A 57,671-nucleotide genomic window follows, 5' to 3' on the forward strand; every position below is an offset into this window, starting at 1 on the left:
CTTGATCCGTCCCACGGCCCTGGTGATCTTCCGCGTCACGAACGTCTCGCCACGCCGGGGCGACTCGTGGTTGAAGAGGATCCCGCAGCACGCGAACATGCCATAACTCTCGCGATAGTTGACCGTGCACCAGTGCGCCATCACCTTGGCGCAGGCGTAGGGCGAGCGGGGGTAGAAGGGCGTGGTCTCCTTCTGGGGCGTCTCGACCACCTTGCCATACTGCTCCGAGGACGACGCCTGGTAGTACCGGACCTTCTGCCCGCTCTCCTGCTGGAAGTCGCGCACCGCGTCGAGCAGGCGCAGGGCGCCCATCGCCACGGTGTCGGCGGTGTAGATGGGCATGTCGAAACTCACGCGGACGTGGCTCTGCGCCCCGAGGTTGTAGACCTCGTGCGGGCGGATCCGCCGCATCATCTCCGCGAGCGAGTTGCTGTCGCACAGGTCGCCGTAGTGCAGTTTGAGGCGCGCACCCGACTGGTGCGGGTCCTGGTAGATGTGCTCGATGCGTCCGGTGTTGAAGGACGACGAGCGCCGGATGAGCCCGTGGACCTCGTACCCCTTGGCGAGCAGGAGTTCCGCGAGATAGGAGCCGTCCTGTCCGGTGACGCCCGAGATGAGTGCCCGCTTCGTGCTGGTCATGGAGTGCGATTCCTTGCGTGCGTGATGGTGCCCTCTCGGCCAATCCTACTCACCAGCCGCGTCGGGGCGGGATCGATCTGGTTTCGGCCCGGGATTCATGCGCGGGATCTGCGCCGGCGTCGCCCTGCCGAAGTATTCCTGTAACAGATGGTCGATCGGCTGACGCTCGACCGGCTCGCTCGAACGGATCATCAGGCCCGTGCCCACGATGTTAAACGCAAGAATCACCAGCAGCCCGAGCACGCCGGGAAGAACCGGCCGAATGCCCGGCATCGCCGATGGCTCATTCGCACCGCGAGATAGCGTCGAATGAGGCAGCACGCCCAGCACGAGCATCATCAACACGAGCGGCTCGACGTATCGCTGCCACAGGTGGAACGACACGCCGATCGCGAGCGTGAAGCCCAGGACGCTCGCCAGGATCGCGAGGCCTCGCGTCGATCCAAGACGCTGGACGAGTCCAGTAAGCACCAGCATCCCAAGAAGTCCGGCCGCGACCATCGCCACGCTCGTGTGTCCAAAGAGCGTTGGGCCTTTCGCGCAGAGATTCCAGATCCCCGAGATCCGACCCAGTGAGAGGCTCACGGTGGTCGCCGGGGCAAGACCAAGCAGGAGCGTGATCGCGAGCGCCGCGAGAACCACTCCTCTCCTTTGCCGCCACGCCTCGCGGACGTCGGGCCACAATGCAGGGAGCACGAACACGCCAAACATTCCGATCACCGCGAGCACCAGGATCGGAGCCGCGGGATTCATCCCGAGCACTGTCGAGCCGATCGGTGCGTACTGCGCCTGGAACAGCGGCGGCGTCACGCCCTTCCACAACCACACGAACCAGCCGAGCAACGCCATCGCCGGCACGCATGCGAGAGCAAGTTTCATGACCGCTCGGAGGCGATCGGAGATGCGGCCATCAACCGAGAGCCATGCCGCGGCCACGAGCGGAAACGCGACCCACACGTGCGCCTGTCGGCACGCGACGATGAGCATCACTGCCGCGCCGGCACACCACCTCCAGCGCCACGTGTCCCTCGCGTCGAGCGACAGCCACAACGCGAGCGCCACGCCCAGCCACCCCGCGTTGTCAGGGAGCATCCACACCGACGCCGAGTAGACATATCGCGACGACAGCACTACTGCCGCGCCGAGCACGCCCCAGAGCCACGATCTCGACACGCCACAGAACCACGTGCCGAGGACCCACGCCAGCGCGACGCCAAAGAGCATCCCGATGCTCTGGAGCCACTCGCGACTTGCCAACCCCCCGCGCGCGACCGCGGCCAGGATCACGTGATACCCCGGCGTCGTCGCCGAGAGGTAGTTCCCGAACACCAGATTGGGCCAGTCGTACGCGAAGATCCGGACGGCCGGCTCGTGGAAGTCGAGTTGGTCCAATCCGGCTCGGCCTCGAACGCCGCCGAACCAGATCATGGGCAGAGCCGTCGCCGCCACGATCAGGGCGACCACCCATCCCGCCAGGCACCTGGAACGAGTTGTCTGCTCGTGCTGGTCCAATCGTCCTCCCAACGTCCCACCCCCATCGGCGGTTTCTGCGTGCCGCCGCGAAACTCCGATTCACAAGGATTCCGTGGGCGATTCGCTGGCGTCGAGGGCGTCGCGTTCCGATAAACGAGGTGTCTATGGCCGACACGCCGCCGTCAACTCCAGACGTTCCCCAGCGAGGGCTGGTGCGGAGCCTGATCAAACTCGCCAGGCCGAAGCAGTGGTCCAAGAGCGCATTTGTCTTTATCGGACCTGTCTACAGCCTCGCGGACGGGAAGGGCGAGTGGCGATTCGTGCTGTGGGCGGCGTTGGTGACGGCCGGGGTGCTCGCGCTGGTCTCGAGCGCCTGCTACATCATCAATGACATGGTGGACGCTCCCAAGGACCGTCTCCACCCGCGGAAGAAGCGGCGTCCGATCGCGAGCGGAGCAGTCACACCCGGGCAAGCGAAGGTCTTTGCGGCGGTTCTGGTGGTCATCGCGCTCGCGGGGGTGTTTCTGCTGGATGCGGGGCCCAGCCGGTGGTGGGTGCTCGGGCTGGCAGTCGCGTATGTCGTGAACGTCAACGCGTACTCGTATTTTCTGAAGCGCAAGGCGATTGCCGATGTGCTCTCGCTCTCGCTGGGGTTTGTGATCCGCGTGCTGGCGGGGTGTGCCGCGGCGGGGGTGACGCCGAGCACGTGGCTGCTCAATAGCACGCTCTTTCTGGCGATGTTTCTGGCCTTTGGGAAGCGTCTGGGCGAACGCCGCACGGTGGAGGACGCCGGGGCGATCCGTGACGTGCAACAAACCTATACGGATGACCTGCTCCGGATGTCGGTGGTGGTGACGGGCGTGGCGACGCTGATCACGTATGCCGGGTACATCCAATCGCGTGATGCGAAGATCCACGAGGCCGTGGTCGCGGCGATCGGTGACGCTCCGTCGTTCATCCGGAACTTGAATCTGCTCTGGTTCACCATGCTCCCGGCGACCTACGGGTTGTTGCGATGCATCGTGCTCCTGGAGCGTGGCCGCTACGACGACCCGACCGAACTGGCGACCAAGGACATGCCGACGCAGGTGGGGGGGATCGCCTTCGCGGCGATCACACTCTTTGTCCTCTTCCACAAGCACATTTCGTGACAGAACCGTTGAACACGCCCCGGCAGGATCGTGTAAAGTATTTCACAACCCGAGGAAAGGACAGGGGATTGGAGTCCCGGCGTGGCCCGTTCGTCCCCCAAGGCCTGTCTCTGGTCTGTTCGATCGACCGACCTTGAAAGGAGTGCTGGTGATGACACGAGGGACGATGAATCGGGCGTTTGGGGTGACGATGCTGCTGGCCGTGTGCGGGCTGGCGTTCTCGGTGGCGGGCGGTTGGGACGACGAGCCGGCCGGCGCCGGGTTGGATCCCACGCGAGCCGCCCCGGGTGACGGCGCACCGGTACCGGCCTCCAAAGACGACTCGAGCGACGACTCGGACAAGAAGTTCAAGCCCTTTGCCGAGGTGAGCAAGGGCTTCGAAAAGGTGATCTCCACGACCGATGGCAAGAGTTTCTACACCCTGTGGAAGAAAGAGAAAGACGGCTCGCTGCTCGCGGAACTCCCGCGGGGCTTCGAGGGGCAGAAGCACTTCGTCGCGCTGACCGTCGCGTCGGGCGAGGAGTACGCCGGCCTCCAGCAGGGCGACATGCTCGTCTACTGGCGCAGGTTCGACGACCGCATGGTCCTGCTCGAGCCGAACCTCGAGACCAAGTCCACGGGTGATGCCGAATCCAAGAGTTCCGTGCAGCGGCTCTTCACGGATCGCGTCATTCTTGACATCCCGATCGTGACGATGGGCCCCGGCGGCGGCCCGGTGATCGATATGAAGGATCTTCTGGCGAGCCGCGCGCCGCAGTTCTTCGGCGGCTCGGCGAGCGGCGCCCAGCCCCGCCTCGCGAGGCTTAAGAGCGCCAAGGCCTTCCCCGAGAACATCGAGATCGGGTACGAGTTGCCGACGTCGGGCGGTCGCCTGAAGGAGTTCCATTACTCGATCAGCCTGATGCGGGGGACGGCCGGGTACAAGCCCCGCAACGCCGACACGCGCATCGGCTACTTCACGACGACCTACCGCGACCTGGGCAAGTTCACGGACAAGGAGAAGTGGGTCCGCTACATCAACCGCTGGTCGCTGGAGAAGCGTGACCCGAACCTCCGCGTCAGCCCGCCGAAGCAACCGATCGTGTTTTATCTCGAGGAGACGGTGCCCGTGCGTTATCGCCGCTGGGTGCGTGACGGTGTGCTCGAGTGGAACAAGGCCTTCGAGAAGGTCGGCATCCTCGACGCCATCCGCGTCGAGCAGCAGGACGCCGAGACCAACCAGCACATGGACAAGGATCCCGAGGACGTCCGCTACAACTTCGTCCGCTGGCTGTCGAACGACCAGGGGACGGCGATCGGGCCGAGCCGCGTGAACCCCAACACGGGCGAGATCCTCGACGCCGACATCATCCTGACCGACGGCTGGATCCGCCACTTCTGGGTCCAGTTCAACGAGTTCATGCCCGAACTCGCGATGGAGGGGTTCTCTCCCGAGACGATGGCGTGGCTGGACAAACACCCGCAGTGGGACCCCCGCGTTCGTCTGGCGGACCCCGCCGGGCGTGACTCCATCATCGCCCAGCGCGCGCGACGCGGCGTGCTGGCCTATGGGGGGCACCCGATCGCCACGACCGATTCTCCCGAGGGCGCGACCAACGTCTTCGATGGGCTGCTGGGGCGTCAGTCCCAGTACAACAGCCTGTGCATGGCGGCGAACGGCAAGGCGCTTGACATGTCCACCTTCCGCATGATGATGGAACTCTGGGGCGATGAACTCTCCACGATCGAGCCTGACGAGGACACCAAGTCCGACGAGAAGAAGGATGACAAGGGCGACAAGAAGGACAAACCCCCGATGCTCGACGGGATCCCCGAGTGGTTCATCGGGCCGATGCTCCGCGACCTTGTGATGCACGAGGTCGGGCACACGATGGGCCTGCGCCACAACTTCAAGGCCTCGGCGATCTACGACCTTGCCGAGATCAACAGCGACAAGGTGAAGGGCAAGAAAGCCTTCGCGGGCTCGGTCATGGACTACATGGGCGCGAACCTCTCGGTCAAGGACGGGAAACTCCTGGGCGACATCACCATGATCGACCTCGGGCCGTATGACTACTGGGCGATCGAGTATGGCTACACCGCGGGCGACACGAAGAAAGTTCTGGAGCGCGTCGCCGAGCCCGAACTGATCTATGGAACCGACGAGGACACCTCGGGCCCGGATCCGTACGCCCGGCGCTACGACTTCGCGAAGAACCCGCTGGACTACGCCAAGATGCAGACGGATCTCGCGAAGTATCACCGCTCGCGCCTCCTCGACTCGTTCGTGAAGGACGGCGAGAGCTGGGCCAAGGCGCGCAAGGGCTACGAACTCACGTTGAGCCTCCAGACCCGCTCGCTCTCGATGATGGCGAACTGGCTGGGTGGCGTTCACGTCAACCGAGACAACAAGGGCGACCCGAACGCCCGCCCGCCGCTCGAGGTCGTCTCGGTTGATCGCCAGCGCGACGCGCTGCGATGGGTCATCGACAACGCCTTCTTCGACGAGGCGTTCGGCCTGACCCCCGAGTTGCTCGTGAAGATGACGACGGACAAGTGGCTCGACTGGGGTGGGGCCGCCGAGGCGCGCCAGGAATCCACCTGGCCCGTGCACGATCGCGTCGGCGGGATCCAGAGCTCGGTGCTCACGATGATCATGAACCCCACAACGCTCCGGAGGATCTACGACAACGAACTCCGTCTGCCCAGCGACCAGGACGCCCTGACCCTCGCCGAGACGATGGACTCGACCTACAACGCCATCTGGACCGAGATCGAGCGGTCGCCCAGCGAGCGGTACACCGCACGCCGCCCGATGATTTCGAGCCTTCGCCGGAATCTCCAGCAGGAGCACGTCGAGCGGCTCATCGATCTCACCATGGATAACGGCGTCCGCAACGAGGCCTTCAAGCCCGTCTGCGACCTCGCCATGACCCAACTCCGCAAGATCAACTCCAAGATCGACAACCTCGTCGACAAGAACGGCAAGAACAGCAGCATCGACGCCTATTCCGAGGCCCACCTCTCCGAACTCCGCACGAGGATCACCAAGGCCCTCGATGCGCAGTACATCTATAACGCAGGAGGCATGGGCGACCTCGGCTCACTCTTCCACATGCTCGGGCAGCCCACGACCCGGCCCGAGCATGGCGCGGCCGAGCCTGACTACATGAACCAGTCGCGCTGACACGAACAGCAGGAGCCATTGAGTATCACCGACCCGCCTCCACACACGTGGGGGCGGGTCGTTTTGCATCGGTAGGTGTTGCGTGAGCGGCCGTGCCCGCCCTTCGCCGGAATTAGAGTGTGGCGCCCCTCGCCATGCGTCGCAACACGTCCTCGAATCTCAGGCAGAACCCATCACGATCGCACAGAGATGAGGCCGCGAGTCGATCGCGCAGTGTTGCTCGGAGTGTGCCCAACGCGATACGATCTCGCGCCAGACGCGAGGCGATGGTGATGAACTCGTCGTCGTTTGAGGCGACCATCTCATCGAGATCAAGGGCATGGAGGAGCGAGACGCCGACGCGTGAGGCGTGCCGATCGCCCGCGAGCGTGACGACGGGCACACCCATGTGGATCGCCTCACAGGTCGTGGTGGTGCCGTGATAGGGGAAGGTGTCGAGGGCGATGTCGACCTTGGCATACTGGGCGAGGTGGTCGCGAACGCCGAGCGTGGGGGAGATGATGTCGAGCCGTGACGGGTCGAATCCATAGCGCGTGAGGCGTTCGGAGACCTCATCGCGCAGGGCGGCATCGATGAGGCTCGACGACTTGAGCACGAGCCGCGAGTTCGGCACGGCGTTGAGCACACGAGCCCACAACCCCACGACCCGTGCGTTGACCTTCGCGATCGCGTTGAAGGAGCCGAAGCGGATCGGCTCGTCGGGCGAGGCGGCGCACGGCGGCGGGGCGACATCGGGCGCGTTCTCGATCGGGCTATAGCACAGAAACGGGCCCTCCATGCGCATCAACCGCTCGCTCGCTTGGGCGTCGAACTCCGGGCGATCGGGATCAGTGTGCGCATCGACGAGGCGCCAGTCGATCGCCGGGACGCCGGTCGTGCCGGGATAGCCGAGATACGTCGCCTGCACGGGGGCGACGCGTGAGGCGAGCGCAAGGAGGATGCCCGAGTTGGTGTGCCCGTTGAGTTCGATGGCCAGATCCAGACGATCGGCTCGAATGATCTGGGTGAGCGTTCTGTCGTCCATATTGACGCACGAACGCCAGGTGTTGGCATGCGATCGCAATCGAGCCGTGGTCGCGTCTTCCGGGCCTGTGGCGTAACAGAATATTTCGAACGCCGCACGGTCGTGCCCGACAAGGAACGGCTCGATGAAGAACGCCACGGAGTGCGTCCGGAGGTCGCTCGACACGAACCCGACACGGAGGGGTCGCGATGGGTCGCGTGCGGGTGCGGCGGGGAGCGGCTGCCCGGGTCGAATCTGGCGGCACAGCGCGCCGAACCGATCGTGCACGCCCCGAAGGTCAGACGGAGTGATCGACTCGTCGTACTGCGAGATGTGCGCCCACTGGCCGAGGAGTGTGGCGCTCTCGGGGTGGGCCTCGGCCGCATCGCGGATGACTCGAAGGCCCTCGTCGATCCGACCCATCTCGACCATCGTCGAGACGTGGGTCGAGGCCAGGCCCTCGTGCGTCGGGTTGTGGTCGAGCCCGGCCCGCGAGACTTTCGCCGACGCGACGAACTCGCTGGAGAGACTGAGCAGCATCGCCAGCACGTTGTGTATCTCGGCGTTGGTCGGGTGCTTCGCGATCGCCTTCTCGAGTACTTTTCGGGCGCGGTCGGGCTTGCCCGATTGCATGAGGAACTGCCCGAGATTCGCGGGGTACCTTGGGTCCCTGGGGTCGGCCTCCATGGCGCGCTCGGCGAAGTACGCCGCCCGGGGCATGTCGCCCTTCGCGTGCATCACGACCGCCATCATGTTGTTCGCGTTGGGATCGCTGGGCGACGCCTGAAGGGCGCGCTGGAGCGTGCGCTCGGCGTCATCGAGTTTCCCGGCAGTGAAGAGAGACTCGGCCTGGAGGACGAAGGCCGTCGCTCGACCTCCTGGAACTCGCGAGGCGCTCATGGCGTGGCTCCATGGCGTGCCGCGGCGGACTGCGTCCAGGCCTCGCGGAGCGCCCGATCGAAACGTGCCGCGAAACCCTCGGCATCGCACACGATGGAGGACGCGAGGCGATCGCGGAGTGTTCGTCGAAGGGAGGTACAGCGTGCTGAATCCCGCGCGAGGCCCGTCGCCTTACAGACGTACTCCTCGGTCGTGCTCGCGATCAGGTCGTGCTCGCCGATGGCGCTCAGGATCGACGTTCCGACGCGCGAGGCGTGCCGATCGCCCGTGAGCGTGACCACGGGCACGCCCATGGTGAGCGCCTCGCATGTCGTCGTCGTGCCGTGATAGGGAAAGGTGTCGAGGGCCACGTCGACGCGATCGTACATCGCGAGGTGCTCGTGGGCCGACGCCGTCTGGGCGTGGAGTTCCACGCGGTCCCTCGAGACCCCGCGATTCTCGAGTTCGTCCAGGAGTCGCAATCGCACGCTCTCGATGCCGAGCGATTCCGCTTTGACGAGGAGTCGCGAGTCGCGGTTCTCGCCAAGGACGCGCGCCCAGAGATCGAGCGTGATCGGCGAGACCTTGTTGAGCGCGTTGAACGAGCCAAAGGTGTTTGGGCGGTCTGCCGCGTCCCGATCTGTGCGTGCTGGTGGCAGGCCTTCCGGGATCTGGTAGCACAGAAAGCACCCACCCACACGCGTGAGGCGTTCGGTTGCGAATACGTCACTCCCGTCGGGGTCGGTGATCGCGTCGACCAGGCGGAAGTCCACGCTGGGCATCCCGGTCGTGTTCGGATAGCCGAGGTACGTGCCGCGGAGAGGGGCCGGGACGTGGGCGAGGACAGAGACTCGGGATTCGTGCGTGTGTCCCGCGAGATCGATCGCGATGTCCACGCGGGCCTTTCGGATCAGTTCCGCGGCCTGGGCGTCGTTGACGCGCGCGATATCGATCCACTCGTCGGCCAGGGCGCGCAGGCGCTCGGTCGTGGCGTCGGGGCGGGAGGTCGATGAGACCGCGATCAGTCGCAACATTGACACGTTGCGCGCGCGCAGCAACGGCTCGATGAATCGAGCCACGGAATGCCCGCGAAAATCGGGGGAGATGAGCGCCACCCGGAGCACGTCCGGCGGCACGGCGGTGATCGGAACGCCACGCGATCGGACGCCCCGCTCGATCTGGTCGCCAAGGGCGCGGTGGGCCGAGAGTATGTCCTCACGCGAAGCACTCGACGAGTAGTTGAGGAGCGACGCGCGCTGGGTGAGCAGATCCACTCGTGGGCCGCCGGCCGCGACCGCCTCGTCGATTGCCCGGATCGCGTCGGGCACGCGCCAGCCCCGGGCGTAGGCGGACGCCAGGTTTGAGGTGAATCCCGTGTTCGTTGGCGAGAGAGATTTGGCGTGCTCCAGGGCCGCGATCGCCCGGTCCACCTCGCCGAGTTGCAGGAGCGAGGCGCCAAGCCCGTTGTGCGCGCTCGCGAGAGTGAGATCCGCGTTCACGGCACGCCGAAACACATCGGCGGCGTCGGCGTGGCGATTGAGCATCGCCAGGCACGTCGCGTGGACATCGAGGGCCGAGGCATTCGGACGACCCGACGCGATCGTCGCGCGCTCCGCAAAGTGCAGCGCCTGCTCGGGGCGACCCTGGATGAGGATCGCCGCGGCGAGGATGTGATTGGCCTGGGCGTTCGAGGGTTCCCTCGCGATGACCCGGCGGAGGGTGGCCTCGGCCTGGTCAGCACGACCGGCATGGAGCGCGTCGATCGCACGCTGCACGTGCACGCCGCTCACGCCCGAACGCCTCGATTGAGGGACTTCCCGCGTGACTCGTGCGCCACGAGTTCGAGCGCGAGCGCGCGGGCCTCGCGGTCCACGCGGAGCACGTCATCGAGCGTGCGTGCTTCGTGCCGCCCGAGTTCATCGATCGTTCGCCGGACGATGGTCCCGATCCTCCCGAACGCGAGCATCGAGCCGGGCGCGAGGAATGCCTGGACCGCGACCTCGTTGGCGGCGTTGAGCACGCACCCGTTCGCGGACGTCGGGCCCTGACGCATGACCTCGAAGGCCAGATCGATCGCCGGGAATCGCGTGCGGTCCACCGGCTCAAAGACGAGGTGACGGGCCTCATGCCAGCGAAGTCGTGTTGTCGGAGCCTCGGCACGCCCGGGGAACGTGAGCGCCCACTGGATCGGTGTGCGCATGTCGGGCAAGCCGAGTTGCGCGAGCGTCGAGCCGTCGTCGAACTCGACGAGCGCGTGCACGATGGACTGCGGATGGACGACGGCGTCCAGGCGATCCGCGGGCATGCCAAAGAGCCAGTGGGCCTCGATGAGTTCGAGTGCCTTGTTCACAAGCGACGCGGAGTCGATCGTGACCTTCGCGCCCATCTGCCACGTCGGATGGGCAAGGGCCTGGGCCGGCGTCGCGGCGTCGATCTCGTTCTTCGTCCAGGTTCGGAACGGTCCACCCGACGCCGTCAGGATCATGCGGGTGACGCCGCGGGGCGACTCGATCGGGGGCGCGATTGGCGAACCTCTCGACCAGCACGCGCCGACGAGGCACTGCCACAATCCCGAGTGCTCGCTGTCGACGGGGAGCAGCCGCGCCCCCGAGGCCCGGGCCGCGGGCACGACGACGCACCCACCGGCGACGAGCGTCTCCTTGTTGGCGAGAGCAATGTCGCGTCCGAGTTCGGCCGCGGCGAGCGTCGCCCGAAGCCCTGCCACGCCGACGATCGCGCTCACGACGAGGTCGCACTCGACCTCGCGCACGAGCCGCTCGGCGGCGTCGTCACCATGGAACGCATGGAGGAGCGCCCCGGTGAACGCGGCGCGTGGACCCTGCTCTCCTAGGGCGAGATCGCGCACGTCGGCGTGCGTGATCGCGAGACGCGCCGAGGGGTGCGCCCGCGACTGCTCATCGAGGCGCGCGACATTGGCGCCGGCGGCCAGCCCGACGACGTCATAGCGGTGCTCGTGCTCGTCGCGCTCGTGGAGCGCGTTGAGGTGCGCGATCACGTCGAGCGTCTGTCGCCCGATGGAGCCCGTGGACCCCAGGATGATGACGCGTCGCGAGGGCATCGCTGATTATTCGGGCTTCGGGCGCTTGTTGAGTTCGCTCGCCGCCAGTTTTCGTCGTGAGGAGTAGAGCGTCCGGGGCTTCGCCGTCGGCTTCACCTCGGGCGTCGGGGCACTCTTGGGCGATTCGGCACGCGGGGCCTGCTGTGCAGGCCGATCGCGATTCGCGCCCTCGCCACCTGATGACGAGCCCTCGCCGTTGCCGCCTCGTCCGCCGCGACGCCGCCGGCGACGACGCCCACGGCGTTCGCCACCTTCGCCATCACCCTTGGATTCGTCGGCCTGACGCTCTGAGGACGAGTCGCCATCGGCGCGATCCTCGCGTTCGGTCTGAGGCTCGGATTCGCCGCGCGATTCATCAGCGGCGGGCGCCTCCGCCCCATTCTCCGCACCATGACCCTGCCCTCGGCCGCGACCACGCCGACGCCGGCGACGACGGCGCCCGCCCTCACGTGGCTCGCCATCGGCGTTTGCCGAAGTAGCCTCGCCCGAATCCTGGGCGGCCACGGATTCGACCTGGCCGCCTTCGTTCTCATCGCCGTGATCGCCCGCGAACTGCAACACGCCGTTCGATGGAGCCTGTGATCGGTTCGGTGAAGAAACCGAAGGCCTTGTGTTCGAGGGTTCGCGCGCTGGTGTCGCGGAACTCCGACCCTCCTGACGCGGTGCGTCCCGGTCATCGCCACGTCCGCGGCCACGCCCACGCCGGCGCCGCCGACGCTTCCGACCGCCCGATTCTTCAGCGGGCTCGTCGGCACCATCGCCGGCATCGTCGATCTCGATCGGGTGGATCGCCTCTTCGGTCTCCGGCTCGTCGGCCGGCTCGGCGGCGAGGGCCTTCTCCTCCTCCAGATCCTGCGCCCAGTTCTCGCCCGCGGCGGCGTACTCAAACTCCTTGAGATCGCGGGGCCGCCTTGGCTTGGGGAGGGACGAGACGTCGATGTCCGCGCCCCCGGCGTCATAGGCATAGAACCCGACGCGATCGATCATGACCGTCTCGCTGACACGCACGTCGACGTGCTTGCCCGTGCCACGCTCGATGCGTCCGAGCAGGCGGCGCTTCGTCGAGAGCAGTTCGCCCGCGACACGCGGCGCCACAACCATCTCGACCTTCGCCACGCGCTCGACGTCAAGGATCGCGGCGAGTTCACGCAAGGCATCCGCGGCGATCGAGTCGGGCCGCTGCACCACGCCACGCCCGCGGCACGTCGGGCAGTCCACAAAGTGCACGCTCTCGTGGCTGGCACGCATCCGCTGGCGCGTCATCTGCAGGATCCCGAACTCCGAGATCGCGAGCACCGTCGTCTTGGCGCGGTCGCGCTTGAGACGCTCGCGGAAGCGGTGCTCGATGTCCTTGCGGTGCTGGGCGCTCCGCATGTCGATGAGGTCGTTGATGACGATCCCGCCCAGGTCGCGCAGGCGCAACTGCCGGCAGATCTCCTCGACGGCCTCGATGTTCGTCTGGTAGGCGTTGCTCTCGCTATCACGGCTCTCGCGGCTCTTCCCGCTGTTGACGTCGATCGCCACCAGCGCCTCGGTTTGGTCGATGACCAGGCGCCCACCGCTGGGCAGGGGCACCTCGCGCGCGTGGATCAGGCCGATCTGCTGCTCGATGCCGAAGGCGTGGAAGAGGGGTGTCGTGCTCGTGTGGTGCAGGAGTTTCGCCTGCCCTCGCGGGGCGACGATCTTCATGAACCTCGCCGCCCGCTGGAGCGCCAGTTCGTTGTCGACCACGACCTCCTTGATGTCGGTGCTGAGCAGGTCGCGCAGCGCACGGACGAGCAGGTCGCTCTCGGAATAGAGCAGCCGCGGCTTGTTCCCCGTGCCCAGGCGCTTCTCCATGTCCTTCCACAGGCGCTGGAGGTAGGCCAGGTCGCGCTTGAGTTCGGTCTTGTTCCGCTCCATCCCGGCCGTCCGCACGATGAAGCCGAAGCCCTCGGGGAGTTCGAGTTGGTCGAGGATCTCGCGCATCTTGCGGCGCTGGTCCTCGTCCTCGACCTTGCGCGAGACGCCCGTGCGATCCATATAGGGCATCATCACCAGGAAGCGCCCGGGGATCGAGAGATAACTCGTGAGCGTCGGACCCTTGGTCCCCACGCCCTCCTTAAGCACCTGCACGATGACCTCATCGCCTCGCCGCAGGCACGCCTGGATCGGCGGGCGCTCGCGACGCGGGGTCTTCAGGCCCACGCGTTCGGTGGTGTCGTCGTCCTCGCCGGGGAAGTAGCGCGGGTGCAGGTCGCTGACGTGCAGGAATCCGTTGTCCTCGACGCCGAAGTCCACGAACGCCGCCTGGATCGCCGGCTCCACGTTCGTGACGCGCCCCACATAGATATTTCCAACGCGGCTGGCGTTGGCGAAACGCTCAACGTGCGTCTCTTCGAGTTTGCCATCCTGGAGAATGGCGACCCGGCACTCCTCGCCGGGGACATAGTTGATGATCATCTGAGAATCGGACATGCGTGCTCCTCTCCCGTCCTTGGGGGGCGTCCGGCTCGTCATGGAGCCATCCTGGACGCCGGCAAGTGCACCGGGCGTTGCGACGCGTCTCTGGTCCGATCGCCGACTGGATCAACCCTTCGCGTCCCTGCCGCTGGTGTCGAGCGCTCGCGCCCGCACAGTCCATCGGCTGAGGGAGGGCTTTGAAGCCCACTCATCGCCCGTCGGCGTTTCATACGCGCCGCACGGCGATGCCGTTCGCTTTACCCAGACTGCCGGGCGGGTCTTCCGCTCGGGCTTGGGCAGTGTTCACGGGGTCCGCTCGGCCCTTGATTCAGGCGGCGGACGGTCCCGCAGAGTCGTTCCGATCGGGCGGCAGGAGCGAACAACGCCCCTTCAGCCAGTCCCGCATCGCTGTTTCTTCTCCCCAACGCCTACTCGACGGAACGACCGTCGAAGGCCTGGGGAACAATCTTTCGAGCCTTGTCGCGGAGGAAAACCGCGACCTGGGCATCGGAATCGAGCGACATGACCTGTTTGGCCACGCGTTCGCATTGAGCAACCGTCACACCTCGGACGAATCGCTTGAGCGTCGGAATCGACGAGCTCGTCACGGAAAGAGTACGCAAGCCAAGCCCGATCAACAACATGGCGAACTCCGGGTCGCTCGCCGACTCGCCGCAGCACGAGACCGGGATCTTGTGGTGTTTGCCGACGCGGGCCGTGTCCCGGATCAGGCGGATGACCGCCGGGTGGGTCGGGCTATAGAGGTTCGCGACCCGCTCGTTGGTCCGGTCCACCGCCAGGGTGTACTGGACGAGGTCGTTGGTCCCGATCGAGAAGAAGTCCACCTCACGCGCGAAATGGTCCGCCATGAGGGCGGCCGAGGGAACCTCGACCATCATCCCGACCTTCATACTTCGGTCAAACTCGACCCCGGCTTCATCCAAATCCTCCATCACGTCCCCGAGGATCACCTTGGCGTGGCGGAGTTCGGCCAGGCTGGTGATGAGTGGGAACATGATCTTGAGGGGCCCGTGGGCCGACGCCCGCAGGATCGCCCGCAACTGCGTCTTGAACATGGGGATGTTGTGGAGGCAGTAGCGGATGCTGCGGCAACCCAGGAACGGGTTCCGCTCGGGAACCTCTTCTCGAGCCTGGGTGTATTTGTCCGCGCCCAGATCCATGGTGCGGATGACCAGGTCCCGACCCTTGAGCAGGTCCACGCAGCGTTTGTACGCCCGGTAGTGATCGTGCTCCGAAGGCTCGCTTGTGCTGGTGAGATAGAGAAACTCGGTCCGGTAGAGTCCGACGCCCTCGCCACCCGAGGCCAGGACGTTGCGGACCTCGTCGGGAAACTCGATATTCCCGACGACGTGGACCGCGACGCCATCGGCCGTGACCGAGGGCTCGAAGCAGTCGTCGCTGAGTTCGACCTGGTACTCGCGCCTCGCGTCGATCCGCTTGCGATACTCCGCGAGCGTCTTCTCGTCGGGGTCGAGGACGACCACGCCGTCGTCGCCATCGAGGATCGCCAGGGCGTCATGATGGGCGAGTTTGGTGATGCGCTGGCACCCGACGACCGCGGGGATTTCCAGGGCTTTCGCCACGATCGCCGTGTGGCTGGTCTTGCCGCCGAGATCGGTCGCGAAGCCCAGGATTTTGTCTCGGTCGAACGCCGCGGTTTCCGAGGGCGTCAGATCGCGGGCGACGATGATGACCCCGCCGTCCTCGTCCTTCAGGCGGCTGACGCGCCCCGCCGGCTCGTTGTCGTTGGCGATCTTGCGGAGCAGCCGGCGCCCGATGTCCTCGATGTCGTTGACCTTGGTGGCAAAGACCGGATTGGGATTGCTCCGGAACTTGGCCGCGTGCTGCTGGAAAACCTGGCTGACCGCCCAGTCCGCCGACACCCGCTCGTCCTGGATCATCGTCCGAATCGGCGCGAGCAGCGACTTGTCCTTCAGCATCCCGATGTGGAACGAGAAGATCTTGGCCGCCTCCTTGCCCATCTCGCGCTCGGCACGGTCGGCGACCTCCTCTAACTCCCCGATCGAGGCCTTGACGGCCTGGTCGAAGTGCTCCACCTCGCCTCTGGTGCTCTGGGACTGAACCTCACGGCGTGCGACTCGACGGAGATCATCTTCAAGGATCCGTAAACGTCCTATAACAATACCTGGCGAGACGGCAATCCCCTGAATGGGCTGCACGGGTCGAGATTCGATCTTGGTTGGCTTCGGGGGCTTGGGCACAGTTCTGGTGCTTCCGACAAGGGTGTCTCTGATGATAGTGGGGGCCATGAAAAAGTCCCGTCAGCGCGGGATTCAATGCCGGGGACCGATTCTGCGTGCAAGGAACGCCTCTCTGGTGTACAGTTAGGGGTGTCTGTCGGCCGGATCACCCCGGCCGCCCTCGTCTTTGGCCAAAGGCCTCCCGGCGTAGAGAGATCGCCGCGAAGGATGCCCGAACTGGACTCAAGACGCAACGGACCGGAATCGTGGCCTTGTTTGCCCCATCGGCTTTCCAATGCCGAACGCTCGGGCGTGTGCATGACATGTTGTCGGGGTGTTTCGACGGGTCTGGCCACAACTGAGGCCTGACCAGTGCCACCAGTGTGTTTGCCAGGCGGATCAACCGCCAGCGGGAGGCGGTCCACAAGCCATTCCGCATGTGTAGGTAAGGAGTCAAGAGTCCATATGGGTCCCGGACGATCCCGGAGACGCCGACGCAGAGGCTCAGGCCAGGGCGACGGGAACTCCAACCAGTTTCACTCCCAGGGCCATCGCGGCCCGGGGTCCAACGACTTCCGCCGCAACGGCACGTCGGGACACCCATCGAACGGACAGCAGCGTCTCGGCGGGATGAACCGCGGGGCGCCCTCGCCGGCGATCTTCCCCGTCGACGAGATGAACGCGATGCTGCGCGACTCGCAGGGGCGGAACCTCCCGGTCATCAGGCCGTTCGAAGATCTGACCTCGATCGACCCCCAGCCACGCCTGACCCTGGAATACACCGGGTGCCCGGCGTCGTGCCGATTGATCGATCTCTTCTGTCCGATCGGCCGCGGGCAGCGCGGGCTGATCGTCTCGCCACCGAAGGCTGGCAAAACGACGCTGCTCAAGGACATCGCCGGGGCCCTGCTCCGCAATCACCTGGATCTCGAGATCATCGTGCTCCTGGTGGACGAGCGTCCCGAGGAAGTGACGGACTTCCGCCGGAGTTTCGCGAGCGTGGACGCGGGCGCCCAACTCGCCGCCGAGATGCTGGGCGAGCGTCCCGAGGACGTCGCGCCGAGGCTGGCCCGGTCGCGGATCCGAGTGATTGCGAGCAGCAACGACCACCCGGTCGAGCGGCACATCGAGGTCTCGACGCGGACGATCGAGTTCTCCAAGCGTCTCGTGGAGGTGGGCAAGCACGTCGTGGTGCTCATGGACTCGCTGACACGCGTAGGCCGGGCCTTCAACCAGAGCCGAAAGCACGCCAGCAGCGGCCGGACGCTCTCGGGAGGCCTGGACAGCAAGGCCCTGGAAGTGCCACGGCAGATCTTCGGCAGCGCGCGCAACACCGAGGAGGCCGGCTCGCTGACCATCATCGCCTCGTGCCTGGTGGACACCGGGAGCCAGGCCGACCAGGTGATCTTCGAGGAGTTCAAGGGCAGCGGCAACATGGAGTTGATCCTCGACCGGAAGATCGCCGAGCGGCGAGTCTTCCCGGCGATCAACCTGGCCGAATCGGGGACGCGGAAAGAGAACATGCTCCTGACGGAGGAGGAACTCAAGACGATGTCGGCCCTTCGGCGTCGATTGCTCTCGATGCCGCCGCCGCAGCAGGTCGAGCAGTTGATCGCGGCGTTGCAGCGGTTCCCGACCAATGCCGCATTGGTCGGCGGTGCTGGCGGCGGAGGCAATTGAGACTCGGTCTCATCGGCCCTAGACTCTCCTAGTGGGATTTGCGGATATGTTTGTCTGTTAGTCTCTTTCGTGGAACGCCGGCCATGTCCACCACCCTCGAGAGCCATTCATTGAACGCCGACCCGTGCGAGTTCCGTGACCAGTGCCCTCGCGAGTGCTGCCCGACCGACGCGAAGGGCCAGCCCGTCACCGGGCGGCGATTGAGCGACCTTCGCCCCGGCGATCTGGCCTCAGTCTGTGAGACGTGCCTCGACGCCGATGACGCCAGCCTTCTCCGCGCGATGGGGCTTCGCCCGAACGTGACGTTGCGTGTCTGTCGCCTCGGCGACCCGTGCATCATCGAGGTGCACACGGCGGCGGGCGGCGGGTGCGCGTGCCGAATCGGGATGGCGCGCGAACTGGCGTCGCGCGTGATGGTCGTCGTCGGGACGACATCCAGCGACAAGGGAACCTCTGACCACAAGCCCTGCACATGAGCCAGGCGGCGACGGTGTCGATCGGTGGAGCACGATCGCCGGAGTCGCACTCGCCGCGGCGCGTGGCGCTCGTGGGTAATCCCAACACGGGCAAGACCTCGGTCTTTAACCGTCTCACAGGTCTGCGCCACAAGACGAGCAACTTCCCCGGAACGACGCAGGAATGCCGCGTGGGATTCATGCTCGACACCAGGGGCGGCACGATCGAGGTGCTTGACCTGCCCGGCGTGTACTCGCTGGAGTTGGCGCAAGGAGAATCGGAGGTCTGCCGGGGGGCGCTCGCCGGGATGCTCGCGCCCGCGGGGGCGCCGGCCCGGGCGCCCGACGCGGTGATCGTCGTCATCGACGCGACGAACCTCGCGCGGAACCTGCTCCTCGCGGGTGAAGCGCTACGCCGGCGCCTGCCCACGCTGATTGTCGTGAACATGATCGACATCGCACGCAAGCGCGGCGTGCACATCGACGCGGGTGCTTTGGGCGAGGGACTTGGGTGCGAGGTGCTGCTTGTGAGCGCACGCACCGGGCAGGGAATCGACGACATCGCTGGCGCGCTCGAGCGAGCGGTGGTTCCCAACCGCACGCCGCCGGGGGATCAGGGCGAGATCGAGCGATGGGCGGAGGGCCTGGCGGCGAACGCGACAGCCCGCACCACCGAGACCGAGCAGGATCGCGCGGATCGACGCGCGAGGACCGACCGGATGGACCACGCCTTCACGCATCCGGTGCTGGGGGCATTGGCGTTTCTGGCGGTGATGGCCGGGCTGTTCTGGGGGATCTTCTCGCTCGCGACGTACCCGATGGCGTGGATCGAGTGGATCTTCGCCGAGTTGGGCGGGCTGGTGCAGCGCGTGCTCCCCGCGGGGATCCTCTCTGATTTTCTCTCGCAGGGTGTCGTCGTCGGGATCGGCGCGACGGTGGTCTTTCTGCCGCAGATCTGTCTGCTCTTCTTTGTGATCTCGCTTCTGGAGGACACGGGGTATCTGGCGCGGGCGGCGTTTGTGATGGATCGATTGCTCAGGCCGTTTGGGTTGCCCGGGCATAGTTTCGTGCCGCTGCTCTCGAGCCATGCGTGCGCTCTGCCGGGGATCATGGCGTGCCGGGCGATCCCGGATCGACGTGAACGGCTCGCGACGATTCTCGTGGCACCATTCATGACGTGCTCGGCGAGGATCCCGGTCTACGCGCTGATGACGGGGATCCTGTTTCCCGGTTCACCAGGTCGACAGGCGGCGGCGTTCATCGGGTGTTATGCGCTGGGGATCGTGGCGGGCGTGCTGAGCGCGCTCGTGGCTCGGCGGACGATTCTGAAGGGGGCGAGCCGTCCGATGGCGCTCGAGTTGCCGGCGTATCGCTGGCCGAATCTCCGCTCGGCACTCATCACCAGTTACGACCGCGGGCGCTCGTTCATCGCGAACGCGGGGACGAACATCCTGCTCATCTGCATCGTGCTGTGGTGGCTCGGGGCGTTCCCGCATGTGAAGCCACCGGCGCGGGTCGAGGAACTCCGCGAGGTGGCGGCCCAGGTCGAGGCGGGATCGGTTGAGCCGAAGGTCGCCTTGGAGCGCGCTGGAGTCGAGAATAAGGTCGAGGTCGTAGGCACAGACGGGACACCTGGGCCACGAGATCGTGAAGACGCACGCGAGATTGATGGGCCTGCTGCGGCATCGATGATCGTCGAGAGAGCCGACGAACTCGAGGCGATGGACGCGAAGTCCCGGTCGTTCATCGGGCGGCTGGGGCGACTGGCCGAGCCCGTTTTCAGGCCGATCGGCTACGACTGGCAACTCTCCATCGGCGTCCTCTCCAGTTTCGCCGCCCGCGAGGTCTTCGTCTCCACGATGGCGGTCGTCGTCACCGGGCACGACACGACGGACGACGAGAAGATCCTCTCGGCGGTCTCGCACGCGTCGCGGACCAACGGCACGCCGATCTTCACGAAGCCCGTGGCGTGGTCGATTCTTGTGTTCTATGTGCTCGCGATGCAGTGCCTGCCGACGCTGGCGCTCACGGCTCGCGAGGCCGGGGGTGTGCGGTGGGCGGTCCTCCAGTTCGCGTGGATGAGCCTGCTCGCCTATCTTGGCGCGTGGATCGCGTACACGATCGCGTCGTGATCACGACTCGGTGACGGAGTGAATGGTGTTCCCAATCGGCGATTGGCAGTTCTGGGTGGTCTCGGCGGTCGCGCTCATCGCGGCGTGGCTGGTGCTGCGCAAGGTGATCCCCACGCCGGAGAAGAAGCGGCGGGCGCGCGAGCGAAAGGCCTCGCTGACAGTCGAGGGAAGGACGCCGGAGAAATAGGCTCTCGTGCGATTGTTGTTCAGAGTTTCTTGAGTGCCGCGACGAGTGCGTCGATGTGGGCCTCGGTATGGGCGGCGGAGATCTGGACGCGGAGTCGCGCGTGCCCCTCGGTGACGACGGGGTAGCCGAAGCCGATGACGTAGATGCCAAGATCGAGGAGGCGTTTACTCATCGCGATCGCCTTCGCGGTGTCGTGGACGATAATGGGACAGATCGCGGTGGGGGACTCGAGCACGTCGAAGCCCGCGGCCTTGATCGATTTCCGCGCGTACGCGACGTTCGAGTGGAGCCGCGCGACGCGCTGCGGCTCGTTCATCAGGATCTCGATGGCACGGTTCGCGCCTGCCGCCACGCCCACAGGAAGCGCGTTGGAGAAGAGCGTGGGTCTGCCGCGCTGGATGAGAAGATCGATTGCATCTTTAGTTCCCGCGACGAAACCACCCGCGGCCCCGCCGAGCGCCTTGCCCAGCGTGCCCGTGAAGAGATCGATGGTGCCTTTGCCACTCGCGGCGGTGAGCATGTTGAAGTGCTCGTGCGTGCCGCGCCCGGTCGTGCCCATCACGCCGTGCCCGTGGGAGTCGTCGACGACGAGCATCGCTCCGAACTCGTCGCAGAGGCGGCGCATCGTGGGAAGGTCGGCGATGCTCCCTTCCATGCTGAAGACGCCATCGGTGACGACCCAGTTCTGCCCGGTGACGTCGGGGTTGGCCTTGGCTTTGGTGAGCGCCTCGTGGAGCGAGCCGGGGCCTTCGAGGGTGTTGTTCTTGTAGATGGCCTTGTGCAGGCCCTTCTTGATGGTGGTGGCGAGGCGGACCGAGTCGATGATGCTCGCGTGGTTGAGTTCATCGCTGATGATGATGTCGCCCGGCTCGCAGAGCGTGGGGAAGACGGCCTCGTTGGCGGTCCAGCACGAGACGAAGGTGTAACTCGCCTCGGTGCCCATGTACGCCGCGATGGTCTTTTCGAGCGTATGGTGGGGCGAGAATGTGCCGCAGATAAAGCGGACGCTGGCCGTGCCCGCGCCGAAATCGCGCGTGGCCTTGAGGGTGGCCTCGACAACCTCGGGGTGGTTGGCCAGCCCGAGGTAGTTGTTGGAGCAGAAGCAGAGGACATCCTTGGTGGTGCCATCGGGGCGGCGGAGGCGGACGCTGGCATCCATCGGGCCATCGATGGTCTGGAGGACTTTGTATTGCCCGGAGTCCTTGAGGCCGGTGAGGATGGAGCGGGCGCGGGCGTCGAAGGTGGTGGGCATGTTGTCGTTCCTGGTCGTGATCGCAGAAAAAGAAAACGGCACGGGACGTGTGGCGTCGCGTGCCGTCATGGTATTTGAGTTGTCGAGTTGAGGCCGCGAATGTCGGCAGCGGTTTAGCGCCGACGCCGGCGGGCGATGAGGAGTCCGCCGCCCGCGACAAGGGCGATAGCGCCGGGGGCCGGGACGGGCGTGAAGTCCACGATGAGTTTGGGGATTCGATCGGGGATGGAGGTCTCGCGGCTACCCAACCTCTTGCCTGTTCGGCCCGCGGTCTCGCTGGTCGCTTTGATGAGCAGGCCGAAGTTCATCTCCGGGTCGTTGATCCAGGCCTGGGCATCGGCGATGAGGCCGGCGCCGGTCCACTCATAGAACCCGAGATCCTGGATGTTGACGCTGGCGCTGGCGGTGCTGACGAAGTCGCCGCCGGGGGTGGTCCACAGTTCGGTGTCGTAGAAGCGGTGGATCCACGTCGCGTCGCCGGTGGTGGAGGCCGCGCCCCCGCCGCTGAGCCCGCTGTTGCTGGTTCCTTCGCCCCAGGAGGACGTGACGCGGTGGACGCCGAACACTGCGGCGACGCCACTCGACTGCTCGCAGTTCATGCGGAGCGTGACGCTGTTGATGGTGGAGCCTGCGGGAATGGAGGACAGGTCGAAGCGGACCAGGGCTCGGCGTTTCTCGCCGGAGTTGGTGACGCCAGCGAAGACGCCGCCGCCAAGGGCGCTGCTGAGCGACCCTGCGGAATCCTCAAAGAGTGTGTTGTCCAGCACTGAAGTGAACGAGACGACATCGGCCGAGGCCATACCCGCGAGCGAGGCGACGGCGACGGCACTGAGCCAGGGACGGATCGACATGAAAAACCACCTCTCTACGACTAGCCCACGAGCATCCACGACGAATGCTTGAACAAACACCAAACGCCAGCGAGGCGTGTCCTGCTATGAGTGATGTACACCAGAATTGGCAAAGTGCCAGTCGGTGCGGACAAAAAAACGCATTCGGGCACAAATTGTGGACGTGATCGGGCTGTGCGCGAACGAACGTCCGAGAACCAAAGGATATTGAGGGGTGTTAGAGGCGGTTGGCGGCGATGCTGGCGAGTTCGCTGCGTTCGCTCTTAGCGAGGGTGACGTGCCCGAAGAGGCGGACGCCACGCATTTTCTCGACGGCGTAGGCCAGGCCGTTACTGGAGGAGTCGAGGTAGGGGTTGTCGATCTGTCCGATGTCGCCGGTGAGGACGAGTTTGGTCCCCTCGCCGACGCGGCTGGCGATGGTCTTGACCTCGTGGGGCGTCAGGTTCTGGGCCTCATCGACGATCATGAACTGGTGGGGGATGGATCTCCCGCGGATGTAGGTGAGGGGCTCGAGGACGAGTTTGCCGTCGGCCATGAGTTTCTGGATGCGCTGCTCGGTGGAGTGGCTGTCGGGGTGCTGGACCTGGGCGCCTCGGGTAGAGAGGAGATAGCCGAGATTGTCGAAGATGGGCTGCATCCAGGCGGTGAGTTTCTCGTCCTTGTCGCCGGGGAGATAGCCGATGTCGCGCCCCATGGGCATGATGGGCCTCGCGACGAGGAGTTTCTCGTAGCGTTCCTCGCTGAAGACCTTGGCCATGCCTGCGGCGATGGCGAGGAGTGTCTTGCCCGTGCCCGCGGAGCCGAGGAGAGTGATCATGCGGACCTCGTCGTCGAGGAGGAGGTCCATGGCCATGGTCTGCTGGACGTTTCGCGCCATGATCCCGAAGACGGGCTTTCGCGGGCCGGTGACGGGGATGACGTGGTCGGTGTCGGCGAGGCGTCGGCCGAGGCCAGTGTGGTTCTCGTCGTCCTTGTCCTTGAAGACGATGAACTGGTTGGCGTGGAGTTCGCGCTCGTAGACCTGCCCGCGCTCGTCCTCGGTTTGGAGGAGCTCGCCCAGGCGATCGATGGCAAGGAGGCGATCGCGGTACAACTCGTCGATGATGTCGCCCTCGGACTCGACGCTCACGAACCCGGTGTAGAGGCGATCGGCGTCGACCTTCTGGTTGGTGAAGTCCTCGGTGTGGATGCCCAGGGAGTCGGCCTTGATGCGGGCGGAGAGGTCCTTGGTGACAAAGACGACGTGGGGGCGTGACTTGGCGAGGTGCCAGGCGACGGCGATGATGCGGTTGTCGGGAGAATCCTCATCGATCGCGTCCGGGCGGATGTGCTCGCTGACGTCGATGCGGACGGTTCCGGTGTGCCCGTTGACGCCGGTTGAGGCGGCGGCGGTTGCGGAGGGCGAGGTGGAACCCCACTCGACACCCTCGGAGAGTTTGCCGAGGCCGCGCAAGCGATCGAGGTGGCGGATGCACTCACGGGCGTTTCGGCCCAGGTCGTTCTCGAGGCGCTTGAGTTTGTCGAGCTCCTCGATGACAGTGAAGGGGATGACGACGTTGTGCTCTTTGAAGACAAAGAGCGCGTTGGGGTTGTGGAGCAGGACGTTGGTGTCGAGGACGAAGTCCTTGGTCTCGGTGGCGGGCTCCTGGGCCCGGACGCGCGCGAGCACGTCGGAGGATCGGGTGGCTGGCATCGGTTTCTTCGCGGGTTTCGCCGTGTCGCGGGTCTCCGTGGGGACAGAGCGTGCGTCGGGGGAGGGGGGGACGCTGCGGGCCGCGTGACTCATGGTTTTTTTCTTGGCCTTGTCTTTGGCCACCTTTGATCACTCTCGCCTGGCCGGTCCGTCGGCCGATCACGCCGCGCGCTGACATCCCTGTGCGCGGGAGTCCATCAGGATATCGGGAAATCACGCGGGATGCATCCCTGTTTTCTGGAAGTTCGTGGGATTTCGACGTCGGATGTCGCGATCTTCATGGATTCTTGGCGGGGGCGTCGGGCGCGACAGTCGGCGAATGGACCTGGACCTCGGTTCCGTCGGTGGCATTCGGCGTTACCAGGCCGGGTATGGCTGAGGTGGATGCGGCCGGTTTCGGGTTATAGATGGCGGCAACGCCAAGGACCAAAGCGAGGATAATCGCGAGCGTGGTCTTGCCGACGGTCGCAAGGAGTCGCCCGATCGCGGCACCCTGGCCGGATTTCGCCGATTCGTTCCAGGCGCGCTTGGCCCATACGCGTTCGGCCAACACGGCTCCCGCGCCAGCGCCGATCGCGCCGCCGAGGATCGTCCCAATCGGAAAAAAGAAGAACGAGCCGACGATGGCCCCGGCGAGCGCCCCGACGAGCGAGCCGATCTGGCCCTTGCGGCTGCCGCCGGCTTTGGCAGCGCCGAGGGCGGAGGCCCCGAACTCGACGGCCTCGGCGGCGATCGCGATGATGAGCGCGACGACGATCGTCCAGAGGCTGAACATGTCGGGTTTCCACCACCAGCAGAGGAGCGCCACGAGAATATTGAGCCAGGTGCCGGGGAGCGTGAGCGCGGTGAGGGCGATGCCCACAATCCCTGCGAGGATCACCAGACCCGGCGGGACGACGTCGAGCACATCGGAGAATGTCAGGGCGAGCGTGGTCATGAATAGCGTCATGGACGCGCCCCTTTCTCTTCCCACGCGTGATGGCCGTGCGATGCGCGACGGGGCCGCTCAGGCTTCTTTGGATTCTTCGATTGCCGATTCCGGTGTCGCGGAGTCCTCGGGAGTGGCTTCGGCGGCATCTGCCTGCGGGAATCGCGTCTTCTCCATCTCCAAAACCCACGATTCGAGCGGGTCGTAGCGGTAGAGGTCGAGACGAACGATTTTGCCCGAGAGCCGATCGTGCCCTTCTCGGACGCGGAGGTCGATGAGGAACTTGTCCCACTTGCGCTTGTCGAACTCGTCGATGTCGGCGGGGGCAAGTGTGGCGCCCTCGGGGAGATGGAGTTCCTGGGTCGTCGGGTTCCAGCGATAGGACTTCCCGGCCACGCGCATGATGAGGGCGGAGAGGTACAGCCCGACGCCCATGCCGACGGCGAAGATGAGCCATTGGATGGGGATGTCCCACTTGGCGAGGGGGCTGTCTGGAGTCTTGATGGCGCTGAGGTCGCGGTAGCGCTCGGCGGGCGAGGAGATCTCGACGCCGCGGAAGGAATCGGTGCGCGGGACGGTGGTGTTCTCGGCGTCGAGTTTACCGATGGTGTCGAGGGAATCGAGCCATTGGTAGAGTGCCTCGTCGCGTGAAGAGCGCGAGGGGTTCTGTTTGAGCGTCGCGAGTCGCGTCTTGGGGTCGTCGACGGAGATGTCGCGCGTGATGGAGCCTTTCTCCTGTTCGAAGGCCTTGTAGTACTGGAGTTCGAGGGCCTGGGCGGCGCGATTGCCACGCCCGGGATAGACGACGAGGGCGTCGTACAGCCCCCACAGCCCGAAGGCGAGGGCGACGATGGCCATGATGGAGATCTTGGTGATCCAGGATCGGCCCAGGCGCGTGCGTTGGAGGTTGATGTCGCTCATGATGGATCGTGTGCTCCGCGATTTGGGCGTGCGTGCACGCCGACGGGAGATTATCGGCACGTTGGGCGTGCGGGTTGGGCTCGATCCGGTGGGTTTGAGGGCGTTTCCGTCGCGAAGAGACTCAGTCTTCGACACGTTGAAGGGCGGCCTGCCACCACCTGGCGGCCCAGGCGAGGCCGGAGTGCAGATCGGCAAGGAAGCCGAAGCCGCCGCGATCGACGCGCCGGACGGGGATGCGTGGGAACTCGCGCTGCCCGGTGATGGCGCGAGTGAGCCACTCGGAGTGCTCGCGGCGGGCGATGCTGCCGGGGTCGTCGGCGAGGGAATCGGTGAGGCGGGACCAGAGCATGCGTGCCGAAGGGTACGTGCACGCGACCGGTGAGTCGTCGCACTGGCCCCGGTGGGATTTGAACCCACACGCCCCTTTCGGGACTGCGGATTTTAAGTCCGCTGCGTCTGCCGTTCCGCCACGGGGCCTCGCGGTTCCACTGTACGGATCATTGCGATTCCGTGTGTTCAAGGAGTTGCGCCGGCAGGGCGTGATGTGGTCGTCATCACGAATCGGAAGGGTGCCCATCTCGCGCATCAGACGGCGGGACGGGGTCGTAGCCGCCCTTGACAAAGGGGTGACAACGGGCGAGTCGGCGGAGGATGAGTCGCGTGCCGCGGATGGGGCCATGCGTGCGCAGCGCGTCGATCGCGTATTCCGAGCACGTCGGGACGTATCGGCACTGCCCGGCGAGGAGCGGCGAGAGCATCGCCTGATACACGCGGACGAGGAGCACCAGGAGGCCCGAGAGCGTTCGCGAGATCAGGCCGAGTGCAGGGCGCGCGTCGGTCATGGCGAGGGTCCATCGCGTGAATCCGCTCTGGTCGCGTCTCTCATCGATTCCTTGCTGAGTCGCTTGGCCCACTGACGCGCGAGATGCCGGATCGCGTCGTGGAGCGCGTCCTTCGCCTCGTCGAGCGTGAGCGTGGAGGTCTTGGCCGAGAGGATGATGTCGAGGTGGATTGGTGCCGCGTCGTCGTCGGCGTGGGTCGAGTCGATCGTGGCAAGGTTGTGCTGCAGCGTTCGGAACGCTTCGCGGAGGATGCGCTTGGCGCGGTTCCGCTTCACGCTGCTGCCGACGCGCTTCGAGACGGCCAGACCCAGGCGATGGAAGGGCTGGTCGTTGGGGATCGCGCTCGCCGTGATCGGGCCGACGGCACGGCGCATGCGGGCGTCGTGCACGGCCTGGAACTGGCGCGCGTGCGTCAGGCGCTGCCGCCGGGAGAGGCGAAGGCGATCGTTGGACGGGGCGGGCGTGCCGGGTTGGCGGACGGCGGGCATTGAGGGAAGGGTAAACGCGACGTGATGGTGATGCCGTTCGTGGTGGCACCGCTCTCCAGAGCGGTGACCGGGCACACGGTGCTCAAGGGTGTCGGAAAGAACTCGAAGGCGAAGAACACCGCTCTGGAGAGCGGTGCCACCCAAGGCGAGTCACCAATGTTCGTGTTAGTCGATCGCCGGCTCGGTCCGTGGTCTGGCCGGGGGCATCATGCCGATGAGGATGCCCACGCCGCCGAGCGCGATGAGCCAGAGCCTCGCCCTGGGGTTCGTCGCCCAGCGACCGAGCATCGACGTCGGGTTGGTCTGGGCGTTGGCGGTCGGCAACACGGCCGGCGGCGGCTCGAGGGCGGGGAAGACGCTCGCGTCGGGGACGCGCGTGTACGCCGGGCCCGTGATCAGCCCGAACTCCGCGGGCATCTGGTTGAGTTGCGTCGCGAGCAGGTCACGCATCAGCCCCGGCTCCTTGTCGGTGACGGCGGCGAGGAACCCCTCATACCGGTCGAGCCGCGCCAGGCGGTGCTGCTCGAGCGCGAGCGCCCGATCACGGACCAGCCGCGCCTGGGCCACGTCTCGCTGAGCAGGAATCAGGACGACGGCCCCTATGAGCGCGAGCGACGCCGCGAGAAAGAGCCACCCGGGATCGAGGGGGAGGAACCGCACACGCCCGGTGGCTTGGGCGAGGGGCAAGGGGTTGGATGAGTCGGCGCGCATAGATAAATGGATATCGGTAGATGTGGTCCTGGAGCGGCAAAAGTCTTCGACTTTGAAGAATGGCAGATGGGATCGAGTTCCATTGATACAAAAAGATGGTTCTGGCATCATTGAACTTCAAGTTTGCCCCATGAACACAACTCGAATAGCCCGTCAGGGACGTATATTCCGTGCAAGCCGTAATACGAGTGCTCAAGACACATTCCGCTTTCGATATCTTGTGTCACGATACACAAGTCTTCGCCTGTGATATCCCAGACCTCCCAGGGATTGTCGAGTATGTCTACTACTGGAACAATCGAGGCGCCAATTGTTCGATCGTCTTTGCTCAAGAGGACGACCTGAATGTCGTCCACTCTGGCCGAGATGGCCCGTAGGGCGAGAGTGAGTTCGCCTCTCTGGTCTCGATTCCAATATGTGACCTCAGAGTCAATCGATTCACGAACCCTAGTGAAGAATCTCCCTCGTATCGATTGCGTCGTGTCCACGTCGAGGTACGCCGACTCGTCGTGGGGACGGCGCAGGGCGTGTGTCAACAGGCGTGCATGTTCGCTGCGGGTGACCGGCATCGAGTGACTCGTGTATTGCGATTGAAACGATAGGGATTTGCCCAGCATGCACGAGCAACCGTTGTGTGAATCTCGCATCCGACCCGATTGAACGCGTTCACCAACAACAGAGGCCGGGTGCCCCGAGACGATGGTGGGGGCGTGGCACTTATCTCGCATCGAAGTGCTACTGAAGTCCGGTTCCTCCGGACTTCAGTGGCACGGTCAAGGCGTGAGTTATTGGTCACACCTCCTCCCCTCCCCTCGACTTCCGGTTCTTTCAGAAACCATTGAAAACCGGCATACCCTTGGGATGGCCCCATGCCCGAGGCACTTCCCAACCCGGCGCCCAATCTGCCGCCTGCCCATCACGGGCACGAGGGCGATGGTGGCGGCGTGGGCGAGGTCCGCACGCCCGAGTCGCCGGTTGTTCGCGAGGGCCCGCATGTCCGTGAGGCACAGGACCGGTTCGTGGCGGTGTGGGGGCAGATGGGCGGGGCGTGGGGGATCAGCCGGACCATGGCCGAGGTCCACGCGCTGCTCTACATCACCGGCGAGGCGATGTGCACCGACGACGTGATGGAGCGACTGCAGATCTCGCGGGGCAACGCGTCGATGTCGCTGCGGGCGCTCCTGGACTGGGGGATCATCGCGCGGGCGGCGGGACCGGCCGTCAAGATCGAGGGCGAGCGCGTGGATCGGCGCGAGTATTTCAGGGCCGAGCAGGACGTGTGGGCGATGTTCCGGGCGATCGTGCGTGAGCGGATCAAGCGCGAGGCCGAGCCGCTGCTGGCGTCGCTCTATGAGATTCGGGACCTGACGCCGGGCGAGGCCAGCGCGGGGAAGGCGTCGACCGCGAGGTCGCTCGCAGAAAAGTTGTCGGGCGGGAAGTCGGGTATGGGTGGGGTGTTGAAGGTCGGCGTGGACGCGCCCGATCGCGGCGTCGCCGAGCACCAGCGACGGCTGGACGACCTCGTCGAGTTCTTCGAGATGCTCGAGACATTGGCGCAGCAGTTTGTGAGCCCGGCGGGGCAGGGGCTGCGCCTCGCGGCGCGGGCGCTCACGAGCGTGGTGCCGACGCGTGGAGCGAAGAAGTCGCGCGGCGAGGCGAGGGCGAAGCGATCATCGAGCGGACCCAAGCGCGGCGGGAATGGGGAGGGCGGGCGATGAGCGCGATCCACCGCAATCGCGGGCTGAAACCCATCGACACGCCGATCGAGGTGCCGGGGCGTGTGCCGACGTGCAAGCCGGACGCGGCAACAAGGATTCCCTCGTCATTCGAGATCCGCTGGTCGATCGCGCCGAGCGCGGCCACGCACCTCTGGCGAGAGGGCGAGGCGTCAACGCCCGGGCTCGCGGCGCCCACGCGAGTGTCGCTCGTGTGCAGCGTGTCCGTTGATCCAAGAAGCGAACACTCGGGCGGCCTTCGCCGGGGCACGGTCCATCACGCGCTTAAGGTCGAAGGGCAAGCGGCGCGGGATCTTGGATCGGCTGACGTCGTGATCACGCCGGAACCTCGCGGGCTTGTGCATGCCGATGAATCCCGGCGCGAGGATGGAACTGCAGGGTTCGCGTGCACGCTCCGGCTTGGGGATCCGAGTTCTGGTGTCGTTCCGGACGTTCTGTTCGCGCGGACGCCGATGCTCGTGGCATGCGGGCTTGCGGGCGGGCGGTTCGATCGCCCGGCGTTGGGCGAGGTGTGCTTCGGCGAGGCCGGGATCCAACAATGGGTGTCGTAAAGGGAGTGTTGCGCGGGGGGACTGCCCCGCGGCGGCGCGAGAGGTGAACAGGCCGGTTGCGGCCGACGACGGAGGATGCCCACCGATGGACGTGAAGGGAACGCGGTCTGCACCGGCTCGATCGATCACTCGTTTGCGGACGCTGGCGCATGGCGTTGTATGGGCCGGAGTGATCGGCGTGCTGGCCGCTGGACAGGTCGCATGCGAGAAGCCCGCGGAGTCGGCCCGCGTGGCCCCGTCGCAAGAGCCGGCGAAAGCGAGTGCGGCGAGCTTGACATCGAAGGCGACGCCGCCCGACGGCGTCACGCCCAATCAGCGCAAGGTGGACACGGCCAAAGGCGAGACTCCGGTGACGGACTCTTTAGCCGTGGCGAGCGCGGCCGAGGTGGACGCGCGGTTCGTCGGCCTCCACCCGCCGCTCAAGATCACGGGACACGACAACGGCGCGTGGCCCCTGATCCGCGCATGGGCGAGCGTCAGCCAGGAGACGTGGGACCTCGTGTCGTTCCCGGCGAAGGGCGTGCTCCCACCGGAGGTGGTCGAGGCGCTGTCGAAGAACGAGGCCCTCGTGGACGCGGTGGCCACGGCGGCTCGCATGCCGTACTGCGACTTCGGGTGGGATCGCTCGGCCGGCTTCCAGGCGACGCTCCCGCACCTGGATTTTCTCCAGGGGAGCATGCGGATGATGATGAACGAGGCTCGCCGCCAGATCGGGGACGAACCCAAGGCCGAGGCGAACGATCGTGCCGTCGTGGTGATCTCCGCGATGTACGGGCTGGCGAACGCGGCGAAGTCGGACGGCATCATCATCAGCGCGCTCGTCGGTGCGGCGATCGACGACAGCGCGTGCCAGACGGCGAGGCGACTGCTCGGGCGCGGCGCGCTCTCGATTCCCGGCGGGCGACGCATTCTCGCGGCGCTCGACGACCGTGACGGTGAGGATCCGTATGGCTTCCGCCTCGCGATCCGCGGCGAGCGTGACGCGATCGGGCGATGGCTCGATGCCCGGATCGCCAGGGGCGCGACCAGCGCCGACATGCGCAAGGAGTTCGCGGTTCTTCCCAACGTCGCGATGAACGCCGACGAGGCGCTCCTGACGATGTCGCCGGCGGAACTCAAGGCCGACTGGGCCAAGGCTTCTCCCATCTTCGACACGATGATCGGACTCCTGGGCGATTCCGAGGCGAGCGAGAAGTACAAGCCCACGGCCACAAAGATCGCCGCGGGCGAGCACGGGCGGCTGGGGATGTACCTCGCGCCGAGCGCCGACGCGATCTTCCCGAAGTATGCCGCGATCGATCGTTCGGTGCAGACGGCGAGGATCGAACTCGTGCGCTTCAGCGTCACGACCGACGAACTCCAGGGGCTGATGCCCGGCGCCCCGACGGGTCCAACCGGCCCGATCGGGCCTCAGGCACCCGCCGAGCCGGCGGGTCCGAAGCAGGCGCCGCCGACGCCCTAGAGTGATGCGGAACGCGACAGCATGTGCGTGTTGGCCCCGTAGCTCAGTTGGATCAGAGCACCGTGCTTCGAACGCGGGGGTCGCAGGTTCGAGCCCTGCCGGGGTCGTTTGGATGTGGGACGACGCAGATTCAGCGGATGACGCGAAAGCCGACTAGCGATCGAGTTCCGCCGCGACGACGTTGATGGAGCCGATGATCGCGACGATGTCGCTCAGCAGGTGCCCCTCGGTGATCTTGCTGACGATCGAGTAGTTGATGAAGCAGGGCGGACGGGTCTTGGCGCGCCAGGCGCGTGCGCTCCCGTCGCTCACGAGGAAGTACCCCAGTTCGCCATTGGCCGACTCCTGACACGAATAGCACTCGGCGATCGGGGGCGTCCACCCGCGGTTGGTCATGATGAGTTCGAAGTGCTGGATCAGCCCCTCGATCGAGCCATAGACCTCGCGCTTGGGGGGCTTGGTCATCTTGCCATCGGCGAAGGCGTCCACAGGCCCCGCGGGGATCTTGTCGATCAACTGCTCGATGATCGCGAGGCTCTGCTTCATCTCCTCGACGCGGACGAGGTACCGCGTGTAGGCGTCGCCCACGTCGGCGATGGGGACCTTGAACTTGACGGCCTCGGCGCCCTGCCCGTCCCAGTTGTCGGCGTAGCAGAGATACGGCTCGTCCTTGCGGATGTCGCGCTTCACGCCGCTCGCCCTGGCCATGGGTCCGGTGAGCGACCAGTCCATCGCGTCCTGCTTGGTGATGACGCCGATGCCCTGCGTGCGGTCCATGAAGATGCGGTTGCGGTTGAGGAGGGTCTCGAGGTCCTTGATGGCGCCGGGAACCTCGACGCGGATGAGGGCCTTGACCAGGCGCTTGAAGGTCTCCTCGTCGGGCAGGTCCTGCATCAGGCCGCCGACGCGGGTCCAGTCGGGGTGGAAGCGCTGCCCGGAGACATAGTCGCAGAGGTCATAGATCTTCTCGCGGACGTTGAAGGCGTAGATGAAGCCGGTGAAAGCGTTGAGGTCGAGGCCCGCCGCCCCGACGCAGAGGAGGTGGTTCTGGATGCGGGCGACCTCCGCCATGATCGTGCGGAGGACCTTGCAGCGTGGCGTGATCTCGATGTCGAACAACTTCTCGACCGCCCCGTGCCACGCGATGTCGTTGGCGATCGGGGAGAGGTAGTCCATGCGGCTGACGATGGTGACGTACTGGTTGTAGTCGAGGTGCTCGGCGAGTTTCTCGAACCCGCTGTGGAGGTAGCCGATGTGGGGCGTGACGCGGGCGATGCGCTCGCCATCGAGTTCCATGACGAGGCGCAGCGTCGTGTGCGTCGCGGGGTGCTGGGGCCCGAAGTTCAGGACCCAGCGGTCGCCGGTGTCCACGTGCTCCTTGAGATAGGGCGTGGTGTCGGTGTCGACTCCGAGGGCGTCTTCGGGCTTGATGGTGAAGGGCATGAGTTCCTCACAACGGACGGTCAATCGGCCGGGCATCCGTGGACTCCCGGCAAAGTCCGCCATGATAGCGCGATCCCGGTGTCACCCCAAACACACACCCGACGGGAAATCCTCACACGATCTGAACGCACCTCGAAGTGTGAAGTGATCAGGAACTTCTAGAGTGTGGGTGAACATTCTGGAGTTGAACCGTGAAGTCCGACCCGCTCTCGCTTAGCCGTCGCTCGTTCCTGCTCCAGGCCGCCGCCACTCCTCTGGCGTTCTCGGCATTGAGCCTGCTGCTCACCCGCACGGGCTTCGCGTCCGGGCCCACGCCGGCTCCCTTCGGGCCGATCAAGCGCGACCCGCATCGCCTTCTCGACCTCCCCGAGGGGTTCACCTACACGGTGCTCATCCGCAACGGCGACACGATGACCGATGGACTCTTCTCGCCGGGACAGCCCGATGGCATGGCCGCCTTCGGGAGCGGACCCGGAAAGACCACGCTCATCCGCAACCACGAGATCATCGAGAACGAGGGCATGAGCGCCTTCGGCAAGAAGGCCGAGAGGCTCGATCGCGTCGATTTCTCGCGCGTATACGACCGCGGCAAGGAGATCCCTCCCTTCGGCGGCACGACGACACTCATCTACAACCACGAGACCGACTCCCTCGAGGCGTCCTTTATGAGCCTCGCGGGCACGTGCTACAACTGCGCGGGCGGGCCCACACCCTGGAACTCATGGCTCTCGTGCGAGGAGGACGTCACGCGCGCAGGCGGGTCGTTCCAGCGCGACCACGGCTACGTCTTTGAGGTGCCCGTCACGTCCTCGCCAGGTCTCGTTTATCCAAAGCCTATCACCGCGATGGGACGCTTCCGCCACGAGGCGACCGCGGTCGATCCAAACTCCGGTGTCGTCTATCTCACCGAGGACCGCCCCGATGGCATCCTCTATCGCTATATCCCCACCGTCCCGGGCAAACTCCACGAGGGCGGACGCTTCCAGGTGCTGCGAGTGAAAGGCCGCCCCTCCTGTGACACGCGCAACTGGGAGTCGCGATCGATCAAACTCAACGAACGCATGGATGTCGAGTGGTTCGATATCGACGGCATCGACTCGCCCGCCGACGATCTTCGCTATCGCGGCTATGACCGCGGTGCCGCCCGCTTCGCCCGCAACGAGGGAATGTGGTACGGCAACGACGGGGTCTACTTCGCCTCGACCAACGGCGGCCCCGCGCTCGCCGGGCAGATCTGGCGGTATGTCCCCAGCCCCCACGAGGGAACGCCCCAGGAGAAGGACGCCCCCGCGACGCTCACGCTCTTTGTCGAGTCGCCCGAGGCCTCGATCATGAACATGTGCGACAATATCTGCGTCGCGCCCTGGGGCGACCTCTTCGTCTGCGAGGATGGCACCGACGTCAATCGCGTGTTGCAGGTCACGCGCGAGGGCGAGGTCCACGTCTTTGCACGCAACGCGCTCAGCAAGTCCGAGTTCTGCGGCGGGTGCTTCTCGCCCGACGGGAGCGTCTTCTTCGTCAACAGTCAGGCCGACGGCGCCACCTACGCCATCAAGGGTCCATGGCAACGCTCGAACGCGAGCGTGTCGCGGTAGGAGTCCGTACGGACTATCAGTTTGACCCGGCGCGACGCCGTAACAAAGCGTTTGCGTTTGTGTGAACGTATCTTGACAGTTAGGCAGTGTTTCGGGACACTGGCGGCACACTGATGTGAGTTGACTATGTCCTACGACAGGATCGCTGGTCTGGGGTCTCGATCCACAGGGATATTGGCGGTGCTGCTTGCGTCGATATCGCTCACGCCGGCGTCACACGCGCAGTGTGTGGCGGTCCTCCCGCCCCTCACAACTCAGGGCGACGCCCCGCCGTTCGTCTCCAGTCCACGCTCGTTCGTGTGGGACTCACTGCGTCAACGCGGCGTCGTCATCGCGAACTCCGGCGAGACCTGGTCGTGGAACGGCACCCGATTCGAGCGCCTTGCGGCCGCCTTCTCGTCCTTCACCAACGCGGCCCACATCAACTGTGCGTACGACGAACTCCGCGATCGCATCGTCGCCTTCGGTGGCCGAAAGAACTCGACCGACGACGCCTCCACGTATGAGTTTGATGGCGTGACATGGTCGCAGGTCGCCACGACCGGGCCTGCGCCGCGTGGCGGGCACGCGATGATCTATGACCCATCTCGTCATTCGGTCCTGCTCATGGGCGGATTTCCGTATGCCGAGACCTGCAACAACTACTTCGCCGACACGTGGGCTTGGGATGGGTCGCAGTGGGTCCAACTCGCCGACGCGAACAACAGCCCGGGCGCTCGCGGCGACGCGACCATCGCCTTCGACTGGATTCGAGGCGTCACGGTGCTCTTTGGCGGCTATCGACGCTGCACCGGCAACCTCGAGGACACCTGGGAGTTCAACGGCACAACCTGGACCAATCGCTCGCCGACGCCCCAACCCCAGACACGGCCACCCGCGTCGCCTCTCGCCGCGATGTATTACAACTTTGCCCGGTCCCGCGTCGAGATGGTCTCGCGCCAGTTCAGCACCACACAACTCTGGTGGTGGAGCGGTTCGGGCTGGAACCTCGTTCCGTTCACCGGTTCGCAGCCCCAGATCTCCAGCCTGGGCTACGCGGGCATCGCGTTCGACCCGGGCCGTGTCCAGACGAACATCCTTTTGAACGGCACAGACTTCCATCGATTCGGTGATGGTCGACCAGTTGTCACGCTCAACTGCCCCAGCGACTATGTGGCCCGCGTCGGCGGTCAACTCCCACAACCCTGGTTCCGTGTCACCCAGACGAGCGTTGTCTCGCCCGTGTCGTACCAGTGGTTCCACGATGGCGTGCCCGTCACGATACGATTCGGAGGCGCTACCTCGCCCTCCATGTTCCCGCCTTCGGCGCTGCTCGCGTCGGATTTCGGCGACTACACCTGTGTCGCGACAAACTCGTGCGGCTCGACGACCAGCCCGACCATCACGCTTCGCGTCGCCTGTCCCGCAGACTTTGTCGACGCCTCAACCGGTTCGCCCTTCACCGTCGATGACGCGGTGACGATCGATGACCTCCTCTTCTATCTCGACCGGTTCAACGCCGGGAACACCGTCGCCGACCTCGACGACGGCAGCGGCGACGGCGTCCCGGATGGGGCCGTCACCATCGACGATCTGTTGTACTACCTTGCCCACTTCTCGGCCGGGTGCTGATTGGCCTCCTCTGTGCGGGGACAGAGGTGTGGCACCCGTCTGCTCCTCTCGTGAAAGACCGGCGGTACAGCCATTCGCGTCGAGCATGGGCGTGGCTCCCGCTATCATCCGGCGACTCGCCCGGTCGGCGCCATGGTGTTGCGCCCGCCCGTATTGGTCTGTCACTTCGAGCCGTGCCCATCAGGAATCGCCATGCCCCACATCATCGCCGAGCCTTGCATCGCGACGAAGGACACCTCGTGTGTCGAGGTCTGCCCGGTGGATTGCATCCACCCGACGAAGAACGAGCCCGACTTCGCGTCCGCGACGCAGTTATACATCGACCCCGACACCTGCATCGACTGTGGCCTGTGCGTGGACGAGTGCCCCGTCAAGGCGATCTTTCCGCAAGAGGACCTTCCCAGCGAGTGGAACAAGTATGTCCAGGTGAACCTGGACTACTACAAGAGCAAGGGCTGAGCGAGTTTCCGTGGGTTCGGGATGCGGGCGTGTTGTCCTGAAGGCCCGTCAGGGTGTGCTCGTGGGAATGCCCTTGCTCGTTTCGGACTTCACCATCATCGCGTCGGTCACGTCGAGCGTGAGTTCGACGTCCCACGACATGTCGTCGGTGGTCCCCGGCGCTTTGTCCGGTCCCGCGGAGGCGAGGGTGTACTCCCAATCCTTGGGCTTGTTGGACTTGACCGTGTAGATGAACTCGGTGCCCCACGGGTCCTTGAGCGTCTTGGAATCGACGGACAGCTCCGAAAGCGCCGCAGGCAGGGACTTCTTGTCCTCGACGTGCAGCATGATCTGGGAGCGCAGTTCTAGAAGTTGAGAAACGGCGGCCTCGGGCCCGGGGAGAGAAGGCGTGTTGGGCGTGAGCAGCATGACGCCCCAGATCGCCACGAGTGCGAGGGCGATGACACCCAGGACATACGCCTTCCAGTCGAGCCATTCAGGTTTGTTTGACGGAGCGGAGCGAGTGGCCTGCGAGGCTCCCATGTCGACACGATTACCCATAGGGGAGCATGGTAGCGACATTGGGCAGGTCGAGCGAATACCTCCCGAACGTGCCCCGACATGCGGTTGGGAGGAGGGGATTAGGCCGCGTTGGACTTGCGACGCTCGGCCCAACGGTCCGGTCGCACGGCCGAAGGCGCGTCCGACGGCTCTCGCCAGTCTTCGGCCCTGCCGAACGTGATCTCGCTGGGCATGGTCTTGCGATAGCCCAAGAGGCGGATGACCTCGAGGACGTCCGTCCAGGTCGGGAAACTCTTGGCGTTAGCCTTCTTGAACTCGTCGATCGCCACCAGGAACAGGAACTGCTCTTTGGTCATCTCGCCTTCTTCGGCGGACCTTGTGAAGTCGCTCAGGCGTCGCCCCGGGCCTCGGCGGCGATCGAAGTCGGTATTCGTGCCCGTGCCCAGGAGTCGGCGATCCAGCCCGGTCCGGCGATCAATGACCGTACCAGATCCCGTGCTCGGCTCTGGACTCTGTGCGGGGGCCTGCGCGGGTTGGGCGTCGGGCTTGGACTTTGAGCGATTCTGACGCGGCATGGGTCGACTCCAGGCCGTCGTTTGACGATGCCCCGTTTCGTCGTCCCGCCGCCTCTCATCCGATTGAGGGGTGCAAGGACGATACCGAGGCAAAGACGGCACTAGAAGTCATCGTCGTCTTCGTCGTCGCCGTCCACGTCTTCGCTGTCATCTTCTTCTTCCTCGTCGTCCTCGAGGAAATCGTCGTCTTCTTCCTCAAACTCGTCATCGTCGTCAAACTCGTCACCATCGAACGAGTCGTCATCCTCGTCGTCGTCTTCGTCCTCGTCGTACATCACGGGGTCAAGCCACAACCGGTCGCTCGTGTCGAGTTCGCCGTCCTCGAGCACCGCGGTCGCACCACCCCCGAACGAGGTTCCACCCAAGATCATCGTGTCGTTGACGTTCCCTGCCATGACTCCGCTCCCACTATCGATGCCCAACGAGAAGCCCCCAATACCCCCCTGTGATGAACCCCTATGTTGTCCCCAAGATAGGCCGGCGCTCGTCCACGTGCGCGGCGGCACGTCGCGAGTCCGGTGCGCTCGACTCGACCCAGTCGTGGCGCCCAAGGCGACCAACTCCCAAGTCGGGTTGAACAGGCCGTAGAGTACAAAGTCGGGCGTGGGTGTCAACTGTCTGGTGGACCAAAAAGTCACGCCGATCTGATCGGTCTCGGCGTGCCCGGGTTGGGTCCGCTACCGTACAGCCCGTTGGCACCGGGGTTGCCCCAGGGTTGGGCGAGGCTTCCCACGATGGATTTTTGCCTCCGCCGATGGTTTGCGACCGCCGCCCGTTGACACGATGAGCGATTCCAGTTCCACCATTCGACCTCTGGCCGGGCTAGCCGCCATCGCCTTTCCCGGCGCGGGGCACGTGCTCCTGGGCGACGTCAAGCGGGGCCTGTGGATCGCCGCGGGCATCCTGGGCATGTTCTTTGGCGGAATCTTCATCGGCGGGATCGACGTTGTTGATTCCAAAGAGGACCTCCCGTGGTTCTTCGGGCAGGCGCTGGTCGGCCCCATCGCCTTCGGCGTCGATTCCATCCACCAGAACCATTTCAAAGTCCGCGAGGTCACGCCCCGGGGCACGATCATCCGCTCGGCCAACCCCAACGAGGGGCGCGACCCCAAGACGGGGGCCCCGGCCCTTGGCGGCACGCCCCCCAACATCAAGTCCATGGGCAAGATGAACGAGATGGGCACGCTCTTCGCCACCATCGCCGGAATGATCAACCTCATCGCGATCATCGATGCGGCGTGGCCGGATCGTCGGCGGCTGGAGCAGATCGAGCGTGAGCGCGCCGGGGGAAAGGCGTGAACACGCTCCTCGCCGCCACTCTCGCGTATCGCCCGTTCATCGATCCGATCTCGCTGAACGAGTACTGGATGTGGTTTCTCATCCCCCTCGCGCTGGGGATCGCGGTCTCCTACAAGGCGATCCGCGTCGAGACGACGCGCGAGATTCCCCGGGCCGCGATCGTCCTGGCGACGCAGATCGTTGTGGGGGTCGCGCTCCTGGGACTGGGGTGCTATCTGCTGATCGTGCACGTCCTGCCGCGCATTGTCCCGATGTGATCGAGATGCGCGTCGGAGTGAGGGCGCGAGAGGTGGGGCAGCTCACTCCGTCTCGCCGGCGAGTTCGATGCCACGCTTCACCAGCGCGAAGAGGCGTTCCTCGTCGAGGGGTTGCTCGAGGCTGTTCCACGTGGCCGTGACCACGAAGAGTCGATCGTCCTTTCGCGTGAGCAGGAAGTTCATGCTCAGGACGCCCGGCTCGCTCCCGCCCTTGTACGCGATCTCCTTCCATGTTCCCTTGTCGAGCATCAGACCCGGATTCTTCCGGAGGACCCGTCGCATCGGCTCGTTGCGGTCGTCCAACTCCAGGCGATGAAGGTCGGCCAGCGTCCTGGCGAGTTCACGGGCCGAGGCGAACCACTCCAGCGAGTCCACAAAGCGCGGCGTCGTCCACCCCATGATCTGCGACTTGATTGGGTCGGCGCTCGTCACCGCACCCGTGGTCTCCGAGGCGTCCATCGGGCCGGCGAGCATCGCCGCCTGCTCGGCCTCGCTCGCGCCGATGTACCTGGGCGCCAGGAAGGCCTCGGGATCGTCGTCGGGCGACTCGGGCAGGGGCGCGAGTTTCAGTTTGAACATCTCCATCGTCGAGAGGAACGGAAGCGTTCGTGTCGGATCGTCGGAGAACCGGCTGAAATACGCCGCACAGCGGCCGCGCCCGACACGATGGATCAGGTGGTCGGTCGCGGTGTTGTCGCTGATGGAGATCATCTTCATCGCGAAGTGCTCGAGCGGGTGCTCGCTTCCCGCGGCTTCGTTCTGCATCGTCCCCGAGGGCAGGCTCTTGAACGCGTCGTCGATCGCCATGGTCTCGTCCCACGTGCGTTTTCCTGCGATCACGTCCTCGGCGATCGCGCCCAGCACCCACAGTTTGAAGGCCGAGCCGACGGCGAGCCGCTTGTCGTCATAGATCTGATGGATCGGCTTGAGGCGGAACGTGGGCAGAGGCTTGGCGGACTTCTCGGCGTCCGTCTCGGCGTCCTTGGGTTCGTTCTCGTTCCTGGCGCCCGTGTTCCTGGGCCACTCGGGGACCTGCTCGATGAGTTCGTAGGCGCCGAAAGAGAGCAGTCCCGGGCGTTTGCCCATCGTGCCGCGATAGGCGTCCCAGTCGCCGACGTTGCCGAAGTCGTATCCCGCGCGGTCGAAGCGGAGGCCGACGATCCGCTTGTCATCTTCGTGGATGGCGATGAAGACCGAGAGGACGCGCGTGGATTCCTTTCCGCCTCGCACGAGTCCCGTGAGCGCGAAGTCGCCCTCGCCATCCTGCTGGACCTGGATGAGGTCGATCTTCGAGCCGCCGAAGGCGCTCTCGCGGATGTCGGCGAGGGCCTTGTTCAACTTGGCCGGCGGGACCTGCTTGAGGAAGACCTCGTGGAAGTGCTCCTCGGCGTTGGCGATGGGGAGGGCGTGGCTGCCATTGAGCAGACCCATGACCCACTCGAGTTGCCTGCCCACGGGCGTGTCGGGAGTCGCGACGGCCGGGGCATGAGCGAAGTCCATCTCGCCATCCTCGTCCTGGGCGAGGGCGCCGCTCGGCCACACCATGCAACCGAGGATCGCCACCAGCAATGCGGCGAGTGATGCCGGACAGAACGTGCGGGTGTATTGGTGGATCATGTGGCGGTCTCCTGGACTCATGCATTCCCCTGGCAATGGTTGGGGGCTTGTGGGGCGAGGGTTGCCCAACGGCGGGTGCTGTTTCAAACGGGCACTATCGCCCTTGAGCCACCTGTCCCCCTCGTACACTCTCCTCCATGCCACGCCAGGTGGTCATCACGGGGATCGGGCTGGTCACGCCCGCGGGGGTTGGGGCCGAGGCGTTGTTCGAGGCCGTCGCCGCCGGGCGGTCGTGCCTCGCGCCGGCATCCCGCTTCGACGCCTCGAACTTCCAGACGGCGACCGTGGGCGAGATCAAGTTGGTGGTGGGGGGCGGAGGGGGTGACTTCTCCGCTAAGGACTACGTCCCCAAGCACTATCGCAAGGCCGTCAAGGTCATGGCGCGCGACACCGAGATCGCTGTGGCCGCCGCACGCGAGGGCGTGCGTGATGCGTCGTTTCAGACCCGCGGCACCATCGAGGACGACTCGGGTGAGCCGACGTATCCCGGGACTCGCGTGGGTTGCCACATTGGCGCGGGGCTGATCGCCGCCGAGGCCGCCGAGATCGCTGGGGCGTTCAACACCGCGCGCGATGAGGCCAACCTCGAAACGGTGAGCCTCACCAAGTGGGGCTCTGGTCCCGGCGGCGGCGGCGGGATGGGCAATCTCCAGCCGCTGTGGATGCTCAAGTATCTCCCCAACATGCTCGCGTGCCATGTCACGATCATCCATGGCTGCGAGGGCCCGTCGAACACGATCACCTGTGCCGAGGCGTCGGGCTTGTTGAGCCTGGGCGAATCGATGCGTGTCATCCGGCGCGGGCAGGCCGACGCGTGCCTCAGCGGCGGGGCGGAGAGCAAGGTGAATGTCCTGGGCCTCATGCGCATGCAACTCGCGGGACGCGTGAACCCGGAGACGGGCGTCGTCGGCGAGGGCGGCGGGATCCTCGTCCTCGAGGATGAAGAGAGCGCGAAGAAACGTGGCGTGCGGATCCACGCACGATTCCGCGGCTTTGGGGCCAGCCACGCCGATCCGCCGAATCTGCCCATCAAGCCGGGCGACACGATCTCCGGCGATGGCCTCGAGCGCGCGGTGAAGGCCGCGATGCGTGACGCCGGCGTCGGTCCAAACGACATCGACGCGATCTTCCCGATGAGTTTGGGCGTCCCGGCCTTCGATGACGCCGAGCGTGCCGGGCTGCGGCGTGCGCTCGGGGACCGGTTGGAGGTAGTGCCCCTGGTCGCCTTCGCGTCGCACGTCGGGAATGCGGTCGCGGGGCATGGCGCGATCCAGGCCGGGCTGGCGGCGTGGTGCCTTGGAACCGGGCGCCTCCCGGGCGCATCAAATGCGGTGCCAGTGAGAAACGTTCTTGTCGTGTCGATGGGCGTCGGCGGCTCGTGCGCCGCGGCGGTGCTCTCAAAGGTCTGAGCATCACAGTCGGGCCGCGCCGCCCGCATAGCATTATTCGAGCACCACGCCGTGTGGTGTCCGCCTGAGTGTCTTCCGGGGTGGGACGCGCACTTCTACGCTTTCTGGAGATCCGACCATGTCCAACGAATATCAACGCGGCGAGTACTCGGGTGAGTCACGCGGCGGGCGCCACCATCGTGGAGGCGGCGGTGGTGGGGGAGGCGGTCGCGAGCGTCGCGGCATCCCGCTCTCGGAACTCGATTCGACCCTGACGGATTTCTCGCGTCGCGTCATCGGCGCGGCGATCGAGGTCCACAAGACGCTCGGGCCCGGGTTTGATCGCTCGGTGTATCACGCCGCCCTGGAGGCCGCCCTCAAGGAAGACGGTCTGAACTTCCACGCGAACCACGACTTCAACGTCGAGTACAAGGGCAAGCCCGTGGGCAAGGCCCGCACCGACTTCTACGTCGAGGAGCGATTCATCGTCGAGGTGCTGGCGCGCCTGGGTGATGTCAGCGCCCAGGACCGCTCGTCGGCCCGCGCCAAACTCAAGGCCGGAAACCTCGACCTCGGGCTCATCATCAACTTCGCCGAGCGGCGCCTGAAGGACGGCCTTGTTCGCGTGCTCAACGTGGACAAGATCAACGCGGATCGCGGCATCTCGTCGGGCGACGACCACGACGGCGATCACGAGTACGACGATCAGGCCTAAGTCGAATCCGAGACGTGACCATGGGCGAGCGACGCGTCGTCATCACGGGGATGGGATGCGTCACGCCGCTGGGCGTGGGCGTCGACGCGATGTGGTCGCGCCTGATCAAGGGCGAGCGCGCCTTTGGCCCGGTCACGCGGTACGACGCGAGGACCTTCGAGACCAACTTCGCCGCCGAGGTGAAGGGATTCGATCTCGAGGCGTACGTCCGCGCCACGCCGGCGGAAAAGACCGCGGCATTCGGCACACGTTTCGCCCTCGTCGCCGCCCAACAGGCGTGGTCGCAGGCGGGCCTTGATCGCAAGGCTGCCGATCCCGCTCGGTTTGGGATGTACCTCGGCTCGGGCGAGGGGCCGCAAGATTTCGACGGCTTCTCGCGCGCCAACCTCGCCGCGTGGCGGCCCGAGACACGATCGATCGATGCGAAAGTCTGGGCCATGACCTCGGCGGAACGATTCAGCGCCACGAGTGAGATCGAGCAGGAGCCCGAGATCACGCTGAACCACCTCGCGCGGCGATTCGGCTGCCGCGGCCCCGCGTTCAACTGCATGACGGCCTGCGCCGCCTCCACCCAGGCGATCGGCGAGGCGTTTGAGATCATCCGCTATGGCGACGCCGATGTGATGTTCGCGGGCGGCGCCCACTCCATGATCCACCCGCTGGGGATGACCGGGTTCATCCGCCTCACCGCGATGTCCACCGATCGCGACGACCCGAGCACCGCCTCTCGACCCTTCGACAAGGAGCGTGGCGGCTTCGTCATGGGCGAGGGCGCGGGGATCCTCGTCCTCGAGGAACTCGGTCATGCGCTCGCGCGCGGCGCAACCCCGCTCGCCGAACTCGCCGGCTATGGCTCCTCCGCCGACGCCTTCCGCATCACCGACATCCAGCCCGACGGCCTGGGTGCCCAGACGGCGATGCGCGAGGCCTGCACGATGGCCGGGATCGACCCGCGAGAGCCCGATGAGAAAGGCCGCCCGCGCGTCCACTACATCTCAGCGCACGGCACGGGCACACAGGAGAACGACCGCATCGAGACTAAGGCCGTCAAAGGGGTCTTTGGTCCCCTCGCGCCGCGCGTGCCGTTCTCTTCGGTCAAGAGCATGCTCGGGCACCTGATCCAGGCGGCAGGCGCCGTCGAACTCATGACCTGCGTCCAGGCGATCCGCACGGGCGTCATCCCGCCGACGATGAACCTCACTTCGCCCGACCCCGAGTGCGATCTCGACTATGTCCCCAACGCGGCACGCGACCTTCGGGCCGAGGGCGGCGTCGATGTCTGCCTCTCCAACTCCTTCGGCTTCGGCGGGCAGAACGACACGGCATGCGTCCGCCGATTCGTGAAGTGATCAAACTCGCATGACCGTGGTGGTCACGCCGGCGGCGCTTCGGACGGGTCGGCCCGCATGTAGAGCGCCTCGAACTTCGTGAGGCGCGAGCCGGGCTTCAGGGCGTGAGCGCCGCCGAAGGTGCACAAGTCACCCAGTGTCGCGCCCGACGTGGGTGTGCAACCCCACGCCTGCCATAGCGAGGGCACGCGCTCGATGAGCGCCTCCGACAGCAGGACGCTCGCCACGCGCACGGCCTCGGCACAGGTGTACAGGATCGTCGCGAGGTGGGCCTTCGCCGCAGGGTTCTGCTCGAGGGTCTTCGCGAGTTTGAAGGGGGCTGTGGTGTTGATGTACGAGTCCACGCTTCGCACAAGCGAGATCCCGGCCAGGAGGGCCGACGAGACATCGTGCACGTCGTGCGCCCGCTCGGCCTCACCCAAAGCCTTCCGCGCGAGCGCCGCGAAGTCGTAGTCGGCGTGATCGTGCGCCGCGTCGCGCGCCGGCATCTCGCCCCCGAAGTACTTCTCGATCATGTTGGAGACACGGCTCGCGCAGTTTCCGATGCCGTTCGCCAGGTCCGCGTTGTAAACCTCGACAAACTTCGCGTGGCTGAAGTCCGCGTCGGTGCTCCCCAGGGGGCCCTGTGTCAGCAGATACCACCGCACCGCGTCGAGTCCAAACTTCGCCGCATACGCCTCGAGCACCTCGATCGTCACGAAGTTGCCCAGAGACTTGGACATCTTCTTGCCCTCGCGCACCCAGTACGCGTGGCAGTAGACGGTCTTCGGGAGTTCCACAAACGCGAAGCGCCCGCCGCAGTCCTGGAGCGCCATCAGCATCGCCGGCCAGATGACGGCGTGGAACCACAGGATGTCCTTGGCGATGAAGTGCACGTCCGCCGGCCAGAACGCGCGCCGCTCGTCGGTGTCCACGACGCTCAAGTAGTTGAAGAGCGCGTCGATCCACACATAGATCCGGTGGGCCTCGTCGCCGGGGACGCGGATGCCGAACTGCGTCGCCGGGTCGTCGGTCACGGGCCGGCTCACGGGCACGTCGTTCAATCCCTGGCGCAACCGCCCGCGCACCTCGTTGAAGCGCGCCTCGGGCTCCACGAACGTCGCATTCTGGTTGAACAGTGTTTCAAGCCGCGTCTGGTACGCGCTCAGTTTGAAGAAGTAGCACGCCTCGCTCCGCTTCACGAGCGGCTTGCCCGTCACCGGGCTCTTGTATCCCGCCTCTTTCGCGACCGTCTCGGTGAGATATTCCTCCTGGTTCTCGTCGTACCACCCCTCATAGGTCCCCTTGTAGATCGCGCCGGACTTCATGAGAGCCGTGACATATTCCGTCACACGCATCTTGTGCCGGTCCTGCGTCGTGCGGATGAAGTCGTCGTTGGAGGCCTTGATGAAGCGGAAGGCGCGCTCGAACTCGGCGGCGTTGCGATCGGCCCACTGGATCGCCGCCATGCCGTGGGAGGCTGCTGACGTTACCACCTTGTCCGCGTGCTCGTCGGTCCCGGTGAGGAAGAAGACCTTGCCCGCCGCGCCCAGGCGCAGTCGGGCGAGCCTCGCGTCGGCGTCGGCCACGAGCGTGGTGTAGCAATGTCCGATATGAGGCCGATCATTGACGTAGTAGATCGGCGTGGTGACGTAGTGCTTGCCCATGACGCGGAGTTTACGCAGGGCCCGCGTTCGCACCATGATCGGGGCGGGCGGCGTGGCGCGACCCCGGTGCCGCCTCACCTCGTACGATTCATGATCCCGGGCGGCGATCGGCCGACCATGCGGACCGGAGCGATGCCATGAAGAATCGACGGGCAGGACAGATGACACGCGTGGCCGTAGTGTGCGCCGGGCTGGCGATGGGCTCGTCGGCCTTCGCCCAGTACGTCTCTCAGAACGCCACAGGCCGTGCACTCGAGCGTGACCTCCGCGTGGGCGGTTCGGGCAACGCCCCGCGAGCCGATTTCGCCGCCGAGGTCGCCTTCCGCAACGCCATGGTCACGGGCAACGCGCCCGGTGGGCTCTCCCTCCGCTCCAGCGTCAACTACAGCGCGCCGGGCGACTTCCGCGACACCCTCGGCGACGCCCAGAACTTCGCCTTCCGCCGCGATTCGATCTCCTCGGGTCTGGGTGGCATGGGCTTCCGCGGGACCGAAGGGCTTCAGTACCAGTTCTCCGTCGCCACGGGTCTGGGCAACTCCCCCTCAAGGCTCGTCTACGGGCGCGATGTCAACGCGACACCCGTCGCCGCCACAGGGACGAGTTCCACCGGCGTCCTCAACTCCCAGGCGACCACGCCCTCGTTCGGCGTGAGCGGATGGCAGTCCCCCAGCGGCGCGCTCCGATCCACCTCGTCCTACACGGCCAATCGCGCCCTCGCCCCCGTGGTCCTGAGCACCCGCGAATCCGATCAAGGTCAGGTCATCACCGCGACCAGCGGCCTCCTTGGTGTGAAGTACATCCCCACCGGCGTCACCGCGGCACCGCTCATCCCCGAGCCGCTGCGAACACTCGGAGAACAGCCACGCGAAGCCCCGATCCCGGGCGCTGGCTCCGAGAGTGCCGTCCTGCCCGCGACGGAACGGCCCATCTCGAGTGGATACGAGCAGTTCCGAGCCCGTCTCGACAACTTCGCCGGGACACAGCGCGCGACCAGGCCCGCGACGAGTGAGTTGCCCAAGGCCACGCCGACCGACGATCCATCGAAGAGCGATCGCCCGGCTCCGGGCGCGACGTCGGACGATCGCGACGCCAGGAGCACTTCCACCCAGGATCGACTCAACGACCTCCGCGACCTGCTCTCGGGGCGCGGCGCGAGCGACGATTCCCGCGCGTCAAAGCCCGGTGATCCACGCCCCGGCGAGGCAAACACATCCACGCCAGCACTCGACCACGACCTCCTCGGCGTGATCCGCAAGGCCGGCGAGGATCGCACCACGAGCCTCTCGGGATCGACACTCTCCACCGCCGACGCCTATGGCCGGGCCCTCAAGGACGCCGAGGACAAGATGCGCGAACGACGTTACCTCGACGCCGAGGAGAAGTTCTCCCTCGCCCTCCAGATTCGCCGGGGCGACATCTCGGCGATGGCGGGACGGATCAACTCCCAACTCGCTGCGGGGCTCCTCCTCTCCGCCTCCGTCAATCTCAAAACGCTCATCACCGAGCACCCCGAGGCCATCGGGATGCGCTTCGGTGAGGCGCTCATGCCCGACCAGGCGCGCCAGACCGAACTCCTCCAACTCCTTCGATCCAACCTCACCGAGTCGTCCGGGATCACCCAGCGCCTCCCCCGTGAGTCGGCCCTGCTCCAGGCGTACCTCGGCTACCAGCGAAATGACGAACCGGCCATCCGCGAAGGACTCATCCTCCTCCGCCGTGAGACCAGGAACCAGAACGAGAACACTCTCTGGATCGACGTCCTTGAGGGCGTCTGGTTGGCCAATCCGAGTCCTGCAAACCCTTGACTCGCCCTGGAACACCCGCCTCGCCAGTGGGGGAGTTTCGACCTAATATCCCCCGAATCACTCCGAGGCCGCATGGGCGTTGGACCAGGTGGGATGGGGGGGGTGGTGGGGAGGGGTACTCGACGTGAGCATGCCGGGCGATCAATCTGTGGCGCAAGATGCTTCAGGTAAAGACATTGCGACGGTTTCGCTCTCTCGCAGCCTCGTTCCGGGCCTGCCTGTCGATCGCCCCCTGACGATCGTCGATTTCTTGACCGATGGCTCACTCGCCGCGCTTTGCCAGGAACTCACCCGCCTCTCGGGCGTGGTGGTCCAACTCCGCGATGCCTCTGGCCGGCTCATCGAGCGTGATCTTCCCACCACCCCAGGACATGGCGCGTGGCGTCTCAATGATGCGGCAACCTCACCTCCCATCGAGCCGGGGTCGATCGAGATCCCACTCCTCCTTGATGAGGCGCCCATTGGCACGATCGTCATGGGCCCGGGCAACCCCGCCCTCCCCGACGATGCGCGACAGGTTCTCCAGCGTGCCCTGGTCCTCCTCACGCGCACGGCCTCTGAACTCTGCGAGCACGAACTCGAGTTGCGTCACCGATTGAAGGAAGTCGGCGCGATCTACAAGGTCAGTTCGATGCTCGCGCGGGCCGTCGGAGCCGAGCGCGTCCTCGAGACCGCCCTCGAGTCCGTACTCGACGCGATGGAACTCGACGCGGGCGCGATCATGCTCCTCAAGCAGGACGAGGACGGCTCACGCCACCATCCCGATGCGCAGGAGGACGAGAACGATCTCTACATGGCCGCCTCGCGCAATCTCTCGCGCGAGTGGATCACCTGGAACCAACCGCTCAGCCGAGGCCGGGCCTTCGACCGTGTCGCGCTCAACGGCGAGGTCGTTGTCTCCGAGGATCTCGCGCACGATCCGCGAGTTCTCATCCCCGATCGAGTCGCGAAGGAGGGTCTCGGCGCCACGATCCAGTGTGGCCTGATCTTCCAGGAGCGCCCCATCGGCGTGATCCGCTTGTATTCGCGACAACCGCGTGAGTTCAGCGAGGAAGACCGGCGCCTGCTCCGCTCCATCGCCCATCAGGCCGCCGTCGCCGTCGAGCAGGCTAGGCTCCTCCAGTTCGAGCGCGAGGAGCAGCGCATCCAGCGCCAACTCCAACTCGCCGCCGACGTCCAGCGTCGCATGCTCGCCCACAAGCCGCCGGACATGCGCGGCGTCGAGATCGCCGTGCGCTACCAGCCCTCCTTCGAACTCGGGGGCGACTTCTACGACTTCATCAATCTCAACGGGCACATGGGCGTCGTCATCGGCGACGTCGTGGGCAAGGGCATCCCCGCCGCCCTGCTCATGTCCGCCGTCCGCGCCAGCCTCCGCGCCCACGTCCAGCGCACCTATGACCTCGACGACGTCGTCTCCAAGGTCAACGTCGCCCTCTGTCACGACACGATGGACAACGAGTTCGCGTCGCTGTGGTACGGCGTGATCGACCCCGCCACCTGGCGGCTCACCTACTGCTCCGCAGGGCACGAGCCGACCTTCGTCGTCCGTGCGCCAGCCCATCGACCCCCGAGCAAAGCCGACATCGACGAGCTCGGCGTCGGCGGCATGGTCGTCGGCGTCGATCCCTCCCAGCGATACCAGCGCGCCATCTGCGACCTCCGCCCGCGTGACTTCATCGTCGCCTACACCGACGGCGTTCCCGACACGCTCAACTTCTCGGGCGAGCGCTTCGGCAAGAAACGCCTCCACGAGGCCGTCCTCACCGCCCTCAAGAACACGCCCGACGCCACCGCCGCGCATGTCCTCGAGCGCATCGTCTGGGAGCAGCGCCAGTTCGCGGGCCTGAACACGCGCCCCGACGACGCCACCATCATCGTGATCCGCATCGGCGACGAGGCCGCCCGCCGCGCCTAGCCGCCGACCGGATTCGTCACAAACTGCACGCTGATCGGCTCGACGTGGCGCACGCGCCACTCGCCGCCCTCGAGCCGGAGATCCAATCGCCACCAACTGAAGTGGGCAATCGTGCCATCTCTCGCGGGCACCGCCCGGATCTTCACCTGCACCACGCCCACCTCGGGCCCCGCCTGGCTCGCCTGCAACTCCTCGATGCTCCACGACGAGAGGCGGAACTCCCCATCGCCGAATCGCTTCGATGCCTCGTCGATGATCCGGTCGCGGTCGACCTCGATCGGGAAGAGCCACGCCCGCATCGTCGCGTCGCTCGTCAACCGTTCGCCCATGCCCGTCGCATCCCCGGCCGCGACGGCCGCCACCAGGGCGCGGGCCGACTGGTCGATCTTCTCACGCGGAGTCGTGACGGCCTCCGAAGCGAGAAACACGCCGCCGGCCACCAGTCCGCTCACCAGGAACGCCATCAGGGCGGCACGCCCCTTCCCGCGACCATTGAGCACCATCGCCAGCACCACACCCGCCACGAGTGCCAGCGCCACCACAATCCACGGTTGCTCGAAGAGATTGTGCTGCACGATCGACGGCGAGGGTAGTGGCGTTGGCACGGTCAACCCCGTCCCTGGGAGTTGCCCTTGCGCGACGCCAGCGCAGCCCATGCCGATCGCCGCGCACACCCCGCGCGTCCAGGCGCAACTGATTCCCCGCCAGTGACCCGCGACCGATTCTCCCCCCGCATCGCCGGTTCCGCCGATGGAGAGTTGATGAGCCTGAGCGCCCCGGCACGCATCCTGCGAGGCGTTGGTCGCCGGTTCTTTCACTGTTCGCCCGCTTTCGATTGACCTTGCCATGTCCACGACTCCCGATCAAGCCCTCGTGAGGCCCGATCTTGTGCCGAGCCTCGACACGCTCGAACGCAATCTCCGCGCCCTCTCGATCCATTCGCCGGTCGCCGCCCGTGCGGTTGCCGCGAGTTTGCCCCATCCCGAAGTCCAGTGGATACTCGCGGCCGACTCTGGCGTGACCGGCGTGTTACCCGCCGCCTCCGGTCGCCTCGTGCGTCTTTCGAGCCTGGTCGATCCGATCGCCGAGGGAGAGGAGTTCGCGAGCACCTTCGATCCCTTCATCCACGCGGCCGCCGCCGTCGCCGGGTTCGCCTGTGGGCACCACGTCCGCGCCTTGCTCGACCGCGTCGGAAAGGGCGGCATGGTCATCGCCTTCGAGCCGGATGTCTCGCTCCTGCGCTCGCTCTTTGAGCACGTCGATCTCTCGGCCTGGCTGGCGCACCCGATGCTGCGCGTGGTGGTTGAGGCCGACGCCTCCTCCGTCGCCGCCGCCGCCACGCGCGCCGAGGCGATCCTTGGCCTGGGCACGCGCCTGCTCACCCATCTTCCCAGCAAGTTGCGCCTGGGCGAGTCCGTCGCCGACTTTGATCGCGCCCTTGCCGCGACCGTCTCCGCCGTGCGCACCAACGTCGTCACGACGCTCGTCCAGTGCGAGACAACGCTTCGAAATCTCCTCCAGAACGCCGATCACTACGCGACACGCCCGGGCATCGCCGACCTCGCCGACGTCCATGCCGCCCGCCCCGCGATCGTTGTCGCCGCCGGCCCCAGCCTCGCGCGGAACATCCATCTCCTGAAGGATCCAACCCTCCGCGAGCGCGTCGTCATCATCGCCGCCCAGACCGTGCTCAAGACGCTCCTCCGCGAGGGGATCAGGCCGCACTTCGTGACGGCTCTCGATCACCACGAGATCAGCCGGCGCTTCTACGAGGGCCTCACCGCCGACGACGTCGAGGGCGTCACGCTCGTCGCCGAACCCAAGGTCAACCCCGCCGTCATCCAGGCCTATCCAGGCGAGATCCGATTCGTCCGCGATGAACTCCTCGACCTGGTTCTTGGAGAGGCGCTCGCGAGCGACCTCGGCGGCGACGACCCCGCGCGGTCCGTACCCCCCGGCGCCACCGTCGCCCATCTCTCCTACTCCTTCGCGCGACACATGGGCTGCGACCCCGTCGTGCTCGTGGGCCAGGACCTGGGCTTCACCGATGGGCAGTACTACGCCGCCGGCGCCGCGATCCACGGCGTCTGGAGCGCCGAACTCAACGACTTCAACACGCTGGAGATGATGGAGTGGGAACGCATCGTGCGCATGCGATCCATGCTCCGCGCCGCGACCGATCACCTGGGTCGGCCCATCTACACCGACGAGCAGATGGCGACATACCTCGTCCAGTTCGAGCGTGACTTTGCCGCCGACGCCTCGCGAGGCCTGCGCATCATCGACGCGACCGAGGGCGGCGTCAGCAAGCAGCACACGCGCCCCATGCCCCTCGCCGACGCGATCGAGTTCCTCGCTCCGCGCGACGCCCAGTCGCTCTCGTTCTCGCCGATGCCCACCATCGACCCGCGCGAGCGGGCCCGGCGCCTCCAGGCGCTGCAGCGCCGCGTCGATGCGCTCCGTGAAGATGTCACGACGCTCGCGTCACGAAGCCGCAGCACCGCGGACCTCCTCCGCGAGATGCTCGATCATCATGCGGACCAGCCCCGCGTCAACCGCCTCATTGCTCGCGTCGAGACCATCGCTGGCCAGGTCCGTGCCGCCGAGCACGCTTTCCGCCTCGTCGAGTTCCTCAACCAGACCGGCTCGCTCCGCCGCTTCAGGAACGATCGCCACATCGCCCTGGAGCGGAGCCTCAGCGAACTCGAACGTCAGAAGCGGCGCATCGAGCGCGACATCGACAACGTCACCTGGATCGCCGACGCCGCCGATCAGGCCAGGTCGATGCTCGGCGACTGCCTCGGCGCGATCGCCGGCGGCCCGCGCGTCACGCGCGATGCCTCCGCCGCCACCCACGCCGCGTCGACCTCATCCGACGCGACCCAACTCGCGTCGAATCACGCGCCCGACCTCGCCATCGCGTCACGCCCGCGCGTCGCTGTCCTCATCCAGGCCGACACGACCGTCGGGGGGCTCGGCCAGCCACGCGATCTCGCCGCCCCCATCGTCCAGGGGCGTCACGCCCTCGCCCTCACGCTCGAACGCCTCGCCCGGTGCTCGTCTGTCGACACCATCGCGATCGTCACGCCGCAGATCGAGCACGTCCGCCGCCTGACGGCCTCGGTCGAGCCGCTGCTCATCGCCGCCGGCAAACGCCTCATCATCGCCGAGGCCGACCAATCGCTTCTGCGTGATCGCCTCCACGCAATGCGAGGCGGGCGCTCGTGGTCGCGCGCCTCGTGGCGCGGCGGCGTCGGACGGCTCACCGTCTTCGATGAGGTCTGTTGCCCCAAGATCCTCGCCCCCATCGCCCACGAACTCGAACTCGACGCCGCGGTCCTCGTCGGGCCCGATTGGCCCCTCGTCGATCCCGCGATCATCGACGCCCTCGTCGCCCGCCACGCCGAAAGCCCCGAGCAGCACCCGCTGACTTTCACACAGGCCCCGCCCGGCCTCGCCCCATGCCTCGTCACGACCGGGCTCCTCGACGAACTCGCCGCGTCCTCGGGTCCGCTCGCGTCCCTGGGCGTGTATCTGGGCTACATCCCCGTGGCGCCCCAGGCCGACCCGATCGCCCGCAGCGCGTGCGTCTCGATTCCCTCGAGCGTCCGCGATTTGCACCATCGCTTCATCGCCGACGCGGGCCAATCATCCCTCGCCGCGAGCATCCTTCGCGACCACGCCGGGCGCCACCACGAACTCACCATCGAGTCGATCGCCCGCTGGTGCGCCGAGCACGACGATCAGATCTCGCCCGCGCCGCTCCCGCCGATCATCGATCTGCGGCTTGCCGCGCCCGACGTCCCGCCGATCAGCGCCTCGCTCATCGACACGCTCGCGCGAGAGTTGTCGCAGCGTCCCGACGCCGCCCTCACGCTCCTGGGCGAGCCCGACGCCGCCGATCATCCGCGCCTCGCCGAGATCGTTGAGTATCTCCGCAAGTCCGGCCCGTGGCCCATCCACGTCCGCACCCGCCTCGTCGATGGCGTCTTCGATGCCGAGCGCCTCGCCCGCCTCGCGCCCGACATCATCAGCATCGACATCCCCGCCACCCACCCGAGCACCTATCACGCGCTCACCGGCCTCGATGCGCTCGCACAAGTGGAAGAGGGCCTCAACACCCTCGACCGATGGGCCGACGCCCAGGCTCATGCCGCGGGATTGCCCCACACATGGATCGTCCCGCGCATGACTCGCCGCGACGCCGTGTACGAACAGATCGAGGGCTTCTATGACATGGGTCTCATGCGCTTCGGCTCGTGCGTGATCGATCCGCTCCCCGCGCCCATCCCCGGCGAGCGCATCGCGCCGCTTCCGCTTCCCTCTGGCGCCAAGGCCGCGCTCCAGCGCAGCAAACTCGTCATCGATCCCCTCGGGCACGTCCGCGACGCCTCCGGCACCTTCCTCGGCACACTGGGCACACAACGCCTCTCAACCCTGTACCGTCGCGCCACAACCTCACACGAATCCAACATCCCCCTCGCGACGGCGTCATGACCACCCCCGCCCCAACCCCCGCCATCGCCATCATCCTCGGACGCGGCGGGAGCAAGGGACTACCACGCAAGAACCTCCTCCCCATCGTCGGCCGACCCTGCGTCGAGTGGACCATCCGCCACGCGCACGCCTCCAAGCGCGTCGGCCTCGTCACGCTCTCATCGGACGATGCCGAGATGCGACATCTCGCCACGACACTCGGCGTGCTCGCCCTCGATCGCCCGCCCCACCTCGCCAGCGACACGGCCCGAGTCGATGATGCCGCCCGCCACGCCCACACAGAAATCCTCAACAACGCCCCACTCCGCGAACGCCACCCCTGGCTAGGCGACTCGGCTCCCGTCGTCATCCTCTACGCCAACGTCCCCATCCGTCCCGCCGACGCCACCGATCGCGCGCTCGACACGCTCACGAGCACGCGCTGCGACTCCGTCCAGTCCTATCAGCCCGTCGGCAAGCACCACCCGTGGTGGACCGCCCGCGTCGATCCAGACACCGCATCCGTCCGCCCCTGGGAGGGCGAGATCCTCAACCACAATATCTTCCGCCGTCAGGATCTCCCCCCGGCATTCATCCCCGACGGCGGCGTCATCGCCCTTACCCCTGACGCGTTGCATCTGCGCATTCCCAACGTCGCCGATGGCCCGCACGCGTTCTTTGGCCGCGACCGCCGGGGCATCATCAATCCCGAAGGCTCCGTGGTCGATATCGACACCAGAATCGATCTCCTCGTCGCCGAAGCCATGCTGAAAGGCGCCACCTGACATGCACATCGCCGGCCGAACCATCGCCGCCACGCCCGATCTCGCCACTCGTCCATTTGTCATCGCCGAACTCGGCGTGAACCACGACGGGCGCGTCGATCGTGCGCTCGACCTCGTCCGTGCCGCCGCTCGCGCCGGTGCGGACGCCGTCAAGTTCCAGGTCTTCGAAGCCGAGCGTCTCATGAGCCGCGCCTCGCGCCTCGCGGCGTATCAAAGGGCCGCCGGCGAGTCCGACCCCGTCGAGATGCTCCGCCGACTCGAACTCTCTTTCGACGATCTTCGCGCCTGCGTTGATCTCGCCCACACCCTCGGCCTTGCCGCGATCGCCACCGTCTTCTCCCTCGAACTCGTGCCCCCAGCCCATGAACTCGCGTGGGACGCTTTCAAGACCGCCAGTCCCGACATCATCCACAAGCCGCTGCTCCACGCCCTCTCCAAAACAGGGAGGCCCCTCATCGTCAGCACCGGCGCCAGCACGCCCGACGAGATCCAGCGGGCCGTCCAATGGCTCACCCCCGCCCACGATCGCCTCGCGATCTTGCAATGTGTGAGCAGTTACCCCACGCCGATGGAGCACGCGGAACTCGACGGGATCCTCGCGCTCCGCGCGATGTTCGATCTTCCCGTCGGCTACAGCGATCACACCCAGGGCATCGACGCCGCCTGTGAGGCCACGCGTCGCGGCGCGTGCATCCTCGAGAAGCACTTCACCCACGACACAAACGCCAAAGGCCCGGACCACGCCGCGTCACTCGTCGAGGCCGATCTCGCCCGATACGTCGCCCGAGCACGCGAAGGCGCCAAAGTCGCGGCCACAACTCCACGCTCCCCATCGCCAGGCGCAACCAAACGCGTCATCCCCATCGAGCAGGACGTGCGCACGGTCTCTCGCCAGTCCATCGTCGCCGCGCGCAGCATCAAGGCAGGAACACCGATCCGCCGGGTGGATCTCACCTTCAAGCGCCCCGGCACAGGACTCCCGCCCTTCGTACTCCAGAGTGTTCTCGGCCAGATCGCCACGCGCGATATCGAGGGCGACACGCTACTGAATCAGGACGATCTCGCCCAGAGGCGCGCGATCGCGTCCTGACTTCGCTCACTCCTTGGGATCAAGTGGCCGTCCATCCTCATCGATCACGATCCGCTGCACGTTCGTCCCGTTGCGCGACTCGAGCGTCTCAGGATCAGGGAAGTAGTGCTCCTCGACATACTCGAGGATGATCAGCGTGAAGAGCGTCCCCACACCAAGGATGCCCGCGAGTTTGTAAAAGCCCAACCCGCACCCCGCCCCGATCGCCGCCGTCACCCACACCGCCGCCGCCGTCGTCAGCCCGCGCACGGCCTTCTTGTTCTGGATCACCGCCCCCGCGCCCAGAAACCCGATCCCTCCGATCAATCCCTGGATCACGCGGCTGATCTCCGCCTGACCCAACAGACGCCCTTGCGCATTGCTGGTGGCGCTGGTCAAGCCGGCGTCCGCGAGCGACTTCGCCATCGCGTGGATTGCCTCAAGGCCCACGATCACATACCCGGCCGATCCCAGCGAGATCAGGATCATCGTCCGAAACCCGGCGGGCCGGTGCTTGCGTTCCCGTTCGAGCCCGACGAGTGCGCCCAGTCCCGCGGCCGCCCCCAGTCGCACCGCGATCTCGAATGCAGAGAGTCCGTCCATAAGGACGCTACTGTGCGGTAATATTCAGATCATGTCAAGGAAGCGCTAAGCAGAATGTCAGTTTCGACAGAATCCATCGTCGCAATGTGCCGCACAGAAACAGGTTATGGTTTCGACGGCGTCGCGGACTCGCCAGTCGAATCAGGCGATGGAGGCATGGAATCGTCTGTCGGCGCGCCGTGCTCACCGGCCGCGCCCTCGGGCTTCTCTTCTTCTTTGGGCGAGAGGCTCAAGAACGGGATCGTCTTATCGATCGACTCGATCGTCCCACGAAGCCCTGCCAGATGACCGTCGAGTTTCACGAGCGTCGCGTCCATCGAGGGCATGACCTGCAGGCTCGTCTGCAACGCGACCAGTTGCACCTTGAGCGACTCCATCTGTCCCTTCAACTCGTCGAGTTGCTGGTTCGTCTTGTCCAACGCGGCGAGTTGCGATTCGACGTGCTCCAGCCGCCCGTTCACGCCACGCAGGTCGTTGCGGATGTCCCACACCACGCACCCGCCCTGCAACACGGCGCACCCCACCACCCCGGCCATCGCCAGCACTCGCCTCTGCATCGGCACAACCCCTTCTCGTGGCACAGGCGCCTAGCCCGTGACGACTTTCTCTCCGCGTTC

General features: G+C 66.0%; 48 protein-coding genes and 2 tRNA genes (1 of these 50 running past the window's edge). 23 read left to right on the forward strand and 27 right to left on the reverse strand.

Annotation, left to right across the window (positions count from 1 at the left end; all coding sequences use genetic code 11):
- Together gmd and IPK69_08395 are read right to left on the reverse strand one after the other, a co-directional pair.
- Window positions 1–639 carry the 5' portion of a GDP-mannose 4,6-dehydratase gene (gmd, locus tag IPK69_08390; GenBank protein ID QQS08024.1) on the reverse strand. Its footprint begins 420 nt before the window's first position, so 639 of the gene's 1,059 nt are visible here — the first part of the coding sequence; it begins with the start codon at window positions 637–639; the stop codon falls past the left edge of the window.
- A gap of 45 nt (window positions 640–684) precedes the next feature.
- Window positions 685–2,103, reverse strand: a complete 1,419-nt coding sequence (locus IPK69_08395; protein QQS08025.1) for a hypothetical protein — start codon at window positions 2,101–2,103, stop codon at window positions 685–687.
- 173 nt (window positions 2,104–2,276) lie between these two features.
- Here IPK69_08395 and IPK69_08400 point away from each other — a divergent pair, with 173 nt between their 5' ends.
- Both IPK69_08400 and IPK69_08405 read left to right on the forward strand, forming a co-directional pair.
- Complete coding sequence (locus IPK69_08400; GenBank protein ID QQS08026.1) at window positions 2,277–3,263, forward strand: UbiA prenyltransferase family protein; 987 nt, start codon at window positions 2,277–2,279, stop codon at window positions 3,261–3,263.
- A gap of 151 nt (window positions 3,264–3,414) precedes the next feature.
- Complete coding sequence (locus IPK69_08405; protein ID QQS08027.1) at window positions 3,415–6,429, forward strand: zinc-dependent metalloprotease; 3,015 nt, start codon at window positions 3,415–3,417, stop codon at window positions 6,427–6,429.
- Between the two features lie 112 nt (window positions 6,430–6,541).
- Here the strand turns inward: IPK69_08405 and IPK69_08410 are convergent, their stop codons facing one another.
- The 5 genes from IPK69_08410 to ptsP form a co-directional block, all read right to left on the reverse strand.
- Window positions 6,542–8,332, reverse strand: coding sequence for a tetratricopeptide repeat protein (locus tag IPK69_08410; GenBank protein QQS08028.1), 1,791 nt, complete (start codon window positions 8,330–8,332; stop codon window positions 6,542–6,544).
- Complete coding sequence (locus IPK69_08415; GenBank protein ID QQS08029.1) at window positions 8,329–10,101, reverse strand: tetratricopeptide repeat protein; 1,773 nt, start codon at window positions 10,099–10,101, stop codon at window positions 8,329–8,331. The genes IPK69_08410 and IPK69_08415 overlap by 4 nt, the downstream gene beginning before the upstream one ends.
- Entirely contained in the window at window positions 10,098–11,390 is a 1,293-nt protein-coding gene (locus IPK69_08420; GenBank protein ID QQS08030.1) for a 1-deoxy-D-xylulose-5-phosphate reductoisomerase, read from the reverse strand. Before IPK69_08420 ends, IPK69_08415 begins: the two co-directional genes overlap by 4 nt.
- A 6-nt stretch (window positions 11,391–11,396) precedes the next feature.
- Entirely contained in the window at window positions 11,397–13,847 is a 2,451-nt protein-coding gene (locus tag IPK69_08425) for an Rne/Rng family ribonuclease (GenBank protein ID QQS08031.1), read from the reverse strand.
- A gap of 413 nt (window positions 13,848–14,260) precedes the next feature.
- Window positions 14,261–16,033 carry a phosphoenolpyruvate--protein phosphotransferase gene (gene ptsP / locus IPK69_08430; protein ID QQS08032.1) on the reverse strand — a complete coding sequence of 591 codons (1,773 nt, stop codon included), beginning with the start codon at window positions 16,031–16,033 and terminating at the stop codon, window positions 14,261–14,263.
- 486 nt (window positions 16,034–16,519) lie between these two features.
- Between ptsP and rho the strand changes: the two genes are divergently transcribed.
- From rho to IPK69_08450, 4 genes are all read left to right on the forward strand, one after another.
- Window positions 16,520–17,734, forward strand: coding sequence for a transcription termination factor Rho (gene rho, locus IPK69_08435; GenBank protein QQS08033.1), 1,215 nt, complete (start codon window positions 16,520–16,522; stop codon window positions 17,732–17,734).
- A gap of 83 nt (window positions 17,735–17,817) precedes the next feature.
- Window positions 17,818–18,210 (forward strand): ferrous iron transport protein A, encoded by a 393-nt coding sequence (locus IPK69_08440; GenBank protein QQS08034.1) that lies wholly within the window; start codon window positions 17,818–17,820, stop codon window positions 18,208–18,210.
- Window positions 18,207–20,321, forward strand: a complete 2,115-nt coding sequence (locus IPK69_08445) for a ferrous iron transporter B (GenBank protein QQS08035.1) — start codon at window positions 18,207–18,209, stop codon at window positions 20,319–20,321. The genes IPK69_08440 and IPK69_08445 overlap by 4 nt, the downstream gene beginning before the upstream one ends.
- Window positions 20,322–20,343: 22 nt before the next feature.
- Window positions 20,344–20,508, forward strand: a complete 165-nt coding sequence (locus tag IPK69_08450; protein QQS08036.1) for a hypothetical protein — start codon at window positions 20,344–20,346, stop codon at window positions 20,506–20,508.
- A 19-nt stretch (window positions 20,509–20,527) separates the two neighbouring features.
- On the opposite strand, the gene IPK69_08455 is transcribed toward IPK69_08450, so the two are convergent.
- The 11 genes from IPK69_08455 to IPK69_08505 all read right to left on the reverse strand — a co-directional run bounded on the left by IPK69_08455 (window position 20,528) and on the right by IPK69_08505 (window position 28,763).
- Complete coding sequence (locus tag IPK69_08455) at window positions 20,528–21,760, reverse strand: aminotransferase class I/II-fold pyridoxal phosphate-dependent enzyme (protein QQS08037.1); 1,233 nt, start codon at window positions 21,758–21,760, stop codon at window positions 20,528–20,530.
- 113 nt (window positions 21,761–21,873) lie between these two features.
- Window positions 21,874–22,611: a DNRLRE domain-containing protein gene (locus IPK69_08460; protein QQS08038.1), complete on the reverse strand. Its 738-nt coding sequence runs from the start codon at window positions 22,609–22,611 to the stop codon at window positions 21,874–21,876.
- A 217-nt stretch (window positions 22,612–22,828) separates the two neighbouring features.
- Window positions 22,829–24,304, reverse strand: a complete 1,476-nt coding sequence (locus tag IPK69_08465; GenBank protein QQS10451.1) for a PhoH family protein — start codon at window positions 24,302–24,304, stop codon at window positions 22,829–22,831.
- 277 nt (window positions 24,305–24,581) lie between these two features.
- Window positions 24,582–25,253, reverse strand: coding sequence for a DUF456 domain-containing protein (locus tag IPK69_08470; protein ID QQS08039.1), 672 nt, complete (start codon window positions 25,251–25,253; stop codon window positions 24,582–24,584).
- Between the two features lie 57 nt (window positions 25,254–25,310).
- Complete coding sequence (locus tag IPK69_08475) at window positions 25,311–26,153, reverse strand: hypothetical protein (GenBank protein ID QQS08040.1); 843 nt, start codon at window positions 26,151–26,153, stop codon at window positions 25,311–25,313.
- A gap of 121 nt (window positions 26,154–26,274) precedes the next feature.
- Window positions 26,275–26,502, reverse strand: a complete 228-nt coding sequence (locus IPK69_08480; GenBank protein QQS08041.1) for a hypothetical protein — start codon at window positions 26,500–26,502, stop codon at window positions 26,275–26,277.
- Window positions 26,503–26,545: 43 nt separating this feature from the next.
- Window positions 26,546–26,630: transfer RNA gene (locus IPK69_08485), tRNA-Leu, on the reverse strand.
- Between the two features lie 77 nt (window positions 26,631–26,707).
- Window positions 26,708–26,995, reverse strand: a complete 288-nt coding sequence (gene yidD / locus IPK69_08490; GenBank protein QQS08042.1) for a membrane protein insertion efficiency factor YidD — start codon at window positions 26,993–26,995, stop codon at window positions 26,708–26,710.
- Complete coding sequence (gene rnpA, locus IPK69_08495; GenBank protein ID QQS08043.1) at window positions 26,992–27,483, reverse strand: ribonuclease P protein component; 492 nt, start codon at window positions 27,481–27,483, stop codon at window positions 26,992–26,994. The genes yidD and rnpA overlap by 4 nt, the downstream gene beginning before the upstream one ends.
- A gap of 165 nt (window positions 27,484–27,648) precedes the next feature.
- Entirely contained in the window at window positions 27,649–28,194 is a 546-nt protein-coding gene (locus tag IPK69_08500) for a hypothetical protein (protein QQS08044.1), read from the reverse strand.
- Between the two features lie 107 nt (window positions 28,195–28,301).
- Window positions 28,302–28,763, reverse strand: a complete 462-nt coding sequence (locus tag IPK69_08505; protein ID QQS08045.1) for a hypothetical protein — start codon at window positions 28,761–28,763, stop codon at window positions 28,302–28,304.
- Between the two features lie 300 nt (window positions 28,764–29,063).
- Between IPK69_08505 and IPK69_08510 the strand changes: the two genes are divergently transcribed.
- The 4 genes from IPK69_08510 (at window position 29,064) to IPK69_08525 (ending at window position 32,050) form a co-directional block, all read left to right on the forward strand.
- Complete coding sequence (locus IPK69_08510; protein QQS08046.1) at window positions 29,064–29,912, forward strand: hypothetical protein; 849 nt, start codon at window positions 29,064–29,066, stop codon at window positions 29,910–29,912.
- On the forward strand, window positions 29,909–30,481 hold the full coding sequence (locus IPK69_08515; GenBank protein QQS08047.1) for a hypothetical protein: 573 nt from the start codon (window positions 29,909–29,911) through the stop codon (window positions 30,479–30,481). The genes IPK69_08510 and IPK69_08515 overlap by 4 nt, the downstream gene beginning before the upstream one ends.
- 85 nt (window positions 30,482–30,566) lie before the next feature.
- Window positions 30,567–31,943 carry a hypothetical protein gene (locus tag IPK69_08520; GenBank protein ID QQS08048.1) on the forward strand — a complete coding sequence of 459 codons (1,377 nt, stop codon included), beginning with the start codon at window positions 30,567–30,569 and terminating at the stop codon, window positions 31,941–31,943.
- Between the two features lie 32 nt (window positions 31,944–31,975).
- A tRNA-Arg gene (locus IPK69_08525) sits at window positions 31,976–32,050 on the forward strand.
- A 46-nt stretch (window positions 32,051–32,096) separates the two neighbouring features.
- On the opposite strand, the gene IPK69_08530 is transcribed toward IPK69_08525, so the two are convergent.
- Window positions 32,097–33,386 carry an NADH-quinone oxidoreductase subunit D gene (locus tag IPK69_08530; GenBank protein QQS10452.1) on the reverse strand — a complete coding sequence of 430 codons (1,290 nt, stop codon included), beginning with the start codon at window positions 33,384–33,386 and terminating at the stop codon, window positions 32,097–32,099.
- 191 nt (window positions 33,387–33,577) lie between these two features.
- Between IPK69_08530 and IPK69_08535 the strand changes: the two genes are divergently transcribed.
- The 3 genes from IPK69_08535 to IPK69_08545 all read left to right on the forward strand — a co-directional run bounded on the left by IPK69_08535 (window position 33,578) and on the right by IPK69_08545 (window position 37,051).
- The gene (locus IPK69_08535; protein ID QQS08049.1) at window positions 33,578–34,981 is read left to right on the forward strand and encodes a DUF839 domain-containing protein; all 1,404 of its coding nucleotides are present in this window, start codon (window positions 33,578–33,580) and stop codon (window positions 34,979–34,981) included.
- A 126-nt stretch (window positions 34,982–35,107) separates the two neighbouring features.
- Window positions 35,108–36,592: an immunoglobulin domain-containing protein gene (locus IPK69_08540; protein ID QQS08050.1), complete on the forward strand. Its 1,485-nt coding sequence runs from the start codon at window positions 35,108–35,110 to the stop codon at window positions 36,590–36,592.
- A 192-nt stretch (window positions 36,593–36,784) separates the two neighbouring features.
- Complete coding sequence (locus tag IPK69_08545) at window positions 36,785–37,051, forward strand: ferredoxin family protein (protein QQS08051.1); 267 nt, start codon at window positions 36,785–36,787, stop codon at window positions 37,049–37,051.
- Between the two features lie 48 nt (window positions 37,052–37,099).
- On the opposite strand, the gene IPK69_08550 is transcribed toward IPK69_08545, so the two are convergent.
- The 3 genes from IPK69_08550 to IPK69_08560 all read right to left on the reverse strand — a co-directional run bounded on the left by IPK69_08550 (window position 37,100) and on the right by IPK69_08560 (window position 38,633).
- A complete protein-coding gene (locus tag IPK69_08550; GenBank protein ID QQS08052.1) occupies window positions 37,100–37,591 on the reverse strand; it encodes a type II secretion system protein GspG in 492 nt (163 codons plus the stop codon).
- A gap of 80 nt (window positions 37,592–37,671) precedes the next feature.
- Window positions 37,672–38,127, reverse strand: coding sequence for a hypothetical protein (locus IPK69_08555; protein QQS08053.1), 456 nt, complete (start codon window positions 38,125–38,127; stop codon window positions 37,672–37,674).
- 101 nt (window positions 38,128–38,228) lie between these two features.
- Window positions 38,229–38,633: a hypothetical protein gene (locus tag IPK69_08560; GenBank protein ID QQS08054.1), complete on the reverse strand. Its 405-nt coding sequence runs from the start codon at window positions 38,631–38,633 to the stop codon at window positions 38,229–38,231.
- Between the two features lie 277 nt (window positions 38,634–38,910).
- Here IPK69_08560 and IPK69_08565 point away from each other — a divergent pair, with 277 nt between their 5' ends.
- Both IPK69_08565 and IPK69_08570 read left to right on the forward strand, forming a co-directional pair.
- Window positions 38,911–39,426 carry a hypothetical protein gene (locus IPK69_08565; GenBank protein ID QQS08055.1) on the forward strand — a complete coding sequence of 172 codons (516 nt, stop codon included), beginning with the start codon at window positions 38,911–38,913 and terminating at the stop codon, window positions 39,424–39,426.
- Window positions 39,423–39,683 carry a hypothetical protein gene (locus IPK69_08570; GenBank protein ID QQS08056.1) on the forward strand — a complete coding sequence of 87 codons (261 nt, stop codon included), beginning with the start codon at window positions 39,423–39,425 and terminating at the stop codon, window positions 39,681–39,683. The genes IPK69_08565 and IPK69_08570 overlap by 4 nt, the downstream gene beginning before the upstream one ends.
- A gap of 42 nt (window positions 39,684–39,725) precedes the next feature.
- Here the strand turns inward: IPK69_08570 and IPK69_08575 are convergent, their stop codons facing one another.
- The gene (locus IPK69_08575) at window positions 39,726–41,300 is read right to left on the reverse strand and encodes a serine hydrolase (protein QQS08057.1); all 1,575 of its coding nucleotides are present in this window, start codon (window positions 41,298–41,300) and stop codon (window positions 39,726–39,728) included.
- A gap of 137 nt (window positions 41,301–41,437) precedes the next feature.
- On the opposite strand from IPK69_08575, the gene IPK69_08580 reads away from it, so the two are divergent.
- From IPK69_08580 to IPK69_08590, 3 genes are all read left to right on the forward strand, one after another.
- Window positions 41,438–42,709, forward strand: coding sequence for a hypothetical protein (locus tag IPK69_08580; protein ID QQS08058.1), 1,272 nt, complete (start codon window positions 41,438–41,440; stop codon window positions 42,707–42,709).
- A gap of 118 nt (window positions 42,710–42,827) precedes the next feature.
- Window positions 42,828–43,403 carry a GxxExxY protein gene (locus tag IPK69_08585; GenBank protein QQS08059.1) on the forward strand — a complete coding sequence of 192 codons (576 nt, stop codon included), beginning with the start codon at window positions 42,828–42,830 and terminating at the stop codon, window positions 43,401–43,403.
- Window positions 43,404–43,423: 20 nt separating this feature from the next.
- The gene (locus IPK69_08590) at window positions 43,424–44,752 is read left to right on the forward strand and encodes a beta-ketoacyl-[acyl-carrier-protein] synthase family protein (GenBank protein ID QQS08060.1); all 1,329 of its coding nucleotides are present in this window, start codon (window positions 43,424–43,426) and stop codon (window positions 44,750–44,752) included.
- A gap of 23 nt (window positions 44,753–44,775) precedes the next feature.
- Here the strand turns inward: IPK69_08590 and IPK69_08595 are convergent, their stop codons facing one another.
- Complete coding sequence (locus tag IPK69_08595; protein ID QQS08061.1) at window positions 44,776–46,476, reverse strand: methionine--tRNA ligase; 1,701 nt, start codon at window positions 46,474–46,476, stop codon at window positions 44,776–44,778.
- Window positions 46,477–46,535: 59 nt separating this feature from the next.
- Between IPK69_08595 and IPK69_08600 the strand changes: the two genes are divergently transcribed.
- Together IPK69_08600 and IPK69_08605 are read left to right on the forward strand one after the other, a co-directional pair.
- Window positions 46,536–48,203, forward strand: a complete 1,668-nt coding sequence (locus tag IPK69_08600; protein ID QQS08062.1) for a hypothetical protein — start codon at window positions 46,536–46,538, stop codon at window positions 48,201–48,203.
- A 250-nt stretch (window positions 48,204–48,453) separates the two neighbouring features.
- Window positions 48,454–50,121, forward strand: a complete 1,668-nt coding sequence (locus IPK69_08605; protein QQS08063.1) for a SpoIIE family protein phosphatase — start codon at window positions 48,454–48,456, stop codon at window positions 50,119–50,121.
- Here IPK69_08605 and IPK69_08610 read toward each other — a convergent pair.
- Window positions 50,118–50,969 carry a hypothetical protein gene (locus IPK69_08610; protein QQS08064.1) on the reverse strand — a complete coding sequence of 284 codons (852 nt, stop codon included), beginning with the start codon at window positions 50,967–50,969 and terminating at the stop codon, window positions 50,118–50,120. The two genes, IPK69_08605 and IPK69_08610, sit on opposite strands and share 4 nt — an antisense overlap.
- Here IPK69_08610 and IPK69_08615 point away from each other — a divergent pair.
- From IPK69_08615 to IPK69_08625, 3 genes are read left to right on the forward strand one after another with little or no spacing between them, the layout of a single operon-like run.
- On the forward strand, window positions 50,968–54,618 hold the full coding sequence (locus tag IPK69_08615; protein QQS08065.1) for a DUF115 domain-containing protein: 3,651 nt from the start codon (window positions 50,968–50,970) through the stop codon (window positions 54,616–54,618). The two genes, IPK69_08610 and IPK69_08615, sit on opposite strands and share 2 nt — an antisense overlap.
- Window positions 54,615–55,382: an acylneuraminate cytidylyltransferase family protein gene (locus IPK69_08620; protein QQS08066.1), complete on the forward strand. Its 768-nt coding sequence runs from the start codon at window positions 54,615–54,617 to the stop codon at window positions 55,380–55,382. Before IPK69_08615 ends, IPK69_08620 begins: the two co-directional genes overlap by 4 nt.
- A 1-nt stretch (window position 55,383) precedes the next feature.
- Window positions 55,384–56,472 carry an N-acetylneuraminate synthase family protein gene (locus IPK69_08625; GenBank protein QQS08067.1) on the forward strand — a complete coding sequence of 363 codons (1,089 nt, stop codon included), beginning with the start codon at window positions 55,384–55,386 and terminating at the stop codon, window positions 56,470–56,472.
- 6 nt (window positions 56,473–56,478) lie between these two features.
- Here the strand turns inward: IPK69_08625 and IPK69_08630 are convergent, their stop codons facing one another.
- Window positions 56,479–57,054, reverse strand: a complete 576-nt coding sequence (locus tag IPK69_08630; GenBank protein QQS08068.1) for an MgtC/SapB family protein — start codon at window positions 57,052–57,054, stop codon at window positions 56,479–56,481.
- A 104-nt stretch (window positions 57,055–57,158) separates the two neighbouring features.
- A complete protein-coding gene (locus tag IPK69_08635) occupies window positions 57,159–57,617 on the reverse strand; it encodes a hypothetical protein (protein QQS08069.1) in 459 nt (152 codons plus the stop codon).
- Window positions 57,618–57,671: the final 54 nt, after the last annotated feature.

Source organism: Phycisphaerales bacterium (genome assembly GCA_016699835.1).
Lineage (GTDB): Bacteria > Planctomycetota > Phycisphaerae > Phycisphaerales > UBA1924.

Excerpts from the sequence above, each read along its gene's own strand:
- IPK69_08540 (QQS08050.1), top strand. The coding sequence starts at position 35,108 with ATGTCCTACGACAGGATCGCTGGTCTGGGGTCTCGATCCACAGGGATA.
- IPK69_08630 (QQS08068.1), bottom strand. The coding sequence starts at position 57,054 with ATGGACGGACTCTCTGCATTCGAGATCGCGGTGCGACTGGGGGCGGCC.
- IPK69_08405 (QQS08027.1), top strand. The coding sequence starts at position 3,415 with ATGACACGAGGGACGATGAATCGGGCGTTTGGGGTGACGATGCTGCTG.
- IPK69_08450 (QQS08036.1), top strand. The coding sequence starts at position 20,344 with ATGGTGTTCCCAATCGGCGATTGGCAGTTCTGGGTGGTCTCGGCGGTC.
- IPK69_08625 (QQS08067.1), top strand. The coding sequence starts at position 55,384 with ATGCACATCGCCGGCCGAACCATCGCCGCCACGCCCGATCTCGCCACT.
- IPK69_08585 (QQS08059.1), top strand. The coding sequence starts at position 42,828 with ATGTCCAACGAATATCAACGCGGCGAGTACTCGGGTGAGTCACGCGGC.
- IPK69_08400 (QQS08026.1), top strand. The coding sequence starts at position 2,277 with ATGGCCGACACGCCGCCGTCAACTCCAGACGTTCCCCAGCGAGGGCTG.
- rnpA (QQS08043.1), bottom strand. The coding sequence starts at position 27,483 with ATGCCCGCCGTCCGCCAACCCGGCACGCCCGCCCCGTCCAACGATCGC.
- IPK69_08445 (QQS08035.1), top strand. The coding sequence starts at position 18,207 with ATGAGCCAGGCGGCGACGGTGTCGATCGGTGGAGCACGATCGCCGGAG.
- IPK69_08460 (QQS08038.1), bottom strand. The coding sequence starts at position 22,611 with ATGTCGATCCGTCCCTGGCTCAGTGCCGTCGCCGTCGCCTCGCTCGCG.
- IPK69_08565 (QQS08055.1), top strand. The coding sequence starts at position 38,911 with ATGAGCGATTCCAGTTCCACCATTCGACCTCTGGCCGGGCTAGCCGCC.
- IPK69_08410 (QQS08028.1), bottom strand. The coding sequence starts at position 8,332 with ATGAGCGCCTCGCGAGTTCCAGGAGGTCGAGCGACGGCCTTCGTCCTC.
- IPK69_08455 (QQS08037.1), bottom strand. The coding sequence starts at position 21,760 with ATGCCCACCACCTTCGACGCCCGCGCCCGCTCCATCCTCACCGGCCTC.
- IPK69_08590 (QQS08060.1), top strand. The coding sequence starts at position 43,424 with ATGGGCGAGCGACGCGTCGTCATCACGGGGATGGGATGCGTCACGCCG.
- yidD (QQS08042.1), bottom strand. The coding sequence starts at position 26,995 with ATGACCGACGCGCGCCCTGCACTCGGCCTGATCTCGCGAACGCTCTCG.
- IPK69_08505 (QQS08045.1), bottom strand. The coding sequence starts at position 28,763 with ATGCCGGTCACCCGCAGCGAACATGCACGCCTGTTGACACACGCCCTG.
- rho (QQS08033.1), top strand. The coding sequence starts at position 16,520 with ATGGGTCCCGGACGATCCCGGAGACGCCGACGCAGAGGCTCAGGCCAG.
- IPK69_08600 (QQS08062.1), top strand. The coding sequence starts at position 46,536 with ATGAAGAATCGACGGGCAGGACAGATGACACGCGTGGCCGTAGTGTGC.
- IPK69_08545 (QQS08051.1), top strand. The coding sequence starts at position 36,785 with ATGCCCCACATCATCGCCGAGCCTTGCATCGCGACGAAGGACACCTCG.
- IPK69_08470 (QQS08039.1), bottom strand. The coding sequence starts at position 25,253 with ATGACGCTATTCATGACCACGCTCGCCCTGACATTCTCCGATGTGCTC.
- IPK69_08515 (QQS08047.1), top strand. The coding sequence starts at position 29,909 with ATGAGCGCGATCCACCGCAATCGCGGGCTGAAACCCATCGACACGCCG.
- IPK69_08480 (QQS08041.1), bottom strand. The coding sequence starts at position 26,502 with ATGCTCTGGTCCCGCCTCACCGATTCCCTCGCCGACGACCCCGGCAGC.
- IPK69_08555 (QQS08053.1), bottom strand. The coding sequence starts at position 38,127 with ATGCCGCGTCAGAATCGCTCAAAGTCCAAGCCCGACGCCCAACCCGCG.
- IPK69_08580 (QQS08058.1), top strand. The coding sequence starts at position 41,438 with ATGCCACGCCAGGTGGTCATCACGGGGATCGGGCTGGTCACGCCCGCG.
- IPK69_08575 (QQS08057.1), bottom strand. The coding sequence starts at position 41,300 with ATGATCCACCAATACACCCGCACGTTCTGTCCGGCATCACTCGCCGCA.
- IPK69_08500 (QQS08044.1), bottom strand. The coding sequence starts at position 28,194 with ATGCGCGCCGACTCATCCAACCCCTTGCCCCTCGCCCAAGCCACCGGG.
- IPK69_08610 (QQS08064.1), bottom strand. The coding sequence starts at position 50,969 with ATGGCAAGGTCAATCGAAAGCGGGCGAACAGTGAAAGAACCGGCGACC.
- IPK69_08440 (QQS08034.1), top strand. The coding sequence starts at position 17,818 with ATGTCCACCACCCTCGAGAGCCATTCATTGAACGCCGACCCGTGCGAG.
- IPK69_08530 (QQS10452.1), bottom strand. The coding sequence starts at position 33,386 with ATGCCCTTCACCATCAAGCCCGAAGACGCCCTCGGAGTCGACACCGAC.
- IPK69_08615 (QQS08065.1), top strand. The coding sequence starts at position 50,968 with ATGTCCACGACTCCCGATCAAGCCCTCGTGAGGCCCGATCTTGTGCCG.
- IPK69_08510 (QQS08046.1), top strand. The coding sequence starts at position 29,064 with ATGCCCGAGGCACTTCCCAACCCGGCGCCCAATCTGCCGCCTGCCCAT.
- IPK69_08475 (QQS08040.1), bottom strand. The coding sequence starts at position 26,153 with ATGAGCGACATCAACCTCCAACGCACGCGCCTGGGCCGATCCTGGATC.
- IPK69_08420 (QQS08030.1), bottom strand. The coding sequence starts at position 11,390 with ATGCCCTCGCGACGCGTCATCATCCTGGGGTCCACGGGCTCCATCGGG.
- IPK69_08465 (QQS10451.1), bottom strand. The coding sequence starts at position 24,304 with ATGCCAGCCACCCGATCCTCCGACGTGCTCGCGCGCGTCCGGGCCCAG.
- IPK69_08620 (QQS08066.1), top strand. The coding sequence starts at position 54,615 with ATGACCACCCCCGCCCCAACCCCCGCCATCGCCATCATCCTCGGACGC.
- IPK69_08425 (QQS08031.1), bottom strand. The coding sequence starts at position 13,847 with ATGTCCGATTCTCAGATGATCATCAACTATGTCCCCGGCGAGGAGTGC.
- IPK69_08550 (QQS08052.1), bottom strand. The coding sequence starts at position 37,591 with ATGGGTAATCGTGTCGACATGGGAGCCTCGCAGGCCACTCGCTCCGCT.
- IPK69_08520 (QQS08048.1), top strand. The coding sequence starts at position 30,567 with ATGGACGTGAAGGGAACGCGGTCTGCACCGGCTCGATCGATCACTCGT.